We start from the raw sequence: 57,491 nt of genomic DNA, 5'->3' as shown, positions 1-57,491 counted from the left end.
CACCCGATACGTCGAGTTCGATCACGTCGCCGGGCTTCACGCTGCGTCCAAGCTCCAGCGCCGAACCATTGCCCATGGTCCCGGAGCCGATGACATCACCTGGCTGTGCATGGTCGCCCAGCGAGACATAAGCGATCAGTTCCTCCGGTGTCCAAAGCATCTCCGACGTATCGCCTTCGCCCCACGTCTCGCCGTTCACGCGCACCGACATGCGGATATTGTCGAGCCGCGGAAACTCATCGATAGTGGTGATCCAGGGACCGATGCCGTAAGCGAAGTCCTTGCTTTTGGTGGGGCCCATGCCAATCGCAAACTCGTTGCCCTGCAGATCGCGCGCGCTGAAGTCATTGAAGATGGTCACGCCAAACAGATAGGAACGGGCGACCTCCGGCGTGATGTTGTGCGCCTGCCGGCCGACGACCCAGCCGAGTTCGAGCTCATAGTCCAAACGCTCGGAGCGCATCGGCCATTGCACCTCGGCTTCGTGGCCGATGACGGTCCACGGCGAGCCCTTGAAATAGCCGGGCACTTCGAGAAGGGCCGGAGTCGGGCTGATGTTCATCCTCTCATGGAACTGTCGAATGTGCTTCGAGAACGTCAGCCCGTCACGCACGACGGACGGGTCGCAGGCGGCGCCCCAGTGCAGGCCGTCCATCGCGAGCGACGCGTCGTCACCGTACTTCGCTGCCGCCTCGGCGGCGGTGTCGAGAAAGCGTTGACCGAGGGCGATGGCAGCCGACATGCTTTCGGGAAACACCACCGACGCGTAGCGCAACGCGGCTTCGCGGGTTGCGCCCTGCGCCTGCAAGCGCAGGGCCTCGGCCGCGCGCAGATCGATGACGCGGCCCTGCTCCGGCAACACCATGCAGATGCGGTGAACCGGCCCATCCAGACCTTCGACCACAAACCGACCCAGCTTCATTTCGTTCTCCATGTGACAGATTAACTGGCATCTATAATGAAACTGAACGTATCGTTTTGTCAATGCGCGGACGGCCAGGGATATCGCTCAATGACAGCCGCGAGGCACTGTGTACCGCGTGCTCACGACGTATTGCACAGATGCGGCGGAAACGGGACTGACGCGGGAATGACCTGCTCAGTTGCGCACGTCGAACACGGCGAATGACGCGGTCGCACTGGCAACGCAGCGCGCCCCCGCTCCGTCGTACAACTCCGCCTCGAGGAACGCTATACGGCCGCCGAGCCGCTTCACGCGTGCTTCCACGGTGAACGCGCCGGCATGCGCTGGTTCGAGCATGTTGACCGTGAGACTGATGGTGGCGCAGGTGCGGCCGTGAGGAAGTCTGGAGAGCAACGTGAGCGCCATGGCAAGATCGAGCATCGATGAAAGCGCGCCGCCCGACACCACGCCGTTGCCCTGCAGGGACTCACGGGGCGCAGCAAAGCCGATCGACAATGCGCCGTTGGCACCGCCCAGCAGGGTCGCCCCAAGCCACCTCAATGCCGGGTTCATCTCGAGCGGCACATCGCGCAGCCCGACCGTGAGGACTTGCTCGATGAAGGCCCGATCCGGATTGTCGGGTTGTGCTGCACGATCAGTCGTTGCGTAGATGTCAGCCATGCCGTGCTCCCGTGCAAACCTGGCGTTGACGGCCCAGACCTTCAATCTCTGCCTCCATCACGTCGCCCTCACGCAGGAAGCGGTTGTAGTGCGTGCCATTGCCGGCTGGCGACCCCGTGCAGATGATGTCGCCTGGCAGCAAGCGCGAGTACCGCGAAATGTATTCGATCTGCCTCTCGATGCCGAACAGCATGTCGGCTGTCGTTTCGTCCTGCATGACCTGCCCCGAGACGGTCAGCCGCATCTTCATCCGATGCGGATCCGGCACGAACGCGCTCGGAACGAAGTACGGGCCCAGCGGCAGAAAGCCTGGCTGTCCCTTCGAGCGCAACCAGTCGGTGCCCAGCATCTTGTAGTCGGTTCGGGGAATCAGATCGCGGGCGGATATGTCATTGACGATGGTGTAGCCCGCTACGTGATCGAGCGCGTTGTCGCGCGAAATCTGGTAGCCACCGCGGCCGATGACAACGGCCAACTCGAGTTCCCAGTCAGGTTGGGTCGTTGTGTCGGGCAGTACCAGCGGATCGAATGCTCCCGAAACTGCGGAGACAGGCTTGGTGAACGCATAGGGCTCACCACGCGTGACCCGTTCATCGAGCATGTTTTCTGCCCACTGCCGCAGTTGCGCGTCATTCATCCCTTCGGGGCCGACCTTGGCATCCACCGTCAGATCGACGACGTGCTTGCGGTAGTTGGCGCCCGTGCAGAAAATCTGACGTGGCAGGTCGATTGCGGGATGCGTGCGCAGCTCCGAAAGCTCTTGCCAGTCGACGTCCTGTACCGGGATGCGGCTCGCAAGGTGCTCAAGCGCCACGCGGCTCGCATCCCAGTTCTCGAGCAGTTCAAGCACAGTGGAAGCACTGGCAAGCATGCTGTCGCCATGCTTCGCCGCGAGATCTTCCAGAGACGCAACGCGATCGTTCATGACAAAGCCAACGAACCGCACACCGTCCTGCGCGGAGAATGTCCCCAATGCATATGGCTTCACGCCTTTTCTCCAATATGTTCACGAATCAGTGAATCGTCGACGAGCGACGCGTAATGGCTATCCCGACCTGCCAGACCGAGCGCCTGGCGATGCGCAACAAGAAGCGCCACCCCTTCAGATGTCGGACGTAACGACTCAGGATTGAGCGCAATCATTGCGTCAGCCGCTGCTGTTTGCAGACCCGTCGCAACGACTGCCTGGCGAGCCAGTTCGGGACTTGTATGAACCGCCTGCCGGGCTCTCTCCAGATCCTCCAGCCACGCGCCGACCAATTCACGCGCCCGGCTGTTGTCCGTACGCATGACGATTCCCTGGCCCGGGAACTCGGGATAGCTTTCCTGTACGCTGGAAATCCTGACAAAGCCTGCTTTCAGGGCCATCGCGTCGAATGGAGGGCCCAGGAGCGTGGCCACACCCTGCCGGGCCAGTAGCGCCTCCAGTCTTTCCTGAACACCTCCCGCGGGCACCAGACGATATTCATCAGCGCCAATCCCGGCATCAGCAAGCATCGCTCGCAACGCCGTGACAAAGCCGTTGTCTGTTGCGTCGACGAGGATGTCAGCGCCCCGAAGCGAACTCACGTTCGACCGGCCGCACCGCGCAACCAGTGTCAGCGGCGTGGTCCGCTCGATCTGTGCGACAACGCGCAAGTCCTGCGGCCCCAAACGCCGGTTCCATCCGATGACGTTATCCATCGACGTCACCACCGCATCGACCTCATCCGCGACAAGCGCATGGAATTGCTCGTCCGACGAGCGGTTGCGGGTTGCCCGCGTCACTATGGCGTTCTGGTCCCGAGCCGCGACCATCGCGAGCAGGGGCGGCACGAACCACATCACGCGGATCGTTTGTGTGTCCATTGTCCCTCGTTCCTTTGCAGTCAGGTTTCATAATTACAGAACGTATCGTTCTGTTTTGTCAAGCCGAAATAGAGGTCAGTTGCTGCGCGCATGCCGAGTCTTGTCCCTATTGACACCACCGCTGCGTCGTTTAAATATACGATACGCCTCGACTCGTTAATGGAGACAAAGTGGAAATGACGGCAGACAAGGTTGATGCACGCAGTGCGGTGGTCGATGATTATCCGCCCGTGCGACGGATCATTACCGACACCAATGCGGACGGGAAGTCCTACTTTCTATCCGATGCGGCAACACCGAACAGGACGGCCCGCCCCGGCCTGCCGGTCGCCCATGTACTGTGGGCAACGGGCGAAGCGCGCGCGCCCGGCTCGGATCCCGCGCCAGCCGGTCACGCGTTTGACTTTCATTCGCGAGGCGGATCGCTGCTGCGCATCGTCGACTTCCCGCCCGATGAAACGTACGACGAGACCCAGCTGAAGCAGTTTCTCGATGCGAACGGCGTTCGCGACAACAGCAACCCGCGGCACTTCTGGTTCCATAAGACAGAGTCGCTCGATTACGCGTTTGTGCTTGACGGCGAGATCTGGGCCCTGCTGGACGAAGGAGAAAAGCTGATGCGCCCGGGCGACGTTTTGATCCAGCGGGCAACCAACCACAGCTGGGCGAACCGCTCCGGCACGCCCTGCAGAATGGCGTTCGTGCTGCTTGATCTGATCGAAGGAGAGCCTCTGTGAGCAAGGCAATCATTACGTGTGCCGTGACGGGGGGAGCCCACACTCCGTCAATGTCCGAGTTCCTTCCCGTCACGCCGGGGGACATCGCGGCCGAGTCAGTCGCCGCCGCCGATGCCGGCGCCGCCATTATTCACCTGCACGCCCGCAATCCCGACGATGGTCGCCCCTCGGGCGACCCTGAAATCTTCAGGCGCTTCGTGCCTGCCATCAAGTCGTCGACCGACGCGATCATCAATATCTCGACGGGCGGCGGCGGACCGCACATGTCGATCGAGGATCGAGCCGCGGCAGGTCGCGCACTCCGGCCGGAGATGTGCTCGCTGAACATGGGCTCCATCAACCTTGTGCTCTCCGAGATGGCCGAGCGCGAGCGGGAGTGGAAACATGACTGGGAAGTGCCCTTTCTCAAAGGCACGCGCGGGCTGATCTTCCGCAACACCTACGACGACATCGAATGGATTCTGGAACACGTCGGCAACGCCGGCGGCACGCGCTTTGAATTCGAATGCTATGACGTCGGCCATCTGTACACGCTGCAGTACTTCCTCGAGAAAGGGCTCGTCAAACCACCGCTATTCGTGCAGACGGTATTTGGGCTGCGCGGTGCAATGGGCGCACACGTCGAGGATCTGCTTCACCAGAAGCGAACCGCCGACCGCCTGTTTGGCAACGACTACCACTGGTCTGTGCTCGCTGCCGGCAAGCACCAGATGCCTATCGCAACGATGGCGAGCGTGATGGGCGGCAATATTCGTGTCGGTCTGGAGGACAGCCTTTACATCGGGCGCGGGCAGCTCGCTCGCAGCAACGCCGACCAGGTCCGCAAGATCCACCGGATTCTCGACGAACTGGGCATTGAAGTAGCCTCGCCAGATGAAGCACGACAGATGCTCGGCCTGAAAGGCGCTGACCAGGTCAACTTCTAGCTGGCAGGCCCCTTCGTCAGCGGATCTGAGCGCGTCAAGCGGACGCGACCACGCGTTAGCGTGTGGCAACCGGGCTTTCCGCCGGGGTGCCGCACGTGAGCGCGCCCAGTGCGGCAAGATCGGGCGCCTGCGCACCGAGCAGCGTGTAGACGTAGTTGATGTGCTCCTGCGCGAAGCGGTCGTCGAGGGGTCCAGTACCCGTTAGCAGGCGCATGTACACCGGCGCGTACAGGAGCTCCGCCAGGGTCTCGATGTTCTCGGGAGCGCGTATGCGATCCACCACTCGCCATTCTTCGAGCACTTCACGGACAAGCGCGCGGCGGCCGTAATGGAACCGCTCACGGAACTTGCGGAGTACCGCAAGATCGGGCTGGCCTTCGGCGATGATCTGCGCAACGATCCGGCCGGACCAGCCGGAATATTCGTGAATCAGCGACACCAGATGCGATGCGATAGCCTGACCCGGCGGCAGGTTGCGCGGCATCGGCGTTTTGACTATGTGGTGCTCCATAAAGGCATCTATCACGACCAGCGCCTTGGAGTCCCACCAGCGATATATGGTCGCCTTTCCCACTCCCGCCTCCCTCGCAATCGCCTCGATCGAGACCGACTGGACCGTGCGGGTTTCGAGCAGCCGGATGGTCGCCGCGAGGATCTGCGTACGTGTGCCCTCGCTGCGTGGCCGCCCAACCCCGCGCGCGAGCAACGCTGCAGCGGAACCGTGGATGTCTCTTTTCATTGGCAAGACTGATGAACATTGAACAGCGCTGTCATGACAGCTTCATAGCGATTCCACCAGCGCTTCGGATCGCAAGACGTGGTGCTAAATAATAATACACTTCGTATCATAATTTTCATCGCCCTCTGCTATCCCAAAGTGGCACGACGCCGTCGTAAGCAACTCCGCCAGCGCTCGCTTCGACAACATTTGATGAAGCCGTCGACGTTCGGGTTTGACCCAATTTCAGCAACGGAAGTCACGCTTATTATATGTATAAACGATACCATCCGTTTCGTATATAAATTAAGGGGGCTCAGCCCCTGGAGACACTATGAACAGATCGATTGATGGCCTCAAAGGCCGGAGCTCCCTTGTGCTGGGTCACTGCGCCGGCATGATCGATGTCGTCGCGCTACCAGTATGGGTGGGTATCGTCCTGATCCGGTACTACGGACTGGACCCCCAGAATGCCGGCGCGCTAGCCACGTCATTCCTCGGAGCGGTGGTCGCGAGCAGTCTGTTCATCTCACCGCGGATAGGACGTATTCGTGGCACGATTGCCGCCCCCGCGGGATTTGCGCTTGCGGCAGCGGCGTTCTTCTGCATGACACTGACGCGGGACTATCCCGTTCTGCTTGCACTGCATGTCGCGGGTGGACTCGCGGTCGGATGCGCGCTCTCTCTCACTCACTCCGCGATCGGCGCGAGCCCCAATCCACATCGCCTGATTGCCGCCGGTTTTACGGCGCTTAGCGTTCTCTCGCTGGCGTTTCTGGGTGGAGTACCACGAATGGTGTCGACGCTCGGCGGGCAGTTTGCCTTTCTCATTCTGGGCGCGATCATGCTCACTGCCGCCCTGGCTGGACTGGTCGGCTTTCCCGATCGCCCGGCGCCGGCTTCACGCGACGGCATGCCAGCCGTACCGGAGCGGCTGTCTCGTAGCGTATGGTTTGCCATGGTCGGGACCAGCCTGCTGACGCTAAGTCATTCGATGATGCTCAGCTTTCTCGAGCCGATTGGTCTCGCCCATGGATTTGGCGCGGGCCAGATCATGAACGTGCTGCTTGCAATCGGCGTGGTCAACCTCCTGCCGGGACTGCTCGCCGCGCTGCTGGAGCGCAGAGTGTCGGCCCATGCGGTCATGATCGCAGGGCCGGTCCTGCAGGGCGCACTCGGCTTCACGCTCACCCACTCGACGTTTTTTAGCCTGTACGCTTTTGCGGCGATCATCTTCCCGACCGTGATGATCTTTACTCACACGTTCGTATTTGCCTTTCTCGCGCGAAATGACCGGTCCACAAGAGCCGTGGCGGCGACTCCCGTCATGGCGATGACTGGGTCTGCGATCGGCCCAATCCTGGGCGGCGCGGTGGCTCGTCACGTGGGATATGAAAGCATCGGCTGGACCATCGTCGTGGCGGCGACAGCCAGTGCCGTCTGTTTCTGGCAGTCCGCGCGTCGTCCGCATGCTGCACCGGTCCCCTCTGCCGAGGCTGCACAGTAGCCCGAATCGCGCAGTTGGGAACGAGCCAGAAGTAGACGATGGCTTAATTGTTCTGCGTGCATCGGCCACTGATCACCGATGCACGATCGACCCGCCCTGCGCCGCACCCGCTCATCTCCGCCGGAAATACGTTTCGATCCGCAGCAGGGCAGCCTACCGACTCACCGCGCAGCGGCCGCGTTCCTCCTCGCTGCAGGTTTCTGCTTTTTCTGTGGGTCACCGGCTTTCACGACGTCCGGCAACTCGACACCGAGCAGCGTATAAACGTAGCTGATGTGCTCACGCGCAAAATGGTCGTCGAGCGGGCCATTGCCGAGCATCAGGCGCATGTAGACCGGCGCATAGAGGAGTTCGCCCAGGGTCTCGATATTGGTCGGAACAGGAATACGTGCAGTACTGCGCCATGCTTCGAGCATTTCCCGCAGCAGCGCCCGGCGACCATAGTGGAAGCGCTCGCGGAATTCGCGCAGAACGGCGGGATCGGCCTGCCCCTCGGCAATGATCTGCGCGACGATCCGCCCGGACCAGCCCGCATACTCGCGGATCAGCGACATCAAATGCATCGCAATGGCGTCACCCGGCGGCAAGCCGTGCGGCATTGGCGTCTTGACGATGTGATGCTCCATGAAGGCATCGATTACGACGAGCGCTTTCGAATCCCACCAGCGGTAGATCGTTGCCTTGCCGACGCCTGCCTCTCTGGCGATTGCTTCAATGGAGATGGACTGGATGGTGTTGGTATGAAGCAGCCGGACCGTCGCCGCAAGAATCTGCGTGCGGGTCTCTTCACTGCGCGGCCTGCCGACGCCTCGCTCGGCGACGGGTGCGGATACGGGAAGCTGAGCGTTTGTCTTCATGGGCTTGGCGGACGGTCCCGAACGGTATCACCGTAATTATAAGACACATCGTGCCTTAATTACCGCCAGTTCGGGACGCGCGTCCGCTTCGGTCGACCCACTCACGCCCCTTGCGCCATCAACCGGCCCCGACATCGGGACCGGTCATCGAACATGCGGCGCCTATTGCGGCTGACGCGTCGCTCAGAGGCCGCCCAGCGCCACGTATTTGATCTCGACGTAGTCGTCGACACCGTACTTCGAGCCCTCGCGACCGAGGCCCGACGTCTTGACACCGCCAAAGGGCGCAACCTCGGTCGAGATCAAGCCCTCGTTGACACCCACCATACCGAATTCAAGCTGATCGACCACCCGGAAGATCCGCCCTACATCACGAGCGAACACATACGATGCGAGACCGAACGGTGTGTCGTTGGCGAGCGCAATCGCTTCTTCTTCCGTTTCGAAGCGGAATAGCGGCGCAATGGGGCCAAACGTTTCTTCGTGAAAGATCAGCGCGTCTGCGGGAACATCGGCCAGCACCGTAGGCTCGAAAAAGGAGCCGCCCAGAGCGTGACGCTTGCCACCCGCAAGCACACGGGCGCCTTTGGAGATCGCATCGGCGATATGCTCTTCCACCTTCAGAACGGCGTCCTCATTGATGAGCGGCCCCTGCACCACATTTGCCTCCATGCCGTTGCCCACCTTCAGCGCGGCGGACGCGTCAGCCAGTTTGCGCGCGAATGCGTCGTAAATGCCTGACTGCACCAGGATGCGATTGGCCGCGACGCAGGCCTGACCCGCGTTGCGATACTTGGCGGCAATCGCTCCTTTTACGGCGGCGTCGAGGTCCGCATCGTCGAAGACGATGAGCGGAGCATTGCCGCCCAGTTCCATGCTGGTCTTCTTGATGGTAGGTGCGCACTGCGCGAGCAGTTGCGCGCCGACTTCGGTCGAACCCGTGAACGACAGCTTGCGCACGACTGGACTCGCGGTGAGCTCGCCACCGATTGCACGGGCAGAGCCGGTCACGACGTTGCACACGCCCCGTGGCAGACCAGCGCGCTCAGCAAGGACGGCCAGCGCCAAGGCAGACAGCGGTGTCTGGCTCGCCGGCTTGATGACACCGGCGCAGCCGACGGCCCAGCCAGGGCCGGCCTTGCGGGTGATCATCGCGGACGGAAAATTCCATGGCGTGATGGCCGCGAAAACGCCGATCGGCCCTTTCTGCACGAGGATGCGACGGCCGTCGACGTTCTGCGGAATGATGTCGCCATAGACCCGTTTCGCCTCCTCCGCAAACCACTCGATGAAGCCCGCCGCATACAGAATTTCGCCACGCGATTCGACGAGGGGCTTGCCCTGCTCCGCCGTCATGATGACTGCGAGGTCATCGATGTTGGCCAGCATCAGGTCGTAGAACGTGCGCAACACCTTCGCGCGGTCCTTCGGCAAGGTCTTGCGCCAGCCCCGCATGGCCCGCTCGGCCGCGGCGATCGCGCGCCGCGTCTCGTCTGCGCCCCCATTGGGCACGCACGCCACGAGCTCGCCCGTGGCAGGGTTGCGCACCTCCAGCATCTGGCCGCTATCGGCCTGCACCCATTCGCCATCGATCAACATTGCCTGACGCAGCAGGCCCGGGTCCTTCAGCGGCAGCGTGATGAGCTCACTCATGTCGGTGCGCCTCACACAGGATTGCGGCCGACGAAGAAGGCCTCGTCGAGATCGCTGGTTGGATTCAGACCCGCGGCTTCGAGGCCCTTGCGCAGGACGATCATGTCACGCTGGTACACACGCTGGGTCGGATGCGGCATGGGGCCGCCGTTATAGCCCTGCAACCACCCCTGATACTTCCACAGCATGCGGTTGAGCAGCCCATTGGCCGCGATGGGCAGGCTCGCGAACGCCTTGCGCGCGGGGTCCATCCTGTACCAGAGCTGCGTCGCCTGATCGTATTCACCCGCGCGGATCAGCTTATGGATCTGTGGCAGCAGCGGGCCGTAGTACGCCGAATAGTTGGTGCCGCAAAAGGGGATGTCCATGACCTGCGCCAGCGGAACGTATTCGTATTCCAGCGGCGACGAGATGACGACTTCCTCGTGGAATTCGCGGTGCACCTCGATCGCGGACATGATGTAGGGCAGGCCGCCTTCGGCCTTGATCGCGACGACATTCGGAATCTCGTCGACCATCCGGCGCAGCACCGGCAGCGGAATGTCGGCCGGATGCAGACGCGAAAAGCCCCACGCCGGCAATGGGAACACCATCACGCCGAGGTTCGTCGCCTCGCAGATCGCCTTGGTGTACTCGAACACCTCGTCGTAGGACTTCGGATAGAAGTACGGAGGGTAGCCAAGCAGCACCAGGTCGGCGCCGCCCGCTTCGGCGAGCCGGATGGCCTCGATGTTGTCCTCGAGCGTATTGAAGACAGCGTGATGCACGATCACGAGCCGCCCAGCCGCCTGGTCGGCCATGATGCCGCAGAACTCGCCATACTGCTGCTGCGTGATGGCCACTTCCGAACATGACAGGGAGCCGACGAAGCCGTGCTGGATGGCCAGTTCGACATCGTGGCGCACGGCCTTTTCGTTGATACGTTTGAAGTCAGACGTCATCGTCGGAATAGTCACGTTGGCGACGCCAACGAGATGCTCACGCGCCCATTCACGGGCTTCCTTTTTGGTGTAGCGGGCCATTCAGTGCTCCTTTGGTCTGCGTTGCTGTTCAGTGCCGCGCGCTTTAGCGCTTGGTTTCGAATTCGATCGGCAGCGTCGTGGCCAGTCCCGCCTCCACTGCCCTGTCGAGAATGAGGCCGGCGACCACGATGTCCTGCAGGCCTCCTCCGACCGATTTGTACATTCGCGTTCTCGCGTCCTTCAGGCGGTCGTCGAGCGCGCCCGTCATCAGATCGGCCAGGCTGAACGACTTGTCGTGAAAGGCGAGACCCGCCTTATGGGCAGCCAGCATGTCGCCCGTCTCGTCCAGTACTTCCTCGAGCATGTCGCACACGATGATGTCGCTGCGTGCGACGACCGAAATGTCGATCTCGCGCTGCTCCGGAATCGTCGAGCCGATTGACACGACGGTCGCGCCGGGCATGAGCCAGTCGCCGAAAAGAATCGGCTGTTCGTCCCGGGAGCGGGCCGCCGCGAGCACAAGATCGGCCCCTTCGACCGCTTCCCGCGCCGACGCGACGCCCCGGGCGCGGACACCGAGGTCGCGACTGACGGCATCCGCGAACGCAATCCGGCGCTCGGGCGTCGGGCTGAAAACGATGACTTCGGTCAGATCCCGCACGCTGGCAATCGCGCGGGTGTGCATCGACGCTTCGAGGCCGCTACCCAGCACCGCGAGTCGTGTCGCCTTCGCAGGCGCCAGCCGGTCGAGCGCGGCGGCCGATGTGGCTGCCGTGCGAAAGCCCGTCACGAGGTTGCCGTCGACGAACGCCGCGATGCGGCTGGTTTCCTGGTCGAACAGCACGATCACGTATTCCACACCGGGCACCGCCGAGTCCATCGCCATGCCCATCACCTTCGCGCCGTAGTAACGGCTGCCGACGGGCACGGCCGGCAGTGTGCGTAACCAGGTCTTCCCGGCGACCGCAACCGTACGCGCGGGCGTGCTCTTCGGTGGGATGGGACGGGCGTACGCCGCCTGCAAAGCGCGGATGGCGTCCTGCCACACAAACACGGCTCGGGCGGCTTCGCTGGAGACAAACACAGGAGCAAACGGGGATGTAGTCATGAGCAGAACCAGAAAGTGACTTGAACGGGGTCGGTGAGTCGCAAGATCGCTGCTCGCCGGGCGATGGAGCGGACGTATGGAACGGAATGCTACCCCTCACTCTGAATCAATGCAAGCATTGCGATGCATCATTAAACGTATTGATTTATTACTGTGTGTGTTTGATGCGAACCGGCGACGCGAACGGGAGCAATTGGTGCATAATGGCTCACCAATTGATGCGCACCGAGACGCATCAATCACGGCACCGAATGGCGCGCGGCGCTCTCCCGAAGTCCGGGCCCACGGTGCGAGCGGCCGGCGAGGCTGACCATAACAAGCAGATGCCAAAACCAGGCGAAGGAGCCTCCCGGCACGGGAGGTGAAGAGATATGTCGGTACAAGCAAACATGATCGATGACGATGTGCTGCGGCTGCGTGAGTACATCGAAGGCCACGTGGCCAACAGCGCAGACCAGCGCCTGCCGCCGGAACCCAAGCTCAGCGAGGCGCTGGGTGTGTCACGGGGACGGCTGCGCACGGTGCTCAAGCGACTGGAAGACGAAGGCCTTATCTGGCGACACGTCGGCAAGGGAACCTTCGTCGGTCCGAGGCAAGTGAAGCCTGACGACGAGAACTGGTCCTCTTCGATCAGCGTCGACGACATCATGGATGCCCGACTGGTGCTGGAGCCCCAACTGGCTGCGCAGGCGGCGGTCCACGCGACCCCCGCCGACATCGCGGCGATGGATCAGTGTCTGGCCGACATGGCAGATACAGGACCATTCATGCCGTGGAAGCGTCTTGACGAGCACCTGCACCGGATCATTGCCGAGTCGACCCACAACGCCCTGCTTCTCATGCTGTACGACGCGATGCGTACGCAGGTGCGTCTCAATCTGGACACGCGGATGGAAGAAGTGTTTACGTCGCAGACGGGCCCGCGGCACGACACCGACGGCGAACACCGACTGCTGGTGGACGCCATCCGGACGCACAACCCGGCGAAGGCCGAGCAATTGATGCGCGAACATCTGCGTTCCGTGAGAACCAGGCTGTTTGGTCTGCGTTAGGCCACAAGGCAGCGTTCAGCGAAACCGCATCAGGTCCTCGTCCATCTCCACGTAGCCTGCACACGGGCAGAATGCGTGGTTCTCAAGTCTCGGCCGGTGCCGGCAAGAGACCGCTTTCCGGGCTGCGAGGCCGTGCATCATGCTGCCAGCCCGGCGCGGCGAGCCGCAACACTGCGACGCAGGTGCTGAGCTGCGCCGCCTGCTCTTCCAGCGCGCCCGCCGCCGCAGCGGCCTGCTCAACGAGTGCCGCATTCCTTTGCGTCATATCATCCATGGCAGTGACGGCGCGACAAACCAGTTCGATGCCTCGGCTTTGCTCTTCTGAAGCCGTCATGATTTCGCCGACGATAGTGGAAACGTCGCTGATCGCCTGCTTCATCGCTCCCATTGCATGTCCCACCTGAGCGGCCTGCCCGGCGCCTTCCGTTATCACTGAGACCGACGAGCCGATGAGCTCCTTGATCTCCCTGGCGGCTGCCGCGGATCGTTGCGCGAGACCTCGAACCTCGCTTACAACTACGGCGAAACCGCGTCCCCGGCCGCCCGCGCGCGCTGCCTCGACCGCCGCGTTCAACGCCAGAATGTTCGTCTGGAACGCGATGCCTTCAATGACGCCGGTGATCTCCGAGATCCTCTCCGAGCTTGCGCTGATCTTTCCGGCGGATGCAAGCATGCCCTGCACCGCTTCATTGCCCGTGTGGGCGAGATCGCTTGCATTCGCGGCAAGTTGATTGGCGTGTCTCGCATTGCGGGCATTCTGCTTCACCGTTTCGGTCAACTGCGTCATGCTCGCCGCCGTCTCTTCGAGCGAAGCCGCCTGCTGCTCGGTGCGCGCCGACAGATCCCGGTTGCCGGCCGCGATTTCTCTGGACGCCACGGCAATGTGGTCGGATCCGTTGCGCACGGAGCTGACCAGACGCGCGAGATTCGAACTCATGTGTCCCAACGCCTTGATGACCTGCGCCAACTCGTCGTTATGCCCGGTAGCGATGACGCTGGTGAGGTCGCCCGAGCCGACGGTTTCCGACACGCGAAGGAGAACAACGGATTAGACGTGACGCACCCTCGCGCATTCATGACCTGCCTTTACCTTTACCCAGGGCATGCTTGGTCAAAATGAGCGGTCAGAACATGTGCATGATCCCGATGGTGGCGCCAGTCGTCGTTCCCGCTGGGGCAAAAAGCGAAGTCGGAGCAGCGCCAGGCGTCAGCCCAAGGTTTGCTTTGCCATGGTTGTCGACGACCCCGACCTGCGCGTAGAGCCCCGTGCGCTTCGACAGAAAATAGGTGGCGCCCATGGCGCCCATCAACGAGTGGCTCGACGTGTCATTCCGATCGCTGACATACCAGATACCGGCGTTGAGATCGAGCTGAGGCAACGCAAAATAGTCCACGCCGCCGCCGTAAACATTGTTTGTCGGTCCGCCCTCGACCTTGAAACTCTCGAATGAAGCCTTGGCTGTAACGGGACCGAACTTGTAGGCCGCGCCGATCACGCGACCCACAAAAGGCACATTACCGGCGGGAACCGTAACGACCGATCCTCCGGCGTTGCTGTCGTAGAAAGCAGCATCAAGAGTCAATCCACCCCACTCATATTTCAGACGCGCGGAATATTGGCGGCCAGACTGGAAGTTGCCGGCCACGCCACCGAACGAGAACATAGCGCTACCCTGAAGGCCGCCCAGTACCGGACTCGTGTACGAAATCGCATTTGAATTAAACGAGCCTGTGACGCTCACGTTGTTCGAGTAAATCGCCAGGATACTGCCGAATTCGGAGAAGAGTCGCGGATCGAGTGCCCAGGCTGACAGGAAGAACGGAGAAAATTGCAGACCAGCCTTGACCTCGCCGAAGTTTCCCTTCAGTCCGACATACGCCTCGCGACCAAACAGGTTGCCGTTCCCGTTGTTGAATCCACCATTGCTTGGACCGATACCACTCTCGAGCTTGAAAATTGCCTGAAGCCCTCCTCCGAGATCTTCCGTGCCCGTCAGGCCAAATATGGATGGCGCAACGCCACCGTTCTGCATGCCGACGAACTTGCCGCCATCACCTCCGGTAGTCGTGTTCAGCGTCTTGCTCAGATAGAGGAGACCCGTGTCCGCAATGCCATACAGCGTAACGCTGCCTTGGGCATGGGCCGACACCGCCAAAAACAGACTCGACGCTACTGCGGTCGCCGTCCCGACAACGCACCTCCGATTCATGACTGTCTCCTTGATATTCGTTGTAGAACACAACATTAATTTGGATTGCGAATTATTTTTTTTATTCCTTGCCGCCTTTACACAACGAGTTACAGCCCCAGCGCCTTCCCTTTGCGAACGCGTGTCCGAGGCCGGGCACGAATCCGTTTCTGCATATAGTCCGTCGTGCCACGCACGCACCGCCCCCGGTGCCGCAGAACGAGACACTCGTTCTCAAGCACCAATTACGATACGATAAGGATCATAATATGCCGATCAGGCTAGCAGAACAAGCGCATTTCAATGGCCGAAACTGGTTTTCCACATAGGAAAAACCCGAATTATTGAAACGATTCGTCTCGTATATCAATGAAGCGCTAACAGGCCTGACTCGACGGGCGGGCTTTGCGTCGACGGCGCATGGGACCGTGCCGGACATGCAATGACGAACGGCAGCCGCATGGTTGAGGCTGGACGCGCACAGTCGACATCAAGAGAAACGGTCCTGCGTGAGGAACGGCTCGATCAAGTCCGGAGCCAACGTCGGGAGACCACCCATTCGCTCTTGCTACTGCTCAGAGACGACAGGGTAGCGCTCAAACGTCTCCTTGATGAGGTGGCGCAGCCAGACATTGGCCGGGTCTGTATTAAAGCGGGAATGCCAATGCTGGCGAAGCGCAAACGGCGGCAGGGGGACTGGCGGAGGCACGACCTTGACGGTACCAAGCTTCGAGAAGACTGTCCCAAGTTCAAGAGGAACAGTGGCAATCAGGTCAGGATGCGCGTCGATCAGATGCGGCACGGCAAGAAAGTGTGGCGTAGTGAGGTAGACATTCCTTTTTATCCCATAAGCGTCGAACGCGTTGTCATACGCCGCACTGGCGCGACCCGTCAGTGAAACGACGATCTGCGGCATCGCCTCGAACTGCGCGCGGGTCAGTGTCTTCCCCACCTTCCGATTGCGTACGCTGACGAGCGTGACAAACGAATGCATAAATAGCTGCTGCTGAAAGAGGCCTTCGGGAGCTGCATGTATCGAACCGAGCGCAAGATCGGCCTCACCGGACGACAACATGCTCTCGATTTGCTCCAAAGGCACCTGGACCGATCGCAGGGTGCAGTGCGGGGCCAGCTTCCGTAGTCGGCGAATCAAGGGTGGCAGAAAGACCAGCTCGCCCATGTCGGTCATACAAAGCACGAACGTGCGTTGTGCCGTAAGGGGATCGAATCGGGCCTCCGCCACGACGTTTTGCCTTATCGCCGCAATCACCTCCGACACCGTCGTGCCGAGTTGTTCACCTCTCGGCGTTGGCGTCATGCCATCCGTCGTCTTGACGAACAGCGGATCGTCGAAAAACGCACGCAGCCGGTTCAGCGCGTGACTCATCGCGCCTTGCGTCAGGCCGACATCCTGCGCTGCCCGTGTGACGCTGCGCTCGCGTAACAGCGCATCGAAAACAACCAGCAGGTTCAGGTCGAGATCCTTGATATGCATCGCGTGCATTACCTGTATTAATGCCATTAGCTTGACGCATGATGGCGGCAATCCTATCGTGCAGTCAAGCGCCCGATGACAGGCGCAAAGACAGATATCAAAGGAGACAAACCATGTTTATCGCAAACGCCTGGTATGTGGCCGCATGGTCGCATGAAGTCGCGCCCGATGCGCTGTTTTCGCGGGTCATTACCGGCGTCCCTGTCCTCTTGTATCGCAAGGACGATGGATCCACTGTTGCACTGGAAGACCGTTGTTGTCATCGCGGCGCGCCGCTTTCTGTCGGACGGCGGGAAGGTGATTGTGTGCGCTGCATGTATCACGGCCTCAAGTTCGACAGTGCGGGGACATGTGTTGAAGCTCCTTCGCAGCAAAGGATTCCACCCAGAGCCAAAGTGAAAAGCTACCCGACCGTCGAGCGTCATCGCTGGATATGGATCTGGATGGGCGATCCCGCGCTTGCGAATCCTGACGCGATTCCTGATACCCATTGGCTCGACGATCCTGCCTGGAGCAGTCTGCCGGGGTACATCCACTATCACGTGAACTACCTGCTCATCTGCGACAACCTGCTCGACTTCTCACATCTTCCCTTCGTTCATCCGACCACGCTTGGCGGATCTGAGGACTATGCGAACGTACAGCCGAAGGTCGAGCGCATCGAAAACGGCGTCCGCATCACGCGCTGGGTGATGGATACCGATGCACCACCGTTCGCCGCCGCTGTGAAGCAATGGCCTGGGAAAGTGGACCGGTGGAACATCTATGACTTCACGTTGCCGGCGATTCTGCGCATGGACTCGGGCATGGCCCCCGCAGGCACGGGCGCCCGCGAAGGCACGCGAGTTGATGCGGCCGAGTTTCGTGGATGTCAGGCGCTGACGCCTGAGACTGAAAATTCGACGCATTACTTCTTCGGTCACCCGCACAACTTTGCAATCGATCAGCCCGACATTACCCGGTCAATTCACCAGTCGGTAGTCGATGCGTTCGACGAAGACCGGGAAATTATCACAGCGCAGCAAAAGAACCTTGCACTCGATCCCGATTTCGAGATGTCGCCTTTTGGTATTGATTCGGCGCTTTCCCAGTTCCGATGGGCCGTGAAAGAGCGGCTTGAGAACGAGCGTCACGCACGGCAGGAATCGGTCCAGGAGGCCTTACATGATCAAGGTTAGAGTAGTCGCGCTCCGACACGAAGCTGAAGGCATCCTTGGGATAGAACTGCGCGCCAATGATGGTGCGCAATTGCCGCCGTTCGAACCTGGCGCGCATATCGACGTTCATCTGCCCGGCGACGTCACACGTCAATATTCGCTTTGCAATGACGCCATGGACACGGGACGATACCGTCTCGGTGTCGGCCGGTCTAGCACATCTCGTGGTGGTTCGACATTTATCCATGACAAGCTGCGAGTCGGAGACCTGCTGACAATCAGTGAGCCGCGCGCGCAGTTCCGATTGTCGTCCCAGGCACGGCGACATAGGTTTATCGCGGGAGGCATTGGGATAACGCCGGTGCTTTCCATGATCCAATGGTGCGCGCGTCATGAACTCCCATGGGAGCTGCACTATTGTGTTCGCACGCGCGCGCATGCCGCCTACCTCGATGAACTCAATTCGCTCGGTGGTCGCGTGCATGTGCATGCTGACAATGAAGCGACGGCGCCCCTTCCCCCGGGCGTAGCCGGGATGATGTGCGATCTGGATGCGCGGGAACACATTTATTGTTGCGGCCCAGCCGGGCTGGTGGATGCCGTTGTGGCGCACGGGAACCAAGGTACCATCTCGCCCCAGCGAATTCACTTCGAGCGATTTGCTGCTCCGGCGAGCGAAGCGCAAGAATGCGAAACGCCTGCCAACGCAAACAAATCTTTCGCAGTGGTGCTTGCCAAACGAGGTTTACGGTGCGTCGTTGAACCCGACGAATCGATTCTGGAGAGCCTTGAGCGACATGGCGTGCGCGCCACGTTTTCATGCAGGGAGGGACTTTGCCGAAGCTGTGAGGTCTCACTGCTGTCCGGCGAGGTGGACCATCGCGACTACGTCTTAACCGATGACGAACAGATGAACAACGCATCGTTGATGATCTGCGTCTCTCGGGCCAGGTCCAGCGAGCTAGTCATTGACCTGTAGGCGCGCTCACAATAGCCCGTTCATCGGCCGCTGGTTAGGCAACGCGCCGTGGGGAGACCTTTGTAGTTTGCCAAATCCTGGAGGAATCTCAGCGCGTGCCCGTAGGAGAGAGCGTGCAAAACCTGGGGAGGTTCTCGAGGAGGGACGCTTGTGCTTCTTGACGCGGTGCGGGTTTGGTTTGGGGTAGGCTGATCGGCCACGCAACGGTGGGAGCGAACCATGCGGTTGATTATCGAAGCAAGGTTGGCCGACGGAGACAGCGCCACGACCGAGGAGGGTGACGGAGTGCTGGCCGTGATTGAGCGCCCTGACCGTAGTCTTGCCGAACTGGGCCTGACTCTCGCGGAAGGCCGGTCCATCTTGGCAAAGGTGCAGGCCGAGCTAATATCGAAACAGGTGCAGTGCTGGATCTCAGGCCAGATCCATTGCCAGAGCTGCGGTGCCGCCCTGCGCCACAAGGATAGTCGCTCGACGGTGCTGCGCACCGTCTACGGCAAAGTGACCATGAAGAGTCCGCGGCTATGGTCGTGTGCATGTCAAGGGACCTTGCAGACGGAGCAGCGTGTAGTGCACCCCTTGTCGAAAGCACTAACCAGACGCGTCACGCCGGAGCTGGAATATCTTGAGGCGAAGTGGGCAGCTCACTTGCCCTACCGGCAGGCGACAGCCATGCTCAAGGAAGTGCTGCCGCTAGAGAAGGGCATCTCGTCGAGTGGCATCCGGGATCGGATTCTTGACCTTGGAAAACAGCTTGACGCTGATATAGAGCGCGACATCGCGCAGTTGCCCCAGTCTGTTGCAGACGAACAGGTTCGCGAATGTAGCCATGTCGCCGCTGTGAGCGTCGACTCAGCGTGGCTGCGCAATTGCGACCCCGGGAGAGACCCTGGCCGCCACGTGAATATCGTCGCGGGACGGGCGACATTCACCGACGTCCCCCAAAACTGTATGCGTATGTGCACAAGGAGGTCACGTCGGCTGCAGCGCGACTCGACCAATTTCTTCGCCGGATTGGTGTGGCGACCAATGAGCGTGTGACCGTGATCAGCGACGACGGTGGTGAATTTGGGAAGACGGTCGAGGGCAGTCAGCTGGCTCGCGGCCGGATTCTCGACTGGTTTCACATCGCGATGAAGTTCCAGGCGGCGGAGCGCTCCGTCTTTGGCAGCAAGATGATCGACTCGATGGAACGGGAGTCGGTGGAAACTGAGATCATCCACGCGAAATGGTTAGTCTGGCATGGAAAGGGCGGCAAGGCGTTGGAGCGGATCAAGGCGCTGGACAGCCGGCTCCTGGCGAGGGAGGGATACGAATTCAAAACGCTGTGGTGGTATCTGAACACTGTCTCCAGTTACCTGAAGAAGAACGCGGGCACGTTGGTCAACTACGGCGCCCGACATCGCAAGGGCCTGCCGATCAGCAGCAGCATCGCCGAATCGGCGGTGAATCAGGTCGTCAGCTACCGTATGGCCAAGAAGCGACAGATGCGCTGGACGGATGAAGGGGCGCACTGCATGGCGCAGGTCAGGGTTGCGGTTTTGAACGGGGAATTCTCGCCTCGTCGCATCTCGGCGCTCAAGATTGCCGACATCGATTACGGCATGTCGTAGAGCGAAGGAAAGTTGTCACCAAAAACGAAGTAATGTTGTCAACACCCGTTTTTGCGTAGCGATCGCGGGGGCGACGAAGAATTACATCGGGTTACCGAAAAGTCGAGACGACATGCTAGCGCTCTGTCGAACACCGTTGCGAGCTACGCTTCATGGTCGTCACGGCCGAGTCGAAAGCTACAGGGCATCCGGTTGTAGAAATGCCGTGAGATGGCGATACGATCGTCCTTGCGCATTGCTGGATTTTCGAACGGACCGGAGGACATCTCGTCCCATAGAGCGTGCTGCACGGTGCACAACGGCCGGCGAACCGATCAGACTCGCGTTCAGGACGTATGGTGTCTCACCGCCGCAATGGCTACACCTGGTTTCAAGGGTCCGGTGGTGCGCAGGGCAACAATGCTCGCTGAACATCTGATATGTCGCGCTGCGGTGGCCAAGGGACATGCACTGCCAGCAATATCGGAATGCCGGTTGATGCCGACCTCGCTGCGCAACGTCAAGGAGTGAATCTCGCAACACCTTGCCGGGAATCTGCAGCTTGCGCCCTAGAGGCACCTCAGATTCAAAACATCGCGCATCGACTCCTGGCCCTCGTAGGGGTCTATGCCTACCTTCATCAAGTGGACGAAAGCGGCTGCCCGGACGATCGAAGGATCGCCCGTGGAGAATTCAAGCTCTATGGTCAACAGCGATTGGGGTGACTCGAGAAACCCGCTCGATCGCGCCGAGCATCGAAGGTTTGACGAGGCCTCGTGCAGCTACGAGTACAGGCTGCATGCGCTGCCAGTTACCGGTCCAGACACGCGAAGCTGCCCTTTCGGCTGCATCAATGTGCCGCACGGCGAAGGCTTCCGGGTCGAAGTCAAGACGACTCTCCGGGCGATCCGTCGCGGGTGTTGCCTCCGATAGTACTACCAGGCATTCATGGTCACCAAACCTTGCCCAGAAGTCGACGACGCAGCGTTGCCCGTCGACCGCTATAAAGCCGGGTCGTTCACAGAATGTCTTTTCAGCAGGATCCGCTTCTAGCATCAGCCATGCTTCGAAAGCGCTGCGCCTGTATAGCGTCAGACGTCGCCCCAGTTTCAGACTGAAGACGTCATAACGGTGCGCGCCGCGAGGACGCGGTTGCGTGGGCGGCTCGAAGCTTCGCAAAACGTCGACCATGAGTACCACCATGCGAGCGGATTCATGGGTCTAGAACAAACGCGAATTGACAAATTTAATTCGCGCTAACGCGAAGTGACGACTTTACTTCGCCAGTTAGCGAAGCAATGTTGTCAATTCAATGGCGAAACCCCTGCGCGCATGGGCATAGTCCGGTGACAACATTGCTTCGTTTTACGTCAGCCGGGGTCCTCTTGGGCTCACCGCCTTGCCCCCAACCTATTACGCCGTCTGCTGACTTCTGCATACGCATCCCAACACCTCCCGATGTCGGTAGCACGTGGCACGCATGCAGATCTCCCCGGGTATTGCGCCCCCAACCTTCACGCTTACGCCCGTCGGATTTACGCCGCAACCTTCCGTACAAGTATTGGGCTTTGATGACTTTGGACATCTCACTCGGCTGAGTCGCCTCGTATCCGCTTCCTGTTCGTCAGGCCAGCGCTTTGCCTTCGGCTTCCTTCAGATTCGCAGTCGCCCGCGACACCCTTGCCGTTCAGCTAACTCTTCCCCTTGTCGGGCGAGCAGAGGACTTTCACCTCCAAGTAAGTGCGCCCTACCGGGCGCACCAAAAGGAAAACCCCGCGTGTAGCGGGGTTCAGTCCAGACGGGGGGTACCGCTGCCGTTCAGTGACGCGCGAAAGTGAGGATATTTCGTTCGTCAGTTTCCGGTACAACCTGGATGTAGTCTTCGCGGGCGAGATCCTGTGTGACGTCAGCAAAAGCCGAGGCCCGGGCCCCGAACGCTTCGTCGGGCCGCCGGACAGCGAACATCACCTCACCGGTCAGCTTGCCGTCGCGACGCAGCTTCCTGACCTTGCCCAGCCAGTCCCAGCCATGGTCGTACAGCCGCGACGGGTCGTCGTGCGCGAGAAACAATGGCTTGATCGCGCGTACGGCCTGGCCTTGCTCATCCAGGCGTACAAACGGCAACCGCGCCCGGTAGGTATCGTCGCCGATCAGAACCTGCTGTTTGAACAGCGACGTCAGCTCAGCCGCCTTCAGGATGCGCTGGATGCCCTTCTCGACCTCACGTTCCTGATAAGCCTTCGTCGCAAAGACGCGCCCCACGTAATGATCGAAAAGATCGGCCAGCTTTTCCGCCGGGTCGTCGGTCAGGATGACCCGCTCCGCGTCCGCATACATGATGGCCTGGCGCGGCTTCACCAGCTCGCTGAAGGCGAACTTCGCGTAGTTCGCGCTCGGTCCGTTCGATGCGTCACAAAATGCATTTTCGATCGACGTGCCAATGCGCAGCATCTCGTCGAGATACGTCTTCCTCGCCTTACGGAAAATGTTCGGGTCGAGCTCGTCGAAGAACGCGGTTACCCGTCGCACGCGATCGAGCATGCGGTAACCAAAGAACCTGGCTGTGGGGCTCATCAGCACGATTCCCACGTTCGCGAACTCACCCGTCTCCACGTATGGCATGAAACGGACAATGGCGTAGCGGCAGGCGTGTTTCATCATGGTTTCCAGAAATCTTCGTGCCGGCAGGACAAAAGCATCCCGTATGCATCTTCCGGCGTGAACGACAACGGTACGTCATCGCCCACAATCGACCACGAATCGGGCATTCTATCGCATGCGCGCTCGAACTGTTCGAGCGCGTTCTGCATGCGCATTTCGTAGATCTGCCGGGTCACGAAGTCCTCATACACTTTATGCCACATCCGGGCGAACGCGTGAAGTTCCAGGAAGGCCGCCTTGTCGAAATCGACGTCAAACGCCTGGTTCTGGTCGATGACGAGCATCCTGTTCCCGGCGGGATCCCATAACAGGTTGGGGTTGCCACCCAGCGCGGTCAAGGTCCGGTCCTGATTTCGCGCCCACCAGTCGAACACGATGACGTCCAGCTGCTGGTCCGGACCGACGCTTTCGAGACTGGTCCACGACAGTTCCAGGGAGTTGGGGACTGCCTGGGAGGCGAATACGTAGCCCGCGCCCAGTTCGACAAATTCCGGCGGGGCGATATCGATCAGCGCTTCCTGCACCTCGGCGATCCTGAAGGGTGCAACGGGAAGTCCGAACGCCTCGGCCATCGAGCTTCCCAGCCATTCTGCAATCAGACTCTTGCGGCCGGCGTGGCGCCCTTTCACGAAATACAGCCGCTCGTCGTCGCCGCGACAGATGAACGGCTGGGTAATGCCCTGGGCGGCCCGGCCGAGCACCTCGATGATCTGTACGACCTCGCGATTGAACATGGAATTCCCGAATCTTGTCCACACCCACAGGCTGTTCGTTACGTGTGCCTGCGGTGTCCGTACACGCGCGGAGCGCGAATTGACCGTAAATCGTACCAGAACGGCTCGACCAGCCAATTCACGAAAAATCGCCACATCTGATAACTGGAGTCATCGCGCCCCCCCCCGGCAATGACGCGAACCGCGGACTGCCGGCAGGAACCCGCGCAGACGCCCGAAGGGGCGGCGAACCGTGCCGGCGTGCCATGCGCTAAGCGACTCCCGGGCGGTCGGGTCGCAAGGGTGCGGCGGAACTGGTCCACGTGCAGCCGCAGGGAGCGATGCGTTCGCGCTGTTCTGTGCGTGTGAGCGATTCCCGCTCACACAACTAATGTTGTAACTATCGACGCGTGACTCGAAATCCCCCGGAGACCCTGGACCAGCAAGGCACAGAGGTTGAATCCGATCTCAATCTGAGCGACAAGACATCATAATTGGGGCCCCTGTCCGCAAACGAAGGGGACAATAGTCTTAACTATCGAGGGCCTTCCTTTCCGGATAATTTCGCATTATCCCTGCCATATGCAATTTCCGCGTTGTATTTCGCAACTTAACAGCCGAACATTAGTCTGATATCGCGGATTTCGAAATTTTATTTTCCGATGATAACTTTTATTATGTCAAATTGTATGGCCCTCTAAAGGCGGCTCCGCACGCTGGAGCGCGCTTCGGCACGCGAGACAGCCGCAGCGCTTCATCAACGTTAGCAAGACGCTCGAAGCGAATACGATCCGTTTGATGCCCCGTTCGCACGCGGTTTGTCCCGACGCACATCCGAATCGTCGCCGTGATCTGCATAGACAGGCGGCATACTGCGGAAATATCAAAGCTCCGGTTCCACGGGCTGGACGAAAAGGACGAACAGTCCAGCCCAGCGCCCTACCGCTCATGCCTGCTTGTACTTGCCTACCAAACCGCTGATGCAGCGAACAAGATCAGCCGTGATTTCTGCGTTCTTCACAGTGGGAAACAATCGGTAGCGCTGGCCATGATTCGGGGCAAATGTATCGCGGCAGGCCGCTCCGTTCGTCGGGGAGTTACGATCCGCACACATCTTCGCCCCGGCGCCCCCGTATGAGAGGAAGGGCGGCTTCATCCTCGGTTGTGAGCAGGTATGCGCCCACGAGCTTCTCCTTGCACACGGCTTCAGCCAGGCCCCGGCCTCGATTCTGCATGAGCCATCGGATCGGCCACACCCGCGCGGTCTGATCCGCAGACGCGGTCACCACCCGGCGGCCGTCCGGGCTGAAGGCGGCGGACCAAACCGGCCCCTGATGGCCGGTGAGCTGCGCAATCATCTTTCCGGTCGCCGCGTCCCACACCCGCGCGGTTTTGTCCGCGGACGCAGTCACCACCCGCTGGCCGTCCGGGCTGAAGGCGGCGGAAGAAACTGCCCCCTGATGGCCGGTGAGCTGCGCAATCATCTTTCCGGTCACCGCGTCCCACACCCGCGCGGTCCTATCCGCGGACGCGGTCACCATCCGCTGGCTGTCCGGGCTGAAGGCGGCAGAAAAAACTGCCCCCTGATGTCCGCTGAACTGCGCAATCATCTTTCCGGTCGCCGCGTCCCACACCCGCGCGGTTTTGTCCGCGGACGCAGTCACCACCCGCCGGCCGTCCGGGCTGTAGGAGGCGGAATTAACCGGCTCCTGATGCCCGCTGAGCAGCAAGATCTGTTTGGCCGTGGACGCGTCCCACACCCGTGCGGTTCCATCCGCGGACGCGGTCACCACCCGCTGGCCGTCCGGACTGAAGGCGGCGGAAGATATTGCCCCCTGATGTCCGCTGAGCTGTGCGATCCGTTTGTCCGTGGCCGCATCCCACACCCGTGCGGTTCCATCCGCGGACGTGGTCACCACCCGCTGGCCGTCCGGACTGAAGGCGGCGGAAGACACTGCCCCCTGATGCCCGCTGAGCAACGCGATCTGTTTGCCCGTGGCCACGTCCCACACCCGCGCGGTCCTATCACGGGACGCAGTTGTCACCATCCGCTGGCCGTCCGGGCTGAAGGCGGTGGAAACAACCGACTCCTGATGCTCGCTGAGCAGCAAGATCTGGTTGCCCTTCGCCGCGTCCCACGCGCGCGCGGTCCGATCCACGGACACGGTCACCACCCGGAGGCCGTCCGGACTGAAGCTGGCGGAGTTCACTGGCCCCTGATGTCCGGTGAGCTGCGTGATCACCTGGCCGGTCGCCGCATCCCACACCCGCGCGGTCTTGTCATCGGACGCAGTCACCACCCGCCGGCCGTCCGGGCTGAAGGCGGCGGAACTCACCGGTCCCTGATGCCCGGTGAGCTGCGCGATCACCTGGCCAGTCGCCGCATCCCACACCCGCGCGGTCCCGTCCGCGGACGCAGTCACCGCCCGCCGGCCGTCCGGGCTGAAGGCGGCGGAATAAACCAGATCATGATGCCCGCTGAGCTGCACAATCTTTTTGCCCGTAGCCGCGTCCCACACGCGCGCGGTCTTGTCATCGGACGCAGTCATCACCCGCCGGCCATCCGGGCTGAAGGCGGCGGAGCTCACCAGCCCGTGATGCCCGGTGAGCTGCGCGATCACCTGGCCGGTCGATGCATTCCACACCCGCGCGGTCCTGTCCGCGGCCGCAGTCACCACCCGCCGGCCGTCCGGGCTGAAGGCGGCGGAGAATACCGGTCGCTGATGCCCGGTGAGCTGCGCGATCACCTGACCCGTCGCCGCGTCCCACACCCGCGCGGTCCTGTCCGCGGACGCGGTCACCACGCGCTGGCCGTCCGGGCTGAAGGCGGCGGAATAAACCAGATCCTGATGCCCGCTGAGCTTTACAATCTGTTTGCCCGTAGCCGCGTCCCACACTCGCGCGGTCCCATCCCGGGACGCGGTCACCACATGCTGACCGCCCGGGCTGAAGGTCGCGGAATAAACCCACCCCTGATGCCCGCTGAGCAGCGCGATCTGTTTGCCCGTAGGCGCGTCCCACACACGCGCGGTTCCGTCCCACGACGCAGTCACCACCCGCTTACCATCCGGGCTGAAGACGGCGGAATCAACCGCATCCTGATGCCCGCTGAGCAACGCAATTTGCATTGATGCTTGCGCGCCACGCATGAGTTCCAGCACTGCTTCTACCGATCCCGGCGAAAGCCAACTCTTCCCCATCGACAGAATGGCAAAGCGCATTCCGCGATCATAGTTTCCCGCATCGTTCGCGGTCGTCGCGGCCGACGCCAATACAAGGGAAGTCTGGCGTGCGACCGTCCGAGTCTGGTGAATGATCCACCCACCTGTCAGAATCACAATGACCGCGATTACGCCCAACAGTACCTGGATGCGTCGCTGCGCGCACCCTGTCCGTAACGTACTCATATTTCTCACCGTGGCCGACGCCCCATTTCACATCACCGGATGCCGGATCAATGTGCTGGCGCCAGCCGGGTCACACGATGCACACTCATCCAGACAAGTTCCTGAGCGGCGTGTATAGCTGCGCTCGCAAAACCCGCGTGGACACAATCAATTTTCAGAGCTCAAACAGATCGCCGCCACCGTGGCGAAGCAGCTGTCGGACCGGCTCGCCTGTGAAACGCTGTGCCAGATGCGGCCCTAGCACGTCACATGCAGAATCGCGTTGGTTCCTTTTGTCTGCTCCTTCAGTCTGGCGATGGCCTCCTCGGTCGGCACGATAACGAGTTGGACTTTCCGACGCCCGGCCTCCTGCTTTACCTCCTCCATCACCGGCAGTGCCCCTGTGCCGGTGCCGATCACAAGGCACCGGCAATTCCAGGGAATGGCCTCAGCCGTGGATACCGGTGTATGGCCGAACACTTCGCGATACGCTTTGGATGGCTTTTTCTTTCGCTTGCGAACCTGCCCGCGGTCGATCACCACGTCATGCTCGTAAGTCACGCCATCTATGCGGATGGAACCAAAGGAAAACGCATCGAAGTGCATACCCACCTCCACTGTCCTCCGGGGTCACGGCTCATCGTATCAGGACCAACGAGCTCCATCCGGCAAAACACCCACGGGTTCGAAGTTGCGCAGCGCGTGACGCGCGCGTCCGGTTGCTTCCCCGACGTCCGCACCGCGGCAGCCTCCGATTGGACGCGCCCCTTTTTTCTTTGGCGAAAGAGCGGCAGACGATTGATCGGGTTTCATTCCGCTGGTCGCTCGCTCGTCTTGCTGTCAGTGTCTCCAATCGGAAGTTCGTTCTGGCAATTGCGTCCAAGCACTATGCTTTTCATCGAGTGAGGTGCGAGGCTAAGGGTCGCGAACGGCTACCAGCTAGGTGCGTAAATGCCGATTGATCCCACGCGCCCGATGTCATCTTGTCGACTGTTCAGCGCGAGACCGCTCGGGACGGCCGCCTGTCGTCGCGCGTGCGCGCAATGGATTTACTCTTCAAGGAGGCAGCGTCATGAGCGAATTTGCGATTCAGGAATTTCGCGGAAGGCGGATCGGTCCGTCAGACAACGACTGCAATGAGGCGCGAGCGCTGTACAACGGCATTGCGCAAGTGAACCCGGTTGTCGGCGCGGTGCACATTGACGGCGCTGAACCAGGTGACCGTCAAAGTCACACTGCTATCGCTTCAGTGAAAGCGGACACCCGTAGACACTGGCGTACGCCCATGGCGGCATAGACACTATTCGCACGCGCGGCGCGGCACGCGTAAGGTGAATACGGTCTCCGTCTAATCGGACCGTGCGTCGATAGTGCCGTGATGTGCCTTGGCAATGTCGCTCGCGATGTACAGGCCAAGTCCCAGGCCATCGTTGCCGGCGGTTTTGTCTGCCTGATCCGCGCCTCGCTGGAGCGGGACAAAAATGCGCTCTAGCGTCAGCCGATCAATGGCGGGACCGCGGTTCCGGATCTCGATACAGACTTCCGCGTCGGCCACTGCTACCGCCACGCGAACCTTGACCACAGACTGCCGATGCCGCTGTCCGGTAGACCCGTATGCCGGGATCGCACTGAACCATCATTTCCAACAAACTCGTCCCACGAAGCAACGATTCCGATATGCGGTGCGGCGGATCACACGAAGTTCGGCATGTTGATCAAATGGGCGTCGGCGTCAACGCACAGCCGTCATTCAGCTCCTCGTGGAATATGTCGGTTGCAAACTGCCGCTTACGAGAAATTCGAATGCTTCTTGCCGATCCGTTCGAACCGGTCGCACGACAATCACGGCCAGCCCTTATTGACGATACATGAGAGAAATGCAGGCCGTCCTTGCGGCTGGGTGCGACAGGGACGGATCAAATGCCAGGGCGCTCGACGGCCAGCGGCACATTCCATTGCTGTTCGCGTCACGCGGCCGGTCACGTGTGCACGCCGTTACTGGTTGCCTCATCACCTCAACTGCGGCGCAACAGGCGGGTGACCTCGGCCTGCAGTATTCCTCCCAGCGTTTTCCGTGCGGTGCCCAATGATGCGACAAAGGTCGTGTAGTCGCCATTGCGATCGAACAGTGCGCGAAAGTCCGCTTCCTGCGAGGCGTCCAGGCTTTGCGTCCGCAGCGGGTGCGCGGTGCCGCCAGCTTCGTCGATGCTGCTGGCGAGTTCGCGCAGCATGTCCTCACGCTCCGCGGTATGCGGCAACAGGTAAATGCCGTCACGCAGGACCGCGCACCCCTTCGCTTTCAACGCCCGCCAGGCCCGCATGCGCGCGGTGGCGTTCTCGGTGGGAAACGTCAGGACCAGCACGGCCCATGCTGATCCGCACGAACGTGCGCTGCCCATCAGGTCGGCGCGCAGCTCCCAAGCGCAGTCGTGGACATCGCCGGTCACGCCAGACCGCCGCGATGCGGCTACGCTCGACCAATAAATGCAGACGATTCTCCATTCGGCGCGCTAGATTTAGCGCTTACGATCGTTCGATAGAGTGACCGATTGGACAAGTGGCCGTTTCGCATTCTTGGCTGGCTATAGCGCGAGACTGGACTGCTCGGCAAATATCTCTGCCAGAAAGTCGATGAAGACTTTGACCTTGCTTGCCAGGAACCGGCCGCCGGACCTGACTGCGCTTATCGAAAGCGGGGCGGCCTCGAAGTCCGTCAACACCGGTCGCACGGCACCGGAGGCGATCTCCGAATCAAATAACCAGCCCGGCGCGTGGGCCAAGCCCAAGCCGGCCAGGACAGCGGCGCGGATTTGCTCGGCATCGTTGGTACGGAAAGCGCCCCTGGGCTGATAGGTGATCGCGCCGAACCTGCCGGCGAATCCCCAGACGCGCGGCGCGCCTTGTGGGGCATAGATCACACAGGAGTGTCGCTCGAGTTCCGCCGGCGTCGCGGGCTCGCCGTGTGCCGCCAGATAAGCGGGGGTGGCGACGGTGATGACCGGGGTCTGTGCGATCCTCCTGGCAATGAGGCTGGAATCCGACAGCTCGCCATTGTGGATGGCGACATCAATACCCTCCTCGACCAGGTTGATGAGGCGGTCAGCGACCACCAGGTCGACTGTCACCTCCGGATAGCGGGCGAAGAATTCGTGCAATCGGGGCACAACATAGAGCCGGCCGAAAACCGGCGCCACGGTGGCGCGCACCAAGCCAGAGGGTGCGATCCGGCCGCGCCCGACGCGGGACTCGGCGGCTTCGATATCGCCCACAAGGCGCACGGCGGATTCGTAGAAGTCGCGCCCAGCCTCGGTGAGCGTCAGGCTGCGCGAGGTTCGCTGCAACAGTTGAGCACCAAGGTGCGCCTCGAGCGCAGCGATCTGCTTGCTTACCGCTGGCTGGCCGACGCCGAGTGTGCGGGCAACCGCAGAAAAGCTGCCGGAGTCGACCACTCGAACGAACAGGCCGATCGCGTCCAGACGATCCATAGGCGCCTCCTAATTCATTCCAGACCGGAATCGATGGTATTCCAGATGACTCAGTACCATACCACACTGGGAATTGATAGATTGATGGCGTCGAGCTCGTAGCTGCGACTGGCCCACTACGGGAAACAAAAGCGCCATGAAAGACATCACCAACGAACTGCCGCAGGTCGTCAAGGACCACATCCGGGCTCACAATGCGCCTGACCCCGAGTTGTTGATGGCAACTCTGGCGCCCGACGCCCTGCTCAACGATAACCGGCGCGAATTCCTCGGCCACGAGGCCATTCGTAAATGGGCCGACAAGGAAATTTTCGGAGACAAGGTCACGCTAGACCCGCAGGTTGCCTATGAGCAGTACGGCAGCATCATCGTCCGATGCAACGTTGACGGCACCTTCGACAAGAGCAAGCTGCCCGATCCCGTCGTGCTGACTTACTACTTCAACATTCAGGACGGGCTGATCACGCAGTTGGTCATCATGCTGAACACGGCCGTCGCCGAACCTGCGATCTGATCGGATCGCCTGGAGCGCTGCGCGCAAAGCAGGATTGCCTGCGAGCGATGAGGTCATTTCAGCCGGTGGCGACCGGTTCCCACGACAGAGCCGGACCAAGAGAGGACGTGACAACATGAGCATCAACATCATTACCGAGTTCAAAACCAAGGACGGTCGTTCCGAGGATTTGATCGCGCTCTTGCGCAAATTGCTGCCGTCGAGCCTGCAGCACGGCGGCGCCGAAGAGATCTCGATCCGCCAGGATCAGGACGATCCTAATTACATTATCTCGGTGCAACGCTGGGAGTCGCGCGATGCCTACCTTGCCTATTTCGCCTGGCGCACCGAGGAGGGCGTGGCCGCGCAAATCGGTGAGCTTTTGAAGGAACCCCAAAGAATTCGCTTCTTCAACGAGGTGCTCTACGGCGTTCCCTCCTCCGGGGACGGGGCGAACATATCTAGTGTCCCGAGTTAGAAGTTCGCAGCAAAACGTTGGGTGCAAAGTCCTCGCGCCGTCGCGGTTCACCAAGGCGCATTCGGATGATTTTTCCGAAGCAGGGCAAACGCTTTTGGGCCAGCCGGTCGCTTGCAAATGGACATGGCAGAACCGGGGGAACGTAGTCGAAGGAAAGTCAGATGAGCACTGATGAGTTGTCCTTACGTTTGATGGTTGAAAAATGGTTTTCCGCAAATTTGACCACAACGCTGCGGGTAACACGGTTCAGCCACGCACGCTGCGCTTACGGAAGATACGTGCGGGTCGAAGCGTCACGGGGGGAGGGTGGCACGTTTGCGCTCTGCTTCTTTCGACACGCAGATGGTGCGTGGCGTGTATTTCCGCCTGATCGAGGCCGCGCAAACCCTATGCCTTCCTTAGGTCTGTTCAACCAGTACGTCGCCAATTGGTGAAGAGAAATACTGAATCGAATTTCTAACTCGGGACACTAGGGCCATTGGAATGAAGTCGAATGTCCCTGCCACGCCTTTGTCGCGAATGGACTTCAAATGCCACTGCTACTCACGATCGGCGGCAACGTCGTACCAACAGAGGCGGTGCACCTCGAGATTTCGTTCACTCCCCGGAAGCGGTCATTCGCCACCGGCTGGTTTGGGTGGCGTTCAGTGACATTCGGAATAGCCGCCAAAGCGCTTAGCGTACGAAATCTATGGTCGATCCACGAATTGCAAGCGAAGTTTTGTCATTGTCTGGAAGATGCGTCTGCATAAATCTAATCGGTCTCGACAACATGTTGCCGGCCGTGATGGGTATCCGCGCGCGATCGACCTTAGAAAATCCGCGGCTTCAGGGAGCCCTTTACGTACACAGGTTCACGATCGCGCCGATTGACTGTTCTTCCACACAACGTCGGTTGCAGTAACAGGTTGGGGTCAGGCTGAACGATAAATTTCTCCCTTGACAAGTGCGGCCCACGCGATTCGGGCGAGCTTGTTGGCTAGTGCGACGGTGGCAACGTTGGGATGGACGCGTGCCCCGAGCTCGGTGAGCCAGTTTGCCAACTGATGTTTTGAACGGCTCAGCTGACTGATGACACCGCGCGCCCCATGGACCAGCAGCTTGCGAACATAACTGTTCCCGCGGTGGCCGACGCCCAGGAGACGGGGCTTGCCGCCGGTGCTGAACTGCCGTGGCACGAGGCCAATCCAGGCGGCCAGATCACGGGCATGATTGAATTGCCTGGCGTCGCCGCCGGCGGCGACGAGTGCGGTGGCACTGAGCATGCCAATGCCGGGAATGCTGATGAGTCGTTCACAGAGTTCGCTGCTGCGCGCAATCAGCTCGACCTCATAGGTGAGCTTGCTGATCGCGTTGCCCAGTTCCCGCCACCGGCCGACGAGAATGTCCAGCAGACGCAGCATGAAACCCGACAGACCCGAGCTGGAGTCGTGCATGAGCCCCGGCAACCGGTGCTGCTAGTTCGCTCTGCCTTGTACGATCGTGACGCCGTTCTCGAGGAGAAACGCCCGGATCTGATTGATCTGCCCGGTCCGTTCGCGGATCATTCGATCGCGGGCACGTTGAAGAGCCTGCATGTCGAGCTCTTCAACCGATTTCACGCGGGAGAACCGCATGTGGCCTCGGATGGCAGCTTCTGCGATCGCATCAGCGTCGTTAAAGTCATTCTTGTTCGACTTGCAAAAGGGGGTAGCAAACTGGGCGGGAACAAGTCGCACAAAAGGGGGTAGCAAACTGGGCGGGAACAAGTCGCACGTCGTGGCCAAGCGCCTGCATCCTGGTCGCCACAAACTGCGTTCCGGCGCATGACTCCATTGCAACCAGTCCCGATTGCCGCTGCGCCATGTATTTCCAGAAGTGCGCCACGTGCCAGCTTGCGCCGGTCGACCTGATGACCATTCGCGTCCGTAACAACTACATGAAACCAGTTCTTGCCCGCGTCGATGCCGATCACTTGCGAATTGGCGGAGTTCATGACGGTGACCTCACATACGGGTTTCGGGGCTTCAGTATCCGCCTGATGAAAAGTGGGTGGACCATCCCAGTAAGTCCGAATCTTGAGGGCACGCCGTCATGGCGACATGCGTGGCGCGCGTCGAACCCGCGCGGGAGGCGGAAGGCGTGAGCTTCAACGGCCGTGGTGTTGGCGCGACGCAAAAGACGTCCAGTGCGTACTCGCCATTTGTCACCTGTTGTAGGCGAGAACCCTAAGAATCCGCGGCGAGAAACCCTAACATCCCGCTGGGACGGGCTGACCCGCATTGACATCGGCAACGGTCGAAATTATGATCTACGTAACGTTATTACTCTATACGTAATCGCGTTACGTAAATCAAAATCCGTTCGCAGGCGACGGAAACACAGGAGATGTTGATCATGCCGCGTTTGAAGCAAGTCTCTCGCGATGAAGTCGAATCGGCCCGGGTGCTGGCCGCATATAACCGGTTCTTTGGCGATCGCGATCCGGTTGCGCAACCGGGCACGGAGACCGGAACGCCGGGAAACTGGTGGACAGTCTTTGCACTTGATCCAAAGCTGGTCGAACTCATGCTTGATCGCCATGAATGGCAGTCAAGCCCGCAGCGGCAACTCCCTCCATTGCTCCGCGAGCTATGCCTGACACGCACAGGCTGGGCACGTGGATCAAAGTTCGTTTACTCGCAGCATTGCAAGCGGCTGCGCAAAGCGGGCGCTACGGAGGAGCAGGTGGCAGCAATTCCCGCATGGTCAAGTGCGCCTTGCTATTCGGAGGTCGAGCGGACCGTGCTCGGATATGCCGATGACCTCGTTCTGGCGGGTGGTCGCTGCAGCGATCAGCGTTTTGAGTGCCTCCGTAAATTTCTGTCGGACGTCGCGATCCTGGAACTTACCTACATGATCTGTACGTATAACATGTCCGCAACGATGAGCCGCGCATTGCGTCTCGAGTACGACGACTTCGACGACCCCGTGGTTGAGGTGCCAGTTCCTCAGGCGAGACGTTAAGCTGTAATACCACGCGATGGATCGACAATACTTTCATTGGAAAGCCACGGTGAGAAGTGATCTCTGTGCCTAAGCACTGTCTTCGAGGCCCCACCGCTTTCGCATCACCTGGCGTACTGACTAGTCTTCACACCGTGCGAGCAAATGGCTGCTCCTATGCAGTTGACTATGAAATATCAATTTAACTGGATCGGCAATGTCAATCATTAAGCAATCTGAAGCCATCCCTGAGCGTTCTTTCGGGATTGATGTTGCCGAAATACGTCTTGCATGGAGAATCCTCGTCGTTGGGGTGATCGGCCTTTCCGTAGCTCCGTCAGTCGTTTTCCTCTACAGCTTCGGCTCACTGACACTGCCCCTGCAGGCAGCGTTCGGCTGGAGTCGTCCCCAGCTGCAACTGGCGCTGAGCTTCTTCTTCGGCGGTGTCATCGTCGCGTTCCTTGTGGTTGGATGGCTTAATCGCCGTTGGGGGATGCGTCGTGTCACAGTATTGTCGCTGATCGGAACTGCGATTATCTGGGGGTCATTTCCGTTCATCGGGAATTCCATCTGGTGGCTCTATGCCTTGGCGTTCGTGGCACCCATTGTTGGAATGGGAACGCAACAGCTCACGTGGTCCAATCTCGTAGTTCTCTGGTTTGAGCGAAATCGCGGCCTTGCACTGTCAGTGATTTTCTGCGGTACTGCGTTGACAGCGTCTGTTTATCCGCCGGTGCTCGCCTGGCTTATCAATCGCTGGAGCTGGCAGATCGGTTTCGCGTTTCTCGCGATTGTTCCGGTTGTGGTCGTGTTGCCGTTGACATTGTGCTGGTTCAAGGTGCCAGGTGAGGTTCTCCGTGAGTCGTCCGCTGCGCCTGGTGAAGCACTTGGTCGGCAATCCGGTTTGAGCTATGCGGACGGGATTCGAGCGACGAGATATTGGGTCCTCGTGGCGGCGATTTCATTGGCTTCGGCGGCGAGTCTTTCAATGGTCAGCTTCGCAGTGCCATTGCTGCGCGACAAAGGATTCTCTGCGGTTGACGCCGCCGCGATCGTAAGTGCATATGGGATCGCGGTACTCACAAGTCGACCACTTGTGGGATACCTCGTCGATCGGCTCTGGGCTCCCGCAGTCCTTTCCTTCGTCATTCTGCTGCCTGCGCTTGCTTGCGCAATCCTTGCCACTTCAGGCCAAGAAGAGTCCACCATGCTCGTGATTGCGATGGTCCTATTGGGTATCGGTACCGGAGCCGAAGTTGATACGGCGGCGTATCTCGTGTCGCGCTACTTCGGCACCTGTGACTTCGGCAGGCTTTTCGGAACACTGGCCTCTTGTAGTTCGTTTGCCTGCATGCTCGCTCCGCTCCTTTTCAGTCGCATGTATGCCTCAACCGGAGGATACACGTCCTCACTCATTGTTTGCAGCGCATTTTGTAGTGCTGCCTCCGCACTCCTGCTGACACTGGGCCGATATCCAAAATTTCAACGCTCTGTGTTCGATGGGGGAAGGAATATGGTGAACGCGACCTGATCTACATGGGAGTGGTGACTTGCGCGGGCGGATGAGTTCTGGGTCGCAGTATCTGCAAGCGGGGTTTGCCGCGTTGACGACTTATGTGTCGACCGTCCGTGTATTGGGGAAAGTCGGTGCTCGGAGGCATACTGTCGATTGCAGCGACCCGGCACGACTTTGCCGCGCTAGTCATCGCCATTGATGGCCACAACGTTCGACTCGCAGAGCACGAGAGACGTCTTAATGGCTGGCAACGGCGGTACGCAAGATTGTACGCTAACGTCTCTCTCTCCCTCGGCGCAAGACCGCGCGTCGCGCCCAGATCGAGTTTGTGATCGCGGCAAGTGCAGACACAACTAGCGACTAGAAATCAATGGTCGAGGTCGCAGACTGGAACAGGCATGTTGCAACCAGTTGGCCGCGTACAGTTGCAGTCGAGAGCTCCCCGTCAATCGCACGCACACAGCAATTTGCGCTCCCGTTGCCTCTTCGGGCCCTGTCGCCGATTCGGTCTATTACAAAGATGCCGACTGACGAACAAGCGGCTTGAGTGATTCCGCCGAGTAAGTCGGCGGGAAATGACTCCAGCTTTGACGGTATAGCGAGTGTATCCGATGGTGGCTTAGAGCAAGAAAGCAAGCGGGACGGGCCTGTTGCGCGTCGCGACTCCGGGTTCATGCACTCGTGGTGCCGGCATCATCAGCGTCCAGCCCAGTTGAGGGGCGTCGGCTCGATCGCATGCGAGCCCAACAGGATTGGCTCATCCGAATCAACTTCTTCCAACAACATGTTCAAAACCATAAGCATACGTGTCCGCCTAGCGCTGGCGATGAGCTTCTTGGGTGTACTGCTGATAATCGGCGGCGCCATGGGTATCGCCGGGGTATCGATGAGCAACGACGATGTGAAGAAACTTTATGCCGGCCGTCTAGCCTCCTCCGAGGCACTAGCTCAGGCAAACATAGCACTATCAAGAGCTCGCCTTCGGCTGTATCGCGTCGCACTTGATCCGACCAGTCCGCAAGTGCCTGAGGAAGCGCGAGCCGCGCGTAATCTGCTGAACGCATCGCAGAGGGCGTTGGACACATATCGCGCGCTGCCGTTCTCCGGACCTGATGAAGAGCGCCGAGCGACCGAGGCGAATACGAAGTTCGACGCATTCGTTACCAGCGGTCTTGAGCCGATGTTCAACGCAATTGCCACTCGTGACGCAACTAGAATCGTCGATGTCTGGTTGCGCCTACCACCGTCGCTGTTCTTTGAAGTCTCCGGCAGAATGGACTCACTTGGTAACATCCAAGTAAACGCTGCGCGGGCGACGTTTGACTCGGCGCAGATCCGGTTCCACTGGTTTGTCGGTATAGCTATCGCCGGGGCACTAACGGCAGTAGCTGCAGCAGTGTTCGCATGGTGGTCGCTGCAGCGGGCGATTGGCGCGCCGCTCGAACAGGCGCTTCGACACTTCAGGGCGATTGCTGACGGCGACCTGACCACCCATGTCGAGGTTCAGACGGACGATGAGATGGGACAGCTGATGGCCGGTCTGCAGATGATGCAACGCAAGCTGGCTCAGGCTTTAGTGTCGTGCAGGACGGCTGCCGGACAATTGATACCGTCGCCCATGAGATCTCGGCCGGCAACATCGATCTATCTCAACGAACGGAGGAGCAGGCCGCGTCGCTGGAGGAGACTGCCGCGTCAATGGAGGAATTGGCGTCGAGGGTTCGTCAGAATGCCGACAACGCCAACCAGATCAACCAGGTCGTCACCGGCACAGCGCTTCTCACTGAGCAGGGCAATGAGGCTACGGCGCAAGCGGTACAGACCATGCGTGCGCTGTCTGATTCATCCGGCAAGATCGCTCAGATTACCAACGTGATCGAAGGGATTGCATTTCAGACAAATATTCTGTCGTTAAATGCTGCGGTCGAGGCGGCGCGCGCAGGCGAGCAGGGGCGAGGATTTGCAGTAGTCGCCAGCGAAGTGCGCGCGCTTGCACAACGAAGCGCTAGTGCCTCCAGGGAGATCAAAGAACTAATTGCAGATTCAGTGAGTCGGGTCGAGAGCGGTGCGAGACAAGTCCATCGGGCAACCGAGACGATGATCGCCATTTTGCGGGAGGTGCGAAGAGTGAGCGACTTAATGAGCGAGATTGCCGCCGCATCCGACGAGCAGTCAAAGGGAATCGAGCAAGTCAATCAGGCTGTTACGCAAATGGATCAGGTGACCCAGCAGAACGCGGCGCTAGTCGAACAAGCTGCAGCTGCGGCACTATCGCTTAAGGAACAGACCGGTTATCTGCATGGTGCCGTATCGGCATTCAAGCTCTGTGATACCGGACCCTCAACCTAGCGCCAGGTCGCTTAGCTGTGCAGGTCGCACGCGATCGCATCGAATCGCCGACTACAAATGTAAGATAAGGTAGCCGGGCGGTCGGACCAGTGCCATCGGGGTACGGCTATCGTGACTTCGGAAATTGCGGCCGATCATGCGCGGAGTTCGTCTAACGGCAACATAGACTGTGAAGGGTCTAGCATTTTTCCAAATGCAGTTAAAGCCGTGGAGAGAAAGTCGGCCACCCAATTTCACCCATTGACACCGTCGTCATGGCTCTTGTGGTGCGTTGGTGGCCACGGCATATGGCCCACCAAAGGTGCTAGCAGACGATTGCCCTGTTGGCACTTGGGAAACGAAGGGCGGCACACAGTAACTGCTCCCGACACTGGACAATATCCGGCTCTCGCGGAACTGGGTGAACCCTTCCCAAATCTTTTTCCGCCACACTTGTTCGGCTCTTTTTCCGGCTGATGCGGCGACAGCCCCCCAACAGCAACATCTACCGACACGCACGTCAGTCAAAAAGGCCGCGCTCGCTGGCACACGCCGGTCGATTGAGAGCAGCGCTCGACATCTGCAAATTCCAGTTCCCGACGGAGGCGAGGAGAGCCTGCGGCTCTAATCTTCGGCATGATCGTGACGGACAGTTCATGCCGCAAGCGGTGACAGGTCACTAGGTCTTCTGCGTAAGAATGTTGGCCAAGGGACTCATTTCACGCTGCCACGCGGGTACAGATCTCAAATAGACACGCAGGGCGCCCATTGCCGAATACGAAGCTCCGACGCATCTCAAGCCGCAACCGATCCCAGTTAATCCAATCGACTGATTACACCAACGGATGCTTCAGATTGATCTGATCAGGCAGCGACTGCGAAGAATGCCCCTTGGCTCGATGCACCTGCGGGCCGATCCGCTCCTCGCCAAAAAAATGTGGGAATATGCCGGACCTTGCGGTCCCAGAACGCCATTTCGACCGCAACGCCCCATTAGACTACGACTTCCAGGTTGTTCCACTTCGGCTGCGTAACATTTCCGTCCGAAATCCCCGCAACTCCCGCGGCAAACTCTGCGCGGACGCGTATAGTAACGATCTGTGCGACAACACTGATTTGCGTTTGTGCCAATCAAAGAAGGAAGAGCTATGCCGAGTGCGCGTAATGGTAACGAAGATACAGATGCAAAGCATGGGGTGCAAGCTGCCGAAACTGTCTTGCAGGTGCTAACTAGCTTCATTGATGCAGAGCCAATGCCGACGTTGAAGAATCTCTCAGAGAGGATCGGCATGCATCCCGCGAAGGCTCACCGATATCTTGTGAGCCTGTGCCGTATGGGCTATGTTGAGCAGGATCCCGAAACCAGCAGGTATCGGCTCGGCCCACTATCCTTGCGCCTCGGCTTGGCTGCCATTTCAACAGTCGACGTTATCCGCGTTGCCAAGCCAATGATGCATGAATTCTGCGAAGCGCTCGGTCACACAACCATTCTGGCAATTTGGAACAACGGGCCGACCATCGTACTGAAGGAAACTGCGGGGCGGTTCGTGATGCTAACCGCAGTTGAGGGTGCCGTTCTACCCCTCTTTCGAACAGCCATTGGGCGCACGTTTGGCGCCTGGATGCCTCGTAAAAGAACCGAGAACCTGCTAGCGCGCGAACTTGCACAATACGATCCGCATCCTAAGCCGGGCTTCCCCACTAATTTTGATGAGGCAGAGCTACTGTTCAGCGAAATACGCAAGCGCGGCCTAGCGCGTATCACAGATGACCAATCGAAATCGATTCACGCACTAAGCGCCCCGATATTCGATGGCAGCAGTGAGCTTGTGGCTGCTCTGTGCGTTGTCGGTCCTGCTGGCGAGTTTGATTCTTCGTGGTCTGGCACAACTGCAAAGGGGTTGCAGAGAGCCGCTGGGCTGGTTTCCAAAGCACTCGGTTATTCGGCAAAAGCCTGACCTCGCGTCTTAAATGTGCCCTTGAGTGTCGACGCACAGAAGTGAGCCTCGCTGACTGGCTTTCCCTCCGTCAACATGCGAGTCTCGCGTTACGCCGCCCGGTTGAAGGCCTCGAAACTGCCACTAACCAGATCACCCATCCGGCCAGGTGTACCCGGCCCCGATCGCGTCGGCCCGCTCTCCCGCAGGAGGCGAGCTACCCGTGCGCTGCAAGTCTAACCTGCGTAGCGTAGTTCACCGGACATGCGCGGCGATCGATAAACACCATCGCTAGGCGCATATGAATCTCGGATCAAATCTGGAAGCCAACGATTCTCGGTTGGCTCGACCAACGCCCGCCTATGCAACCACCCTCCAAGCGCTGCCCATGCAACCTCGAATACGCCGCCCGTCGTGCCCATAAAAAAGACGCGACGAAGTGGCACGTTGACCTGCCCCTGCAAACCGGGCCATCCAGAGTCTAGTACAGCTCGTTCTCGGAGAAGAAGACGAACATGAAGATGCGTTTTAAGGAAGAACAAATCATCGGGTTTCTGAAGGAGGCCTAGGTATGCCAATTAGCGAACCGCCCAGGAAGCACGGATTTGGTGATGCGTCGCTCAACACCTGGCACGCGAAGCTCAGCGACATGGAGGTGTCGGAGTCTCTCCGCTTGAGGCGAGTCAATAGCCGCCGATCAGATAGCAGGACACGTCTGGCGCGTCATCTCCGGAATTTGACCGTCAGCCGCGCTTGCACATCGGGGCTGACGGACCAACCGAAAGTCGAGGGTAGCCATCGCATCAGGCACTGAAAGCGGGTCGCCGAAAGCTTTTTAACCACGCCAAGGCTCACCGAGGCGTCGCGGCGCCTCTATTGTTTGATACCCTCCGCCTGAATATGAAGAGTTGTGTTCATATTAAATCCATGGTCCTTCGCGATTGCCAAGCCGAAATCACTCCGATCAAAAACTGCGGTTGACTCAGTTCCACATACCTCTTTCTTTAACAGCGGACTCTCGATGCACTTGAAAGATTGAATCTTTAGTTCTACGGGCATAGTTACTCCATGAAGCGTCAGGTTCCCAAGAACGGCTACAGGTACGTCGCCCTTAAAGACGACCTCTGTGCTTTTGTAGGTTGCCACAGGATAGCTGTCGACATCGAAAACAGTCTTCGATCGCAAGATATCGTCTAACTGATGATTACCAGTATCCACTGATGACATATCTATCGTGACATCCAGCGCCCCGCTCTGCCGTGCCCGGTCAAGCAACATCACGCCGCTACTCTTGTTGAATTTCCCGCGCCAGATCGACACCCCATTATAGTGATCCGCTTCAAAACTCGGATACGTATGAGTTGGGTCAAGTTTGTACGTGACCTCCACTGCTTGTGCGGTGATTGAAAGAGCAGCACAAGCCGCCGCACAAGCACACAGATATCTTCCGTTCAAGCTAGTCTCCCACATAAGAATTATGCTACTTCACGAAACTGACGAGATGAAATCGAATATCGACATCGTTTGCTACCACCGATGTGTCGGTCCACTCGCCCGACCCAATGCCGTACTCCTTCCTCCGGATGGTCAGCTTCCCGTCGCATATTGTCGAACTACCGTTCTGAGTAACGGATACGGGAACCGTTACAGTTCGCGAAGTCCCCTTAATGCTTAGCACTCCCATAACTTCGTATTTGTCGCCAGCGATCGCCTTAATCGACTGCGAGACAAAAGTTGCAACGGGAAACTTACCGCTATCAAACCAGTCCTTACCTTGAACCTGCTCGTTGTATGTAGGGTCGCCCAAATCGTAGCTTCCCGTCTCGATGGACACTTTCGCGCTCGACGCGACGGGATTTGCTGCATTCAGATCTATCCGGGCATCGATCTTACGGAATTGCCCTTCGACGGGTGCGCCCATCTGCGTAGAAGTGGCCGTGATCTTACTTTGCTTCATATCGATCTGCGGTTGACCAGCGTAAGTCTCTCGGGCGCCCGGCACGGCAACCAACGTAATCAAAAAAGCCACCAAAAAACCTTTCATATATCCTCCAACACGTCATAGACGTAACCAGCGTTGACCACTCTCGAACAATATTTATTTTATGAACGGCACCATTCTCTTCAAAATTCCATCTCGGTCTATGAACTGGTGCTTAAGTGCAGCAAGAAAATGAAGGCAAACAAGTGAAAGCAGACTGTAGTTGAGAATTAAATGTACCGTTCGCAGAGTCGCCTTGAGGGCTTGATTCGGCTCAATGATGGTAGGCAGTGGAACCAAGCCAAGATATACCACCTGTATCCCGGCAGCCGAACTGTATAGGTATCCAGAAATCGGAATGACCAGCATCAGGCCGTATAAACTCAGATGCACCAGGCCAGCCGCTGTACGCTGCCAACCCAACTCGCGGACTGCCGTTTGCGGCGGCCGATGGCTGATACGCCACGCAATGCGGAACAGCGTCAGTGTAAAGATCGTTACACCGATCCATTTGTGCCACGAGAAGTATCGAAGCTTTGCTGGAGTGAAGCCGGGTATATCCGTCATAATCCAGCCGAGACAGAAACCCCATATGATCAGTATAGCTATCAACCAGTGCAGCCCGATCATTGTTCGGTCGTAGCGCTCCAATGGCACCGAGTTCATTCCATATCCTCAATCGAATAGCAGTATTCCAGTCACACGAAATCGCGCTGTGCTGAAGAAAACTAATATCTGAACAAACACCCTGCTAACCTGACAGACTTCAAGCACCTCTGGCAGCCTAACAAAAGGCAAAATGAAACATGTATATCAGCCGGGCGACGCAGAGTCCGTTAAGTCACCATCGACAATAAACAAACTCAGAATTTCGTTTGCAATGCCAATCTGACACCAACCTGATGATTGTTGCTAGACGGGCTCGCCCACGTGAGATTCGCAACTGCAGAGCCGCCGCCAGAATTGACCCCGGAAGCATGCTGGTAGACTGCTGTCGCGTACACCATCGTGCGCTTCGACAAAAGATGATTGATGCCCAACGCCACCTGGTTGTACGTTGCACCACCATCTGAATTGACGGAGCTTCGCCTGGTGTAGTTGTACGCTGCGGCCAACGTTGTGAATGGAGACAAGTGAAATGTTACGAATGGCTCAACGTTATTGAAGGCAGCTGTTCCACGGAGGCCCGGCTTTGCACCCAGATTGCCAGGATTGGCGCCAAGATCCACGAACCGCGTGTTTGAGTAATCCAGGCCTAGAGTAAAATTACCCAAGTCATATGTCGCGACGGTCGCGAAGATTCTCGAGCTACCAGCAGAACTGTACGCGCTAAATATTGGTGAGCTTATCGCGGCGGGCGCATTCGCGCCGTTGTTAAATTGTGAGAGGTAGGGGTCTTGCCAGTCTTGATATGCAGCGCCAAGGTTGAACGCTCCACCTGAGTATAGCGCGCCAAAGCCGAAGCCCGAGTTTCGATTGAAATCGCCCGGCTGTCCGCCGAGCCCGTACATCCCGCCGAATGTCAGGCCATTGTAGTTAATGCTGGTCCATTTAACTGCATTGTTAAGGCGGAATGAGCTGTCCAGATTGTCAACATCGCCTGCGTGGGCTCCGAAGGTTCCTGCCCAAGTCTCAGAAGGTACAAGTAGTCCAACATAGTCAAGAAGGCTAACGGTTTGGCGCCCCAACTTCAAGCTGCCGAGCTCATTTGATGCCAGCCCGACGTAGGCAAGGCGTCCGAAGAACAATCCCGATTGAGTCAGAGCTCCTGTGCTGGTATTGAAGCCGCTTTCAAGCTGGAAGATCGCAGAATAACCGCCGCCGAGATCTTCGACGCCCTTCAATCCCCATCTACTGCCGAGGATGAAGCCAGCTGAGTTGCTCAGCGCTATCTGTCTGCCGCCCCCCGCGTTACTGATATAGTTCAGGCCATCGTCGATGATCCCGTACAGTGTAACGCTACTCGCGGCCTGAGCCGATCCCATTGACGCGCCCAGTAGGAGCGCCGTGAAAACTACCTTCTTCATGCTAGTGTCTCCGTTTATATTTTAGTATATAAAGAATATCGTTTAACGAAACAAATCATCAATTTGGTTTATCTTTACTAGATGCATTCGTCGAATAGTCAAAATAGAAACCCTTACCCGTCGCAATCCCCACCGACTGTTAGCCAATCCAACCGGGAGGAACGCAATCACGATTCCGACGCAAAAGCAGCTTAGAGCAAGTTGCAACTGAGGCCGCGACCACCCAAAGGCCGAATGCAATGGATGGTTGAGTGAGCTGAAGCAGTATAGAAAGAAGATAGATGGAGCAGCAGGGATACCCAGCATCCCAATGAGGATGATCCGCCACGCCGACCGAATCTCGTTCACTTCAATTCCGAGTAGCCGACTGCTGCTAGAAGTCAACTGACTTGCACTCTTCATTTCAGATCCGATGAAGCTGGAGAAGCACGGCTATTCGCTGAGAGCCAACCAAACTGTGCTGGCACTGTCGTTAATCGACGGCTCCGCTGACTCGCGATCGCATCGACGACCTGCGATCGCGCCTCGACTACATTCCCACGAGATGCTCTTTTGCCGCCCTGTCTTTCGCATAGAAACCGACGACGGGCGATAAGCTCACAGCTAGAGAACTCGCAATGCGCGGCTGCGGAAGCGCCAAGATGAGTTAACCTTTACCAATTCGTCTTGATAGAGGCCGTGAACGACAATGGCCAGCTTGCCGGTTGCGCGATCGACTCCAACAACGAGCACCGCGCAGCCACCCGTCGCCTCGCCGCTACCGCCCTCCAGACGGATTTCGTCGTTCCAGTGTTGTTGCTCCATAACCGGATGCGCTGGCAGCTTCTCCGATCGCTCCTTCACAAAGCTCTCGAGCTCTGCGCGACCACGATACTCCCTGACCGGATGTGCGAACACGCCATCTGCGGTGAATGTGTCGGCCCATGCAGATGGGTCACTTTCATCAATTGATTTATTGTATGCACGATAAAGGTCAATAATACTAAGCTTATCGTTGGGCTCAAGCATGATCGGCTCCTATGAATTACTTTGGGTTGCACTGAAACTAGAGAATCTCGAGATGTGCCTCAAACTCTGCACTTGTCATTACGGTCGACTGGCGCGGGAAGATCTTTGAAATGAGACAGTCGTGCACTTCCTGGTCGGGATCTGCACATGCGTCCGACAGAACGATTACACGGTAGTCCAAGTCGTGTGCCTCCCGTACTGTCGTAAGTACCACGCCTCCTGTGTGGACGCCAGCAAGCACCAGGGTCTCCACTCCGAGCGTCTTTAGTTGGGCATCGAGGTCAGTGGTCGAGAACGCGCCAACTCGAGTCTTTCGCACCACAATGTCACCGCTCGCCGGTGCAATAGCAGCGTGCACAGCGGTTTTAGGGGATACGTTGGACGTATCCACACGCGCAGCCTTGATGCGTGCACCCATTGCGCTATGCGCGGGAAAACGGTCGTAGTCAGACTCCTCAAATGCGACGCGTACATAGCAAATGCGTCCACCTTTCTCCCGCAGCGCATCAATGGCGTTACGCGCCGCGTCAATGAAGTCCATGGAACCCCCAAGGGAGCCAGTGATGGACGCTTGGTAATCCATTGCGAGGATTGCTGTCTTACGGGGGGCAATCGCTTTTGGTTCAGTCACGATGTCTATATTTTGCATCGCTCTTCGCGACCGGTTGAACGACATTGGCGGATTTGTAGGGCGCGCGTGGAGCTGTCACGTGCCGGCTAGCCACTAGGATCTCGCTACTGCGTCGTTTGGCCAGGCGCGCCATTCCGGCATCCACGCATTGAATTCGATTTGGATCCCGTCAGGATCAAAGAAGTACACGGAGTCCATCAGGGCTCCCTCGCGTGGACGCATATACTTGTTCTCACTAACCGTTCCCCGCATCCCGTGCGGAAGACTAGCATCTTGATATCGGACGATGTGACGATAATCAATCCCCTCTTTCGTGAGCTTTTCACAGTATTCCTCAATTCGATCTGGATCTACCCGAAGATCAAGATGAAGCATCGCTCCAATGGGCCTTGCACGCGGGTTGCTGACCTTCGGCATGACCGGCATATCGCTAGACGTGATCGATTGATAGCCGTTCTTCCACCAGAACATCGCAATATGCGCATCGGGGTTTGAGGAGTCACCCACGCCGAAGAACCAATGTTGCCCGATCAGCTCTCCTTTATCGTCGAAATACTCCAACGTGTGCAAAATCGGCATGCCCAGACGATGATGGTAAAAGTCAACCGTCGCAACCATATCGCTGCAAACCAGAGCTATATGATCAAGTCCTTGAAACTCGAATTTAGGATTCCTATTCATTTAACAACTCCATTATGTTTGTCCTTGATGTACACCTTTAATCAGCCGCCCGCTTTCCAGTCTTTTGGAACTCGACCACTGGCTCCTCAAGATCGTCGTGTTCCAGGCGCAGGGCTCGGCTCACCGTAGACACCATGGCATAGGTGCAAATCGCGTATGTCAGTTCCAATATTGCGGCATCGGAGAGACATTCGCGGGGTCGCTCAAAGCGTGTGTCACCCAGACGACCACCTGCCAGGAGAAGGTCGTCTGCATAGCCGAGTACCGTACGCTCCTTTTCGAATAACAAGTCGCGCTCGCCCAGTCGCGTATAGCTGAGACCTGCTCGTCCGAAGCACCGACTTTACGCAATCGCTTGCAATGTTGAGAGAAGACAAACTTCGATCCGCGCGCCCATCCGGCCCGCGTTAAACACAACTCGCGCAACAGCGGATCAATGCGCCGCTGAGGAGCGGTCTGCCACTCAACCCGATCAAGAACCAGCTCAGAAAGCCGCGGATCAAGGGCGAAGACGGTCCACCAGTTTCCTGGCGCGCCGCTTGGTGTACCGGGATAGATAACCGGATCGCGATCACCAAAGAACCGGTCATATGCTGCCAGCACACGAACCGATTCGACTTCGTCCCGGTGGACCTGTTGCAAGCGTGGCACGACCGACATCTCCTGTGCTTTTGTGATTGCGAAAAGATACCAAGAGGGTTTCGTCTGGATTACTCTATACGTAATCGCATTACTTATATAGTAATAACGAGGTTGGCCTATGTCAACCACAAACTGCGGGCTGAGCATGTTGAACAGAATGCCGGCGGCTGTTTTGCGCGGTTCCGTCGCGAGCCCAAGGGTTTCCCCCCTAGGCGACTGAGAGTTCACGTAACGATGCCCCCGCTACTATCTTCACTCCTCGACAATCGAGGATTTGGCCAGCTAGGCCCGGCATGATTCTCGCCCCCAGTCGCAGTCATGATCCGGGGGGTGTTGTCACCGGGCCTGGTGGGTGGCTGGTGATCGCTAATAGGGGCTCGGCCGCGATATCTTGAGGCCGTCCGTAACGTGGATGCCGAGACTTGCCACCGATGTTGCAGGCCAAACCGTTCAACCTGTAAAACCTTCGATGCAAGAAAACCAACAACATAGCTCCGTCGACGTATTCGTCGGCGTCGATGTCGGTAAAGGCCACCATCACGCCGTCGCCCTCGATCGGACTGGAAAGCGCCTGTAGAACAAGGCACTGCCCAACGATGAGGTCAAGCTGCGCGCCCTCATCACCGAACTCAAGACGCACGGCCAACTCCTGTTCGTCGTCGATCAGCCCGCTACCATCGGCGCGTTGCCCGTGGCAGTCGCCCGTGATGAAGGTGTCCTGGTCGCGTATCTACCGGGTCTGGCTATGCGCCGCATCGCCGACCTGCACGCCGGTGAAGCCAAGACCGATGCCCGCGATGCCGCCATCATTGCTGAAGCCGCGCGCTCGATGCCGCATACGCTGCGCTCACTTCGATTGGCTGACGAACCGCTCGCCGAACTCACCATGCTGTGCGGCTTGGACGACGATCTCGCGGCACAGATCACGCAGACCAGCAACCGCATTCGTGGCCTGCTCACCCAGATCCATCCGGCGCTAGAACGGGTTCTGGGACCGCGCCTCGACCATCCGGCCGTGCTTGATCTGCTTGAGCGATACCCTTCACCCGCCGAGCTCGCCTCAGCCAGCGAGAGATCACTCGCCAACCGCCTCACCAAACTCGCACCTCGCATGGGCAAAAGCTTGGCTGCCGAAATCGTCCAGGCGCTCAGCGAACAGGCGGTGATCGTGCCCGGTACTCAGGCAGCAACCATCGTCATGCCGCGTCTTGCACAGCAGCTCGCGTCCTCGCGCAAGCAACGCGAGGAAGTTGAATGCATGGTTCACGCACACCCTCTTTGGCCGGTCCTGACCAGCGTGCCGGGAGTCGGCGTCAGGACTGCCGCCAGACTCCTCACTGAAGTCGCTCACAAAGCGTTCGCATCAGCCGCGCACCTGGCTGCCTACGCCGGCCTCGCCCCGGTCACCCGACGCTCGGGCTCATCCATTCGAGGCGAACATCCGTCCCGACGGGGTAACAAGGTGCCGAAGAGAGCGCTCTTCCTCTCTGCCTTCGCTGCCCTGCGCGACCCAATCTCACGGGACTATTACGCGCGCAAGGTCCAACAGGGTAAGCGCCACAATCAGGCGCTCATCGCTCTCGCCCGACGACGCTGCGACGTGCTGTTCGCCATGCTGCGCGACGGCACCCTCTACCAACCGAAACCCGCCTCTACTGCTTGACGAATCACATAGGGGCACCCCCCCGAAACGCCGGTTACAGACAACCCGAAGAATTCCTTCGGCTTACGAATCGCCTAGCAGACAAAAGTCGCTTCGTGGTTTCCTAGGTAGGCGATCAATTAGCAACGCGTATCAGACCGAGGGAGATTCGGATGCTGGTATGCTCCAAGGCATGAGCGTGGTTAGTTGTCGGCCATTACAACGAGCGGCGAATTCTCGAAGAGTGCGACGAAATAGCGGTATACATCGGTGCAGTTCGGCTTACAGCACTCTACGATGAATGGCGATTCGCACTGGCGTGCACACAGGCAACCGTATCAGCGAGCGGCCAGCACTTGCGACCAATGACGAACCCGTCCTCCAAACCGACGCGAACAAAGCGTGCGGCCAGCGTATTCGATGAGATGTCGCCACCGAAGCGCCGCAGCTGCTTAGCCTGCCAGTAAAGCGGGATACTTACGATCCCGCACGAGTGCACTCGGCATCGTCGATTAGACCGTCTTCGTGCGTCGCCCGCTCAGCCGATCCGCCCTTCACACCGTCGTGGGTGTTTTTGGATAGCGGCAGGGTAGGTCCCGGCAGGGTAGGGCCCGTCAAGCAACCGGTGTAGTTGCTCGACGATGAGAGCCATAATTTCGCCCCACCCGAGTATCTTCATGCAGCCGCAACGCTGGCCATCAAATACGAACAGAGCCGCCACCATCGGGTTCAGCCGCTTTATCCGTTTAGACCAGAATCGACAGTCCGCGAATCGTCATCAGAACAGTAAGCTCCCTTGCGTCAATTGTTCTATCAAAGGGCGCGTCGCAAAGACCAGCACGCGATCAATCGCCTTCCCGCAGTGATATTTCAAACCTCATATCCCGCCCCAAAACGTGGCTCCCCCGAATGGTGGTTCATGCGCCGCACCTTCAAGTCGCAAAAATATCGTGTTCGCTGCTCTCCTGAGGAGCCTTTACGTATCACGCTTTGCGTTAATGATCGCACGACCACCCGGGTGTGCAGTCTATGGTTATCGCGCCAATTGCTATTCCGCGGGTCATCCCGGTCATCTTGGCGCCGGCACCAGTCAATTGCAAATGGCACGCGAGCAGGACGACATTCACAGAGAGTTCCCGCTGTTCTCAGAGGTATGTACTGATTTTCTAACGCAAATGCATTTCAGAATATCACGGCCCGGCCATATCCTTCTACTTCCAGAGCGAACAGACTGATTCGGATTTTGACGTAAAGGCACGCTCCCCCGGAACCTCTTTAATCACTTTAAAAAAGTCCCATGGGTATCTTGACTCACGAGGTTCCTTGACCTGCATAAGATACATCGAATGTACCATTCGACCATCTGGGCGAATGTATCCGTCCTTCGTGAACATGTCGTGGATTCCGCTACTCTTCATCTGTTTGACGACGACAGTGCCGTCCGTGCTACCTGTCGCCTTTACAGCGGATAGATATTGCAACGTCGATGAATATATGGCTGCCTGAACGCCAGACGGCATCTTCCTCATCTTTTCAAAGAATCGCTTCGACCACGCTCGGCTCTCGGCATTCATATCCCAGTACCAGCTATCTGTCAGATACATATTCTGCGTTAGAGACAAACCCAACGATTTGATGTCGGAGACTGTCATCAACATGCCGACCATCCTCATCGCTTTAGTAACTCCAAACTCATTGGCGGATTTGATCGCGTTGACGGTATCAGCACCCGCATCTGCCAGACCGAGTATCTCTGCCCCGCTGCTCTGCGCTTTCATAATGTACGACGAGAAATCCGACGTCGCTGCGGGATGCCTGGCTATGCCGACGACTCGGCCGCCATTCTCAGTGATAACCTTCGTTGCGTCCTTTGTCATCGACGCACCAAATGCGGTGTCAAGCGCCAATATAAACCACGTCTTCCCGCCATCTTTCACGGTAGCCTCGCCAGCAACCCTTGCTAACGCGGTCGTGTCGTACGCGTAGTGAATTGTGTATGGCGTACAGTCCTCATTTGTTAGGCGCGTGGTTCCTGCTGCATTGACGATGAAGGGTGTTTTTCTCTCAGCCGCGACTCTGGCCATGGCCAGATTCGCCGCCGACGCGCCGCCCCCGAACAATACGTTCACTCCGTTTTGGTCAATCCACTCTCGGGATTTAGTAGCGGCTAAGTCCGTTTTGTTCTGGTGATCGAACACGAGCAGCTCGATTCTCTTCCCACCAACACTGCCCCCGAAGTCGGCGACCGCCATTCGGATGGCTTCTGCGCCGCCTGGGCCGTCAATATCGGAGTATGGACCAGACATGTCGGTTATAAACCCGATCGTAATTGCAGCACTCTGTGCGGCAGCCTCATGAACGGGCATACATGTCACAGACAAAACGGCCAACGCTACGACGACCTTCGCGATTCCTCTCATCGTTGTCTCCTCTTGTGCGCCTTGTTATGCATGCTAGAACCACTCGATCATCCAACTCTAGACAAGGTCATAGTCGCAGTCCAATACCAAGAGGCTTCTACTGATATAACCAAATGTGATCGTCGCTTATGTCTAGTACTACTGTGCCACAAGGTCATGTGGCGTGTCACAGCCATGCGGGCATCTCGGTAATCGCGTGGAGATATGTGCAGCGATTCGCCTACGGGGCGTTGGGATCCGGTCAGATGGCCGCGAGCCGCGTCCGATGTAGCGGCCGGGAAAGGCCGGTGCACCGTGAATCTCGAAGTTTTCTGACAACCTACTACATGACGATGTTCGACGCGAATGCCGGCATAGGATAGACGGGCCACTATTCGGGTGCCTGAACGCACCGCCGTCCCAAACCGGCGGCGGTCGAGGCGACACAGATCGCGCAATTGCGGGCAAACGCTGCCGGTGTCATCCACTACAACGCAGAATGGACATACCCTGTCACAGTACTCACGCCAGAGTTCTCGCTTCCACCTCGCGGCCTCCATCGATAAGAACCAGCCGGAGTCCAAACACTCCTCGGGGAAGCGTCCGGCGAGGCGCGTGGTACTTGACTTGCAGCGTCGGCACGGCTGTATTGTCGACGACTCAGTCGGCGGTGCGCCGCACGATTTCGACCCGCAAAACCTGCGCCCGGCGCTGGCTGGCGGCGCGGAGTCAGCGCCGTGAGTTCTGCGCGCTGCCTCGCCCGGAACAAGTTCTGCCTCGCTTCTTCCGCTCTCGACCGCCACGTCGAGCCCACAACGGCCGATCACGCGAAGCAGATCATTCAACGAATCTCTCGACTCGCTTCATTTATCAAGCAGGATTGTCTCCGTCTCGAGATTCTGCCGAAAATCAGTAAGCCAGGGGACGCCACGCTGATTTCCGCTAGGCATGCCTCCGCACTGTCATGGCTGTCAATATCAGAGAAGGGCCCTACATGTCGACTATAACCCCGATCTCAACCGCGTCACCCTGTGCGGCGGCCTCGCGAAATGGCATATGTGCCACTGATAGAACGCCCAGCGCGACGACGATTTTCACGACTTCCCTAAGCGTTGCCCCGTTCTGCGCCCCCCCGGTTGCTATGTCACGCCCTCCTTCCACATAGCTGAAGAAAGCTCCGATACCATCTACGGATCCGCGTCCACATTCTAACTTCTCCGCTATTGCGATCTACACTTCTCTCACTCCCGCTAGGGGAAGTAGCAACTGCCCCCCCGAGGGCTTTGGACAGATTGCGGGAGAACTCGTCCGCGACTCTTTGTAGTACGGGGTGTGCCATAGCCGTTAAGACCGTACTCATCGATCCGGTAACTTCGGCGGCCAGTTTCAACTTTACAGCGGTCCCTGCTGGGCTATCAGTGATATGAAATGATCCATTGCCATGGAATGGCTCTTGGCGCGCCTTCAACGTAAACTCGACTGCCTGATTTATCACCCACTCGTTAACCTTTACGTTGATGACCACGGGGCGTGAGAATGGCCCCATCTGAACATTTAGTGTCCACACAGAGTTGTCACGGTCTAGCTCATCGTGACTCATGTATCCGGGCATCTGGTTCGCCCAGTTTCCAATAGTCTCGACAAATCGCCAGACGTCGCTAACGTCAGCGCGGACAAGGATATCGCGTTCAGTGGCAATCATTTGGACCCACCGCTGGATACATAGTCGGACTCCTGCGCGACATTAATGCCCGCAATATAGCCAAACGTCATAGCTGGACCGAGGGTGGCGCCGCGCGCGTAATATCCGGGGCCCGTTATGCTCGCGGCCACATTCCCCGCCGCATACAGACCAGGGATCGGTGCGCCCGAGACGTGCAGCACCTGTGCCTTGTGATTAGTTTTCGGGCCGCCCTTTGTGCCCAAAGCGCCACTGTGAATCGGAATGGCGTAGAAGGGAGGCTTCTCGATTGTGCCAAGGTTTGCGATGCCCGCCTCGCGATCCCCCTGAAAGCGGTCGAAGGCGCTGCGCCCTTTGCCAAAATCGTCGTCGACCCCGGCGCTCACAAAGCCGTTCCATCGATCGACGGTCGCACGGAGCCCTTCCGCGTCGATTCCCACTTTCGCAGCCAGACCCTCTAGCGTCCCGGCACTGATGAGCCAGTCCGGGTCCGGATCCTCCGGCATCGTCGTGCCCAGGACATACTTGGAGCGATACTGAGCATCGAGGATTGCCCATGCTGGCAAGTTCTTGAAAACCGGGGCATCAGTTGCAATCTCCTGAAGCTTGCGTCCCATAGAGTTATAGTTTGCTGCCTCATTCACGAATCGCTTGCCAGCTGCATTGACCCAGATCACGTGAGGTCCATTGCGCTCTGCGACGATGGCTCGGGACAAAGGCCTCCCTTCGTAGGACTCACCGGGGATCATAAGAGAGGGGTAGTGCCAAATTTCGCTCATGTTCGTCAGCGAGGCGCCGACTTCCATCGCCATCAACAGACCATCGCCCTCGTTGAAAGGCGGTGAGTTCGGATTCTCGATGGGAGCTGGGAGAAATTGCGCCTGCAGTTGCCGATTCCATTCAAAACCTGCGCTGGCCAGCACCACGCCGCGTTTGGCGCCAAAGGCTCTCTTCGAACCGTCAGCAGATTCAACAAGGACCCCGACGATTCGGCCATTCTCGACGACGAGCTTTCTTGCTCGACTCTCAAGAATGATCGGAATATTCCGATCAAGAACCGCCCTTAGAAGGCCAGCAGCCAGCGCCTGACCCAGGGTCACAACTCCACTCATCATCCGCTCAGCCGCGAGATCCTGTGGAATCGTCCATGGACGATAAAACGCGTCGTATTTGCCGAATGCTTCTTGCCGCGTGATTGGAAATGCAAAAGCATTGGGCGGGCGCAACTTACTCTGCCATTCGCCAAGCAACCCAGTATCGAAGGGCTGAGGTTCAATCGATCGCCCGCCAAGCCGGGCTCCCGGTATCTCCGGCTGATAGTCAGGTGCGGTCATCGCGCCAAACATGAGCGGCGTATGTTCTTCAAGGTAACGGATGGTGGTTGCCGCCGTATCGACAAACGTTTCGATCAAGATATCGTCGACACGTCCCATCGAAAGCCGCTTGCAATACTCAAGTGCATCGTCTCGGCTGTCTGTGAAGCCGAGATCCGCCATCCGATGATTCAAGGGAATCCAGATCCCGCCTCCAGAAACAGCGGTGGTGCCACCGACTTTTTCCGTTCTTTCTACAATGGCCACGCGAGCGCCATTGTCATGTGCCAAAATTGCAGCCGTCAGTCCTGCAGCCCCAGAGCCGACGACAACAACATCCGCCTCTTGATCCCATTTCGTAGCCATATCTAACTTCACCGAAAGAACACTCAACTAGTTCGCAAGCGAACTCACCAGATTGCGGAAGTGCCTTAACACTGCTGACTGGTCTGAGCCCACCACAATAAAATCCATTCCCTGCTCCAAGTAGCGAGCTGCCTCTTCGCGATCAGCTGCGAAGATGCCTACCGGCTTTCCCGCTACCTTGCACGCGGCGGCTACATGGTTTACAGCCTCGTTGACCACGTGCGCTTCGACAGAGTCGAGACCAAGGGAGACTGCAAGGTCAGCACGCCCAATGAGGAATCCATCCACCTCTGCAAGCGCTGCCAGCGCATCTACACCGTTTACAGCTTCCGCGTCCTCAATCTGACAGATGATGGTAGCCTCCCGGTCGGCCCGCTCGATATGTGCGTTCATGTCATAGCAACCATATCCTCCAGCACGGGGCGAATTCGAGTACCCGCGACCGCCGCCGACATACGATGCCGCACGTCGCGCTTCGCGCGCGGTACGAGACTCGTTCACCTTGGGGATGATTACGCCTGTTGCTCCCAAGTCCAACACATTCTGGATTTCCGGCGCAGAAGACCCCGACGTACGGATGAGAACATCGAGCCCGCATGCGCGAGCTGCCAGCACACACATGTCTATCTGTGCGCGGTCGAATGGCGCGTGCTCTGCGTCGATGACTGCGAAGTCAAGGTTCGATCTGGCGATTACCTCGACGATAGCGTGAGAGGGCGTTTTTACAAATGTTCCCAGCAATGGTTTCCCGTCGACTAATCGCTTGCGCAGCGTAGATGGATTAAACATCGGGCAGCCTCACAATTTCCCCTGAAAATTCATTGACCTGATATTCCACAAGGTGCAAGTAGTCTTCACGCACGGGAGAAAAAATGTCGAGATTCAAAGCGACCTCAGATCCAATCGGCTCGACGTAGTGCTCCGTGTTAGGTGGCACTCGCAGCATGGAGCCCGCTGTCATATGAAAGGTCTCCTCGCCCACGTGATAGGCAAACTCGCCTCGAATACAAACGACGATTTGCTCGAACTTGTGCGAGTGTGGCCTCACCGTCATGCCAGGTGAAATCCAGTTCATCACGAGAATCGCGTCTTGACCTCTAAATCCACAACGCTCAACCCCTTCGCGCACCTCTTCCCGGGGTAGTTGATTCCAGTTATACATCTTGCTCATACGAGTCGCCTCTGGGTCAGCATCTCTGTCCAGTCACCTGATCTACTTCTCTTCGACAATGCTCGTCGCGAACGCAGCGGGAGATACAATTTCCAGAACCTCCAGATCATCACTGTGTCGCAGCTCACGGTGGCGCACGTTTGGTGGTTGAAATGCCGACCCTCCCTTCTCCAGCCTGACCACGCCGATATCCTCATACTCGAACTCGACCCAACCCTGAAGCACGAAGAACAGCTGAAATCCGACGGTGTGGGTATGCCACAGAGGTTCCACTTCTTTGCCGGCGACCGCGCGAATGACATGTGCAGCATACATACCACCAGTCGCTTCCTTAACTCCTGTGTCTCGATATTCAAAATACTCTCGGAGACCCGGGGCGAAGTCGCTGCCGTCTAGAGCCGCATTTTTTACTGTCGTTGTCATTTTCATTTTGATGTCCTTTATTCCGTGTCCATCGGCCACTCGGTAGCAAGGGCTGCCAGTGCCACTCGGGCGCTTGGCCAGCCGCCGTAGAGGGCAGCCGTGATGATTGTTTCCTGTACCTGGATGCGCTGACAGCCGATCCTTCGCGCGGCCGAAATCCACCGTTGAGCCATCCACGTGCGTCCTAGTGCCGTACACATTGCGATGACGGTCAGTACCTTCGTCTCCACCGGAATGAGATTGCGCTCCGAAAACAGATATCCGAAAACCCAAGTGACCATTTCCTTCCGAAAGTCATCCCCTGGGGGAAGTTCAAGGTCGTCGAAATCACCGTCGGGGTTACCAAATAGCCGATTCGCCATCTCGCATGCGACAGTGTAGATGTCTTCCCTCGTACTTGGCTGCGGGGACGAACTGGCCTGTTCATCAACGAGCCCCCGCCGCCTTTCGAACACTTCATCCATCATCATCAATGAGCCGCGCGATACCGGAAAACCGCCGATATGCGATACGAGGGCTCCGAGCTCTTTGAGCTGGTCCTCCGACCAGCCCAGGTTGCGACACGCATTTGCCCACGTGGGAAGCACGTTCTCTCGCATGAGTACAGCCAGTGCTGATACCACCATCAGGCCGCGCATCTTGAGATCAAGGCCGTCTCGGCCATAGTACTGGCCGAAGATATAGACACTGCAACGTTCGGCGTAGACATCGTTCCCACCCTTCTCGCCGATCAACCCCCATCGGCCAAACAGCGGGTACTGAACCTTCTCTAGCGCCTCGTCGAGAAACTGTTCACTGAATCCTTCCTGATGCATGCGACGCTGCGTGACATGAGGTTTGCTCACGAACTCGGGATCAAAATCGCCGATATAAAGGCTATGAACATTGTGGCCTTGACCAACCAGTTGGGTCTGGGGCTTCTCCACTGCCATACAAATCTCCTAATATTTGACGCACCATTTACTAACACCGCTCTGTTCTCGAACTTTAGGCAAGGTCGCCGACTCGGTCCAATACCAAGTGACTCCAACTGATATAACAAAAGCTGATCGACTGACTTGCCTGTGGCGAAGCGTCGGCCCTAGCAGGCTGCGGAAATACCTCGCACTGAAGTCATCGCGACGGATAGCAAAAGCGTTGATGTAAGAAGCTCACCCACCACGAAATTATGCGCGGCGCCGACACATTCACCGAGAGTTTGTT

The 57,491-nt window shown here is 58.5% G+C and carries 51 protein-coding genes and 5 pseudogenes (1 of these 56 running past the window's edge); 17 read left to right on the top strand and 39 right to left on the bottom strand.

Annotated features, from left to right (window positions below):
• The 4 genes from FVF58_RS42355 to FVF58_RS42340 all read right to left on the bottom strand — a co-directional run.
• Positions 1-922, bottom strand: the 5' portion of a protein-coding gene (locus FVF58_RS42355; RefSeq protein ID WP_246217451.1) for a fumarylacetoacetate hydrolase family protein. The gene continues 77 nt to the left of window position 1, outside the view; 922 of the gene's 999 nt are visible here — the first part of the coding sequence; it begins with the start codon at positions 920-922; the stop codon falls past the left edge of the window.
• Positions 923-1,099: 177 nt separating this feature from the next.
• A complete protein-coding gene (locus FVF58_RS42350; protein ID WP_149675593.1) occupies positions 1,100-1,585 on the bottom strand; it encodes a PaaI family thioesterase in 486 nt (161 codons plus the stop codon).
• Positions 1,578-2,573 carry a fumarylacetoacetate hydrolase family protein gene (locus FVF58_RS42345; RefSeq protein ID WP_223191211.1) on the bottom strand — a complete coding sequence of 332 codons (996 nt, stop codon included), beginning with the start codon at positions 2,571-2,573 and terminating at the stop codon, positions 1,578-1,580. The genes FVF58_RS42350 and FVF58_RS42345 overlap by 8 nt, the downstream gene beginning before the upstream one ends.
• Entirely contained in the window at positions 2,570-3,433 is an 864-nt protein-coding gene (locus tag FVF58_RS42340; RefSeq protein ID WP_149675592.1) for an ABC transporter substrate-binding protein, read from the bottom strand. The genes FVF58_RS42345 and FVF58_RS42340 overlap by 4 nt, the downstream gene beginning before the upstream one ends.
• A 176-nt stretch (positions 3,434-3,609) precedes the next feature.
• Between FVF58_RS42340 and FVF58_RS42335 the strand changes: the two genes are divergently transcribed.
• The gene (locus tag FVF58_RS42335; RefSeq protein WP_149675603.1) at positions 3,610-4,170 is read left to right on the top strand and encodes a cupin domain-containing protein; all 561 of its coding nucleotides are present in this window, start codon (positions 3,610-3,612) and stop codon (positions 4,168-4,170) included.
• Entirely contained in the window at positions 4,167-5,096 is a 930-nt protein-coding gene (kce, locus tag FVF58_RS42330; RefSeq protein WP_149675591.1) for a 3,5-dioxohexanoate:acetyl-CoA acetone transferase, read from the top strand. Before FVF58_RS42335 ends, kce begins: the two co-directional genes overlap by 4 nt.
• Before the next feature lie 55 nt (positions 5,097-5,151).
• Here the strand turns inward: kce and FVF58_RS42325 are convergent, their stop codons facing one another.
• Positions 5,152-5,835 carry a TetR/AcrR family transcriptional regulator gene (locus FVF58_RS42325; RefSeq protein WP_149675590.1) on the bottom strand — a complete coding sequence of 228 codons (684 nt, stop codon included), beginning with the start codon at positions 5,833-5,835 and terminating at the stop codon, positions 5,152-5,154.
• Between the two features lie 313 nt (positions 5,836-6,148).
• Here FVF58_RS42325 and FVF58_RS42320 point away from each other — a divergent pair, with 313 nt between their 5' ends.
• Positions 6,149-7,321, top strand: coding sequence for an MFS transporter (locus FVF58_RS42320; protein ID WP_246217450.1), 1,173 nt, complete (start codon positions 6,149-6,151; stop codon positions 7,319-7,321).
• A gap of 161 nt (positions 7,322-7,482) precedes the next feature.
• Here FVF58_RS42320 and FVF58_RS42315 read toward each other — a convergent pair whose 3' ends face one another.
• The 4 genes from FVF58_RS42315 to FVF58_RS42300 form a co-directional block, all read right to left on the bottom strand.
• A complete protein-coding gene (locus FVF58_RS42315) occupies positions 7,483-8,178 on the bottom strand; it encodes a TetR/AcrR family transcriptional regulator (protein WP_149675589.1) in 696 nt (231 codons plus the stop codon).
• A 183-nt stretch (positions 8,179-8,361) separates the two neighbouring features.
• A complete protein-coding gene (locus FVF58_RS42310; RefSeq protein WP_149675588.1) occupies positions 8,362-9,831 on the bottom strand; it encodes an NAD-dependent succinate-semialdehyde dehydrogenase in 1,470 nt (489 codons plus the stop codon).
• Positions 9,832-9,842: 11 nt separating this feature from the next.
• The gene (locus FVF58_RS42305; RefSeq protein WP_149675587.1) at positions 9,843-10,853 is read right to left on the bottom strand and encodes a dihydrodipicolinate synthase family protein; all 1,011 of its coding nucleotides are present in this window, start codon (positions 10,851-10,853) and stop codon (positions 9,843-9,845) included.
• A gap of 43 nt (positions 10,854-10,896) precedes the next feature.
• On the bottom strand, positions 10,897-11,901 hold the full coding sequence (locus FVF58_RS42300; protein ID WP_149675586.1) for an ornithine cyclodeaminase family protein: 1,005 nt from the start codon (positions 11,899-11,901) through the stop codon (positions 10,897-10,899).
• A gap of 371 nt (positions 11,902-12,272) precedes the next feature.
• Here FVF58_RS42300 and FVF58_RS42295 point away from each other — a divergent pair, with 371 nt between their 5' ends.
• On the top strand, positions 12,273-12,953 hold the full coding sequence (locus FVF58_RS42295) for a FadR/GntR family transcriptional regulator (protein WP_149675585.1): 681 nt from the start codon (positions 12,273-12,275) through the stop codon (positions 12,951-12,953).
• 82 nt (positions 12,954-13,035) lie between these two features.
• Here the strand turns inward: FVF58_RS42295 and FVF58_RS42290 are convergent.
• From FVF58_RS42290 to FVF58_RS42280, 3 genes and pseudogenes are all read right to left on the bottom strand, one after another.
• A pseudogene (locus FVF58_RS42290) lies at positions 13,036-13,983 on the bottom strand (methyl-accepting chemotaxis protein); the annotation flags it as partial.
• 94 nt (positions 13,984-14,077) lie between these two features.
• Positions 14,078-15,163, bottom strand: a complete 1,086-nt coding sequence (locus FVF58_RS42285; protein WP_149675584.1) for a porin — start codon at positions 15,161-15,163, stop codon at positions 14,078-14,080.
• Between the two features lie 547 nt (positions 15,164-15,710).
• Positions 15,711-16,637, bottom strand: coding sequence for a LysR family transcriptional regulator (locus FVF58_RS42280; protein WP_149675583.1), 927 nt, complete (start codon positions 16,635-16,637; stop codon positions 15,711-15,713).
• Positions 16,638-16,750: 113 nt separating this feature from the next.
• On the opposite strand from FVF58_RS42280, the gene FVF58_RS42275 reads away from it, so the two are divergent.
• From FVF58_RS42275 to FVF58_RS42260, 4 genes are all read left to right on the top strand, one after another.
• On the top strand, positions 16,751-17,815 hold the full coding sequence (locus FVF58_RS42275) for an aromatic ring-hydroxylating dioxygenase subunit alpha (protein WP_149675582.1): 1,065 nt from the start codon (positions 16,751-16,753) through the stop codon (positions 17,813-17,815).
• The gene (locus tag FVF58_RS42270; protein ID WP_149675581.1) at positions 17,802-18,773 is read left to right on the top strand and encodes a PDR/VanB family oxidoreductase; all 972 of its coding nucleotides are present in this window, start codon (positions 17,802-17,804) and stop codon (positions 18,771-18,773) included. Before FVF58_RS42275 ends, FVF58_RS42270 begins: the two co-directional genes overlap by 14 nt.
• A 219-nt stretch (positions 18,774-18,992) precedes the next feature.
• Entirely contained in the window at positions 18,993-19,811 is an 819-nt protein-coding gene (locus FVF58_RS42265) for a hypothetical protein (protein WP_149675580.1), read from the top strand.
• A 2-nt stretch (positions 19,812-19,813) separates the two neighbouring features.
• Positions 19,814-20,383, top strand: a complete 570-nt coding sequence (locus tag FVF58_RS42260) for a hypothetical protein (RefSeq protein ID WP_149675579.1) — start codon at positions 19,814-19,816, stop codon at positions 20,381-20,383.
• A gap of 672 nt (positions 20,384-21,055) precedes the next feature.
• On the opposite strand, the gene FVF58_RS42255 is transcribed toward FVF58_RS42260, so the two are convergent.
• From FVF58_RS42255 to FVF58_RS42235, 5 genes are all read right to left on the bottom strand, one after another.
• Positions 21,056-21,553, bottom strand: a complete 498-nt coding sequence (locus tag FVF58_RS42255; protein WP_149675578.1) for a hypothetical protein — start codon at positions 21,551-21,553, stop codon at positions 21,056-21,058.
• 627 nt (positions 21,554-22,180) lie between these two features.
• On the bottom strand, positions 22,181-23,020 hold the full coding sequence (locus FVF58_RS42250; protein ID WP_149675577.1) for a DUF3037 domain-containing protein: 840 nt from the start codon (positions 23,018-23,020) through the stop codon (positions 22,181-22,183).
• Positions 23,020-23,757: a HipA family kinase gene (locus FVF58_RS42245; protein WP_149675576.1), complete on the bottom strand. Its 738-nt coding sequence runs from the start codon at positions 23,755-23,757 to the stop codon at positions 23,020-23,022. The genes FVF58_RS42250 and FVF58_RS42245 overlap by 1 nt, the downstream gene beginning before the upstream one ends.
• A gap of 1,076 nt (positions 23,758-24,833) precedes the next feature.
• Complete coding sequence (locus FVF58_RS42240; RefSeq protein WP_246217449.1) at positions 24,834-27,143, bottom strand: WD40 repeat domain-containing protein; 2,310 nt, start codon at positions 27,141-27,143, stop codon at positions 24,834-24,836.
• Between the two features lie 237 nt (positions 27,144-27,380).
• Positions 27,381-27,728 carry an MTH938/NDUFAF3 family protein gene (locus tag FVF58_RS42235; protein ID WP_149675575.1) on the bottom strand — a complete coding sequence of 116 codons (348 nt, stop codon included), beginning with the start codon at positions 27,726-27,728 and terminating at the stop codon, positions 27,381-27,383.
• A 466-nt stretch (positions 27,729-28,194) separates the two neighbouring features.
• On the opposite strand from FVF58_RS42235, the gene FVF58_RS42230 reads away from it, so the two are divergent.
• A complete protein-coding gene (locus FVF58_RS42230; RefSeq protein WP_149675574.1) occupies positions 28,195-28,419 on the top strand; it encodes a hypothetical protein in 225 nt (74 codons plus the stop codon).
• Positions 28,420-28,470: 51 nt separating this feature from the next.
• Here the strand turns inward: FVF58_RS42230 and FVF58_RS42225 are convergent, their stop codons facing one another.
• From FVF58_RS42225 to FVF58_RS42215, 3 genes and pseudogenes are all read right to left on the bottom strand, one after another.
• A complete protein-coding gene (locus FVF58_RS42225) occupies positions 28,471-28,704 on the bottom strand; it encodes an ATP-binding protein (protein ID WP_425469019.1) in 234 nt (77 codons plus the stop codon).
• Positions 28,705-29,143: 439 nt separating this feature from the next.
• A pseudogene (locus FVF58_RS42220) lies at positions 29,144-29,521 on the bottom strand (Chromate resistance protein ChrB); the annotation flags it as partial.
• Positions 29,522-29,704: 183 nt separating this feature from the next.
• A complete protein-coding gene (locus FVF58_RS42215) occupies positions 29,705-30,607 on the bottom strand; it encodes a LysR family transcriptional regulator (protein ID WP_149675572.1) in 903 nt (300 codons plus the stop codon).
• Positions 30,608-30,743: 136 nt separating this feature from the next.
• Here FVF58_RS42215 and FVF58_RS42210 point away from each other — a divergent pair, with 136 nt between their 5' ends.
• Both FVF58_RS42210 and FVF58_RS42205 read left to right on the top strand, forming a co-directional pair.
• Complete coding sequence (locus tag FVF58_RS42210) at positions 30,744-31,121, top strand: nuclear transport factor 2-like protein (protein ID WP_149675571.1); 378 nt, start codon at positions 30,744-30,746, stop codon at positions 31,119-31,121.
• A gap of 115 nt (positions 31,122-31,236) precedes the next feature.
• Complete coding sequence (locus FVF58_RS42205; protein ID WP_149675570.1) at positions 31,237-31,578, top strand: putative quinol monooxygenase; 342 nt, start codon at positions 31,237-31,239, stop codon at positions 31,576-31,578.
• A 914-nt stretch (positions 31,579-32,492) separates the two neighbouring features.
• Here the strand turns inward: FVF58_RS42205 and FVF58_RS52355 are convergent.
• Both FVF58_RS52355 and FVF58_RS52350 read right to left on the bottom strand, forming a co-directional pair.
• Complete coding sequence (locus FVF58_RS52355; RefSeq protein ID WP_223191210.1) at positions 32,493-33,014, bottom strand: IS110 family RNA-guided transposase; 522 nt, start codon at positions 33,012-33,014, stop codon at positions 32,493-32,495.
• A gap of 21 nt (positions 33,015-33,035) precedes the next feature.
• A complete protein-coding gene (locus FVF58_RS52350) occupies positions 33,036-33,296 on the bottom strand; it encodes an IS110 family transposase (protein ID WP_246217454.1) in 261 nt (86 codons plus the stop codon).
• 658 nt (positions 33,297-33,954) lie between these two features.
• Between FVF58_RS52350 and FVF58_RS42190 the strand changes: the two genes are divergently transcribed.
• Together FVF58_RS42190 and FVF58_RS42185 are read left to right on the top strand one after the other, a co-directional pair.
• Entirely contained in the window at positions 33,955-34,563 is a 609-nt protein-coding gene (locus FVF58_RS42190) for a carboxymuconolactone decarboxylase family protein (protein WP_149675568.1), read from the top strand.
• A gap of 196 nt (positions 34,564-34,759) precedes the next feature.
• Positions 34,760-36,073, top strand: coding sequence for an MFS transporter (locus FVF58_RS42185; RefSeq protein WP_149675567.1), 1,314 nt, complete (start codon positions 34,760-34,762; stop codon positions 36,071-36,073).
• 681 nt (positions 36,074-36,754) lie between these two features.
• On the opposite strand, the gene FVF58_RS51940 is transcribed toward FVF58_RS42185, so the two are convergent.
• Entirely contained in the window at positions 36,755-36,925 is a 171-nt protein-coding gene (locus FVF58_RS51940; protein ID WP_188131117.1) for a hypothetical protein, read from the bottom strand.
• Here FVF58_RS51940 and FVF58_RS54560 point away from each other — a divergent pair.
• The 3 genes and pseudogenes from FVF58_RS54560 to FVF58_RS42175 form a co-directional block, all read left to right on the top strand.
• Positions 36,843-37,565 (top strand): annotated as a pseudogene (locus FVF58_RS54560) (Tar ligand binding domain-containing protein); the annotation flags it as partial. The gene FVF58_RS51940 and the pseudogene FVF58_RS54560 overlap by 83 nt on opposite strands.
• Positions 37,566-37,639: 74 nt before the next feature.
• On the top strand, positions 37,640-38,407 hold the full coding sequence (locus FVF58_RS54555; RefSeq protein WP_342802440.1) for a methyl-accepting chemotaxis protein: 768 nt from the start codon (positions 37,640-37,642) through the stop codon (positions 38,405-38,407).
• 1,127 nt (positions 38,408-39,534) lie between these two features.
• Positions 39,535-40,344, top strand: coding sequence for an IclR family transcriptional regulator (locus FVF58_RS42175; protein WP_149675566.1), 810 nt, complete (start codon positions 39,535-39,537; stop codon positions 40,342-40,344).
• An 852-nt stretch (positions 40,345-41,196) separates the two neighbouring features.
• Here FVF58_RS42175 and FVF58_RS42170 read toward each other — a convergent pair.
• The 8 genes from FVF58_RS42170 to FVF58_RS42135 form a co-directional block, all read right to left on the bottom strand.
• On the bottom strand, positions 41,197-41,778 hold the full coding sequence (locus FVF58_RS42170) for a YceI family protein (protein WP_246217448.1): 582 nt from the start codon (positions 41,776-41,778) through the stop codon (positions 41,197-41,199).
• A gap of 25 nt (positions 41,779-41,803) precedes the next feature.
• Positions 41,804-42,367 (bottom strand): YceI family protein, encoded by a 564-nt coding sequence (locus tag FVF58_RS42165; RefSeq protein WP_149675564.1) that lies wholly within the window; start codon positions 42,365-42,367, stop codon positions 41,804-41,806.
• A 54-nt stretch (positions 42,368-42,421) separates the two neighbouring features.
• Complete coding sequence (locus FVF58_RS42160) at positions 42,422-42,970, bottom strand: cytochrome b (RefSeq protein WP_149675563.1); 549 nt, start codon at positions 42,968-42,970, stop codon at positions 42,422-42,424.
• A 197-nt stretch (positions 42,971-43,167) separates the two neighbouring features.
• Complete coding sequence (locus tag FVF58_RS42155) at positions 43,168-44,331, bottom strand: porin (protein WP_149675562.1); 1,164 nt, start codon at positions 44,329-44,331, stop codon at positions 43,168-43,170.
• 603 nt (positions 44,332-44,934) lie between these two features.
• Complete coding sequence (locus tag FVF58_RS42150; RefSeq protein WP_149675561.1) at positions 44,935-45,339, bottom strand: nuclear transport factor 2 family protein; 405 nt, start codon at positions 45,337-45,339, stop codon at positions 44,935-44,937.
• Between the two features lie 37 nt (positions 45,340-45,376).
• Positions 45,377-45,988: a cysteine hydrolase family protein gene (locus tag FVF58_RS42145; protein WP_149675560.1), complete on the bottom strand. Its 612-nt coding sequence runs from the start codon at positions 45,986-45,988 to the stop codon at positions 45,377-45,379.
• 75 nt (positions 45,989-46,063) lie between these two features.
• Entirely contained in the window at positions 46,064-46,651 is a 588-nt protein-coding gene (locus FVF58_RS42140; RefSeq protein WP_149675559.1) for a VOC family protein, read from the bottom strand.
• 159 nt (positions 46,652-46,810) lie between these two features.
• A complete protein-coding gene (locus tag FVF58_RS42135; RefSeq protein ID WP_223191208.1) occupies positions 46,811-47,302 on the bottom strand; it encodes a carboxymuconolactone decarboxylase family protein in 492 nt (163 codons plus the stop codon).
• Positions 47,303-47,762: 460 nt separating this feature from the next.
• Here FVF58_RS42135 and FVF58_RS42130 point away from each other — a divergent pair.
• A pseudogene (locus tag FVF58_RS42130) lies at positions 47,763-48,956 on the top strand (IS110 family RNA-guided transposase).
• Positions 48,957-50,146: 1,190 nt separating this feature from the next.
• Here FVF58_RS42130 and FVF58_RS42120 read toward each other — a convergent pair.
• The 8 genes and pseudogenes from FVF58_RS42120 to FVF58_RS42090 form a co-directional block, all read right to left on the bottom strand.
• Positions 50,147-51,355 carry an ABC transporter substrate-binding protein gene (locus FVF58_RS42120; RefSeq protein WP_149675557.1) on the bottom strand — a complete coding sequence of 403 codons (1,209 nt, stop codon included), beginning with the start codon at positions 51,353-51,355 and terminating at the stop codon, positions 50,147-50,149.
• A 469-nt stretch (positions 51,356-51,824) separates the two neighbouring features.
• Positions 51,825-51,939: pseudogene (locus FVF58_RS53565) on the bottom strand (integrase core domain-containing protein); the annotation flags it as partial.
• A gap of 539 nt (positions 51,940-52,478) precedes the next feature.
• The gene (locus FVF58_RS55020; protein ID WP_149675556.1) at positions 52,479-53,036 is read right to left on the bottom strand and encodes an SRPBCC family protein; all 558 of its coding nucleotides are present in this window, start codon (positions 53,034-53,036) and stop codon (positions 52,479-52,481) included.
• Positions 53,033-54,694 (bottom strand): FAD-dependent oxidoreductase, encoded by a 1,662-nt coding sequence (locus FVF58_RS42110; RefSeq protein WP_149675555.1) that lies wholly within the window; start codon positions 54,692-54,694, stop codon positions 53,033-53,035. Before FVF58_RS42110 ends, FVF58_RS55020 begins: the two co-directional genes overlap by 4 nt.
• Before the next feature lie 27 nt (positions 54,695-54,721).
• Positions 54,722-55,483 (bottom strand): HpcH/HpaI aldolase family protein, encoded by a 762-nt coding sequence (locus FVF58_RS42105; protein ID WP_149675554.1) that lies wholly within the window; start codon positions 55,481-55,483, stop codon positions 54,722-54,724.
• The gene (locus FVF58_RS42100; protein ID WP_149675553.1) at positions 55,476-55,865 is read right to left on the bottom strand and encodes a cupin domain-containing protein; all 390 of its coding nucleotides are present in this window, start codon (positions 55,863-55,865) and stop codon (positions 55,476-55,478) included. Before FVF58_RS42100 ends, FVF58_RS42105 begins: the two co-directional genes overlap by 8 nt.
• A gap of 42 nt (positions 55,866-55,907) precedes the next feature.
• Entirely contained in the window at positions 55,908-56,294 is a 387-nt protein-coding gene (locus tag FVF58_RS42095; protein ID WP_149675552.1) for a cupin domain-containing protein, read from the bottom strand.
• Positions 56,295-56,305: 11 nt separating this feature from the next.
• Positions 56,306-57,220 (bottom strand): carboxymuconolactone decarboxylase family protein, encoded by a 915-nt coding sequence (locus FVF58_RS42090; protein WP_149675551.1) that lies wholly within the window; start codon positions 57,218-57,220, stop codon positions 56,306-56,308.
• Positions 57,221-57,491 lie beyond the last annotated feature (271 nt).

Origin of the sequence: Paraburkholderia panacisoli (assembly GCF_008369935.1) — a bacterium.
GTDB lineage: Bacteria > Pseudomonadota > Gammaproteobacteria > Burkholderiales > Burkholderiaceae > Paraburkholderia > Paraburkholderia panacisoli.
The sequence above is the reverse complement of the archived record's forward strand: the minus strand, read 5'-3'. Positions and strand labels throughout refer to the sequence as shown.

Excerpts from the sequence above, each read along its gene's own strand:
- FVF58_RS42350 (WP_149675593.1), bottom strand. The coding sequence starts at position 1,585 with ATGGCTGACATCTACGCAACGACTGATCGTGCAGCACAACCCGACAAT.
- FVF58_RS42340 (WP_149675592.1), bottom strand. The coding sequence starts at position 3,433 with ATGGACACACAAACGATCCGCGTGATGTGGTTCGTGCCGCCCCTGCTC.
- FVF58_RS42335 (WP_149675603.1), top strand. The coding sequence starts at position 3,610 with ATGACGGCAGACAAGGTTGATGCACGCAGTGCGGTGGTCGATGATTAT.
- FVF58_RS42325 (WP_149675590.1), bottom strand. The coding sequence starts at position 5,835 with ATGAAAAGAGACATCCACGGTTCCGCTGCAGCGTTGCTCGCGCGCGGG.
- FVF58_RS42320 (WP_246217450.1), top strand. The coding sequence starts at position 6,149 with ATGAACAGATCGATTGATGGCCTCAAAGGCCGGAGCTCCCTTGTGCTG.
- FVF58_RS42315 (WP_149675589.1), bottom strand. The coding sequence starts at position 8,178 with ATGAAGACAAACGCTCAGCTTCCCGTATCCGCACCCGTCGCCGAGCGA.
- FVF58_RS42310 (WP_149675588.1), bottom strand. The coding sequence starts at position 9,831 with ATGAGTGAGCTCATCACGCTGCCGCTGAAGGACCCGGGCCTGCTGCGT.
- FVF58_RS42305 (WP_149675587.1), bottom strand. The coding sequence starts at position 10,853 with ATGGCCCGCTACACCAAAAAGGAAGCCCGTGAATGGGCGCGTGAGCAT.
- FVF58_RS42300 (WP_149675586.1), bottom strand. The coding sequence starts at position 11,901 with ATGACTACATCCCCGTTTGCTCCTGTGTTTGTCTCCAGCGAAGCCGCC.
- FVF58_RS42295 (WP_149675585.1), top strand. The coding sequence starts at position 12,273 with ATGTCGGTACAAGCAAACATGATCGATGACGATGTGCTGCGGCTGCGT.
- FVF58_RS42285 (WP_149675584.1), bottom strand. The coding sequence starts at position 15,163 with ATGAATCGGAGGTGCGTTGTCGGGACGGCGACCGCAGTAGCGTCGAGT.
- FVF58_RS42280 (WP_149675583.1), bottom strand. The coding sequence starts at position 16,637 with ATGCATATCAAGGATCTCGACCTGAACCTGCTGGTTGTTTTCGATGCG.
- FVF58_RS42275 (WP_149675582.1), top strand. The coding sequence starts at position 16,751 with ATGTTTATCGCAAACGCCTGGTATGTGGCCGCATGGTCGCATGAAGTC.
- FVF58_RS42270 (WP_149675581.1), top strand. The coding sequence starts at position 17,802 with ATGATCAAGGTTAGAGTAGTCGCGCTCCGACACGAAGCTGAAGGCATC.
- FVF58_RS42265 (WP_149675580.1), top strand. The coding sequence starts at position 18,993 with ATGCGGTTGATTATCGAAGCAAGGTTGGCCGACGGAGACAGCGCCACG.
- FVF58_RS42255 (WP_149675578.1), bottom strand. The coding sequence starts at position 21,553 with ATGGTCGACGTTTTGCGAAGCTTCGAGCCGCCCACGCAACCGCGTCCT.
- FVF58_RS42250 (WP_149675577.1), bottom strand. The coding sequence starts at position 23,020 with ATGAAACACGCCTGCCGCTACGCCATTGTCCGTTTCATGCCATACGTG.
- FVF58_RS42245 (WP_149675576.1), bottom strand. The coding sequence starts at position 23,757 with ATGTTCAATCGCGAGGTCGTACAGATCATCGAGGTGCTCGGCCGGGCC.
- FVF58_RS42240 (WP_246217449.1), bottom strand. The coding sequence starts at position 27,143 with ATGAGTACGTTACGGACAGGGTGCGCGCAGCGACGCATCCAGGTACTG.
- FVF58_RS42235 (WP_149675575.1), bottom strand. The coding sequence starts at position 27,728 with ATGCACTTCGATGCGTTTTCCTTTGGTTCCATCCGCATAGATGGCGTG.
- FVF58_RS42230 (WP_149675574.1), top strand. The coding sequence starts at position 28,195 with ATGAGCGAATTTGCGATTCAGGAATTTCGCGGAAGGCGGATCGGTCCG.
- FVF58_RS42215 (WP_149675572.1), bottom strand. The coding sequence starts at position 30,607 with ATGGATCGTCTGGACGCGATCGGCCTGTTCGTTCGAGTGGTCGACTCC.
- FVF58_RS42210 (WP_149675571.1), top strand. The coding sequence starts at position 30,744 with ATGAAAGACATCACCAACGAACTGCCGCAGGTCGTCAAGGACCACATC.
- FVF58_RS42205 (WP_149675570.1), top strand. The coding sequence starts at position 31,237 with ATGAGCATCAACATCATTACCGAGTTCAAAACCAAGGACGGTCGTTCC.
- FVF58_RS52355 (WP_223191210.1), bottom strand. The coding sequence starts at position 33,014 with ATGCACGACTCCAGCTCGGGTCTGTCGGGTTTCATGCTGCGTCTGCTG.
- FVF58_RS42190 (WP_149675568.1), top strand. The coding sequence starts at position 33,955 with ATGCCGCGTTTGAAGCAAGTCTCTCGCGATGAAGTCGAATCGGCCCGG.
- FVF58_RS42185 (WP_149675567.1), top strand. The coding sequence starts at position 34,760 with ATGTCAATCATTAAGCAATCTGAAGCCATCCCTGAGCGTTCTTTCGGG.
- FVF58_RS51940 (WP_188131117.1), bottom strand. The coding sequence starts at position 36,925 with ATGGCGCCGCCGATTATCAGCAGTACACCCAAGAAGCTCATCGCCAGC.
- FVF58_RS42175 (WP_149675566.1), top strand. The coding sequence starts at position 39,535 with ATGCCGAGTGCGCGTAATGGTAACGAAGATACAGATGCAAAGCATGGG.
- FVF58_RS42165 (WP_149675564.1), bottom strand. The coding sequence starts at position 42,367 with ATGAAAGGTTTTTTGGTGGCTTTTTTGATTACGTTGGTTGCCGTGCCG.
- FVF58_RS42160 (WP_149675563.1), bottom strand. The coding sequence starts at position 42,970 with ATGAACTCGGTGCCATTGGAGCGCTACGACCGAACAATGATCGGGCTG.
- FVF58_RS42155 (WP_149675562.1), bottom strand. The coding sequence starts at position 44,331 with ATGAAGAAGGTAGTTTTCACGGCGCTCCTACTGGGCGCGTCAATGGGA.
- FVF58_RS42150 (WP_149675561.1), bottom strand. The coding sequence starts at position 45,339 with ATGCTTGAGCCCAACGATAAGCTTAGTATTATTGACCTTTATCGTGCA.
- FVF58_RS42145 (WP_149675560.1), bottom strand. The coding sequence starts at position 45,988 with ATGCAAAATATAGACATCGTGACTGAACCAAAAGCGATTGCCCCCCGT.
- FVF58_RS42140 (WP_149675559.1), bottom strand. The coding sequence starts at position 46,651 with ATGAATAGGAATCCTAAATTCGAGTTTCAAGGACTTGATCATATAGCT.
- FVF58_RS42120 (WP_149675557.1), bottom strand. The coding sequence starts at position 51,355 with ATGAGAGGAATCGCGAAGGTCGTCGTAGCGTTGGCCGTTTTGTCTGTG.
- FVF58_RS55020 (WP_149675556.1), bottom strand. The coding sequence starts at position 53,036 with ATGATTGCCACTGAACGCGATATCCTTGTCCGCGCTGACGTTAGCGAC.
- FVF58_RS42110 (WP_149675555.1), bottom strand. The coding sequence starts at position 54,694 with ATGGCTACGAAATGGGATCAAGAGGCGGATGTTGTTGTCGTCGGCTCT.
- FVF58_RS42105 (WP_149675554.1), bottom strand. The coding sequence starts at position 55,483 with ATGTTTAATCCATCTACGCTGCGCAAGCGATTAGTCGACGGGAAACCA.
- FVF58_RS42100 (WP_149675553.1), bottom strand. The coding sequence starts at position 55,865 with ATGAGCAAGATGTATAACTGGAATCAACTACCCCGGGAAGAGGTGCGC.
- FVF58_RS42095 (WP_149675552.1), bottom strand. The coding sequence starts at position 56,294 with ATGAAAATGACAACGACAGTAAAAAATGCGGCTCTAGACGGCAGCGAC.
- FVF58_RS42090 (WP_149675551.1), bottom strand. The coding sequence starts at position 57,220 with ATGGCAGTGGAGAAGCCCCAGACCCAACTGGTTGGTCAAGGCCACAAT.